This is a genomic window from Hymenobacter sp. UYAg731 (assembly GCF_054061335.1).
The window spans coordinates 1-57671 of record NZ_JBSSEC010000010.1 but is presented as its reverse complement, the minus strand read 5'-3'; the positions used below and the strand labels follow the sequence as shown (position 1 = coordinate 57671).

Annotated in this window: 36 protein-coding genes and 1 riboswitch (1 of these 37 running past the window's edge); of the genes, 18 read left to right on the top strand and 18 right to left on the bottom strand. The window is 63.6% G+C overall.

What is annotated here, in order from left to right; translation table 11 throughout:
* A protein-coding gene (locus ACVWYF_RS22105; protein ID WP_457072310.1) for a T9SS type B sorting domain-containing protein crosses the window boundary here: on the bottom strand, positions 1 to 813 show its beginning. 2379 nt of this gene lie to the left of the window's left edge; only the first 813 of its 3192 coding nucleotides appear in the window; it begins with the start codon at positions 811 to 813; its stop codon lies beyond the left edge, outside the window.
* A gap of 730 nt (positions 814 to 1543) precedes the next feature.
* On the opposite strand from ACVWYF_RS22105, the gene ACVWYF_RS22100 reads away from it, so the two are divergent.
* The gene (locus ACVWYF_RS22100; protein WP_457072308.1) at positions 1544 to 6280 is read left to right on the top strand and encodes a fibronectin type III domain-containing protein; all 4737 of its coding nucleotides are present in this window, start codon (positions 1544 to 1546) and stop codon (positions 6278 to 6280) included.
* 95 nt (positions 6281 to 6375) lie between these two features.
* Here ACVWYF_RS22100 and ACVWYF_RS22095 read toward each other — a convergent pair whose 3' ends face one another.
* A complete protein-coding gene (locus ACVWYF_RS22095) occupies positions 6376 to 7779 on the bottom strand; it encodes a PQQ-dependent sugar dehydrogenase (protein ID WP_457072306.1) in 1404 nt (467 codons plus the stop codon).
* A 136-nt stretch (positions 7780 to 7915) separates the two neighbouring features.
* On the opposite strand from ACVWYF_RS22095, the gene ACVWYF_RS22090 reads away from it, so the two are divergent.
* Positions 7916 to 8374, top strand: a complete 459-nt coding sequence (locus ACVWYF_RS22090) for a GNAT family N-acetyltransferase (protein WP_457072304.1) — start codon at positions 7916 to 7918, stop codon at positions 8372 to 8374.
* A 4-nt stretch (positions 8375 to 8378) separates the two neighbouring features.
* On the opposite strand, the gene ACVWYF_RS22085 is transcribed toward ACVWYF_RS22090, so the two are convergent.
* The 3 genes from ACVWYF_RS22085 to ACVWYF_RS22075 form a co-directional block, all read right to left on the bottom strand.
* The gene (locus ACVWYF_RS22085; protein WP_457072302.1) at positions 8379 to 8987 is read right to left on the bottom strand and encodes a DNA-3-methyladenine glycosylase; all 609 of its coding nucleotides are present in this window, start codon (positions 8985 to 8987) and stop codon (positions 8379 to 8381) included.
* Positions 8988 to 9066: 79 nt separating this feature from the next.
* Positions 9067 to 11019: a carboxypeptidase-like regulatory domain-containing protein gene (locus ACVWYF_RS22080; RefSeq protein WP_457072300.1), complete on the bottom strand. Its 1953-nt coding sequence runs from the start codon at positions 11017 to 11019 to the stop codon at positions 9067 to 9069.
* A 120-nt stretch (positions 11020 to 11139) separates the two neighbouring features.
* Positions 11140 to 12138: an aspartate-semialdehyde dehydrogenase gene (locus ACVWYF_RS22075; protein WP_457072298.1), complete on the bottom strand. Its 999-nt coding sequence runs from the start codon at positions 12136 to 12138 to the stop codon at positions 11140 to 11142.
* 120 nt (positions 12139 to 12258) lie between these two features.
* On the opposite strand from ACVWYF_RS22075, the gene ACVWYF_RS22070 reads away from it, so the two are divergent.
* The 3 genes from ACVWYF_RS22070 to ACVWYF_RS22060 all read left to right on the top strand — a co-directional run bounded on the left by ACVWYF_RS22070 (position 12259) and on the right by ACVWYF_RS22060 (position 19486).
* Entirely contained in the window at positions 12259 to 16485 is a 4227-nt protein-coding gene (locus ACVWYF_RS22070; protein ID WP_457072296.1) for a lamin tail domain-containing protein, read from the top strand.
* Between the two features lie 188 nt (positions 16486 to 16673).
* Positions 16674 to 18245 carry a DUF1800 domain-containing protein gene (locus ACVWYF_RS22065; protein ID WP_457072294.1) on the top strand — a complete coding sequence of 524 codons (1572 nt, stop codon included), beginning with the start codon at positions 16674 to 16676 and terminating at the stop codon, positions 18243 to 18245.
* A gap of 23 nt (positions 18246 to 18268) precedes the next feature.
* Positions 18269 to 19486, top strand: a complete 1218-nt coding sequence (locus ACVWYF_RS22060) for a DUF1501 domain-containing protein (protein ID WP_457072292.1) — start codon at positions 18269 to 18271, stop codon at positions 19484 to 19486.
* Between the two features lie 209 nt (positions 19487 to 19695).
* Here ACVWYF_RS22060 and ACVWYF_RS22055 read toward each other — a convergent pair whose 3' ends face one another.
* The 3 genes from ACVWYF_RS22055 to ACVWYF_RS22045 form a co-directional block, all read right to left on the bottom strand.
* The gene (locus tag ACVWYF_RS22055) at positions 19696 to 20550 is read right to left on the bottom strand and encodes a hypothetical protein (protein ID WP_457072290.1); all 855 of its coding nucleotides are present in this window, start codon (positions 20548 to 20550) and stop codon (positions 19696 to 19698) included.
* A gap of 179 nt (positions 20551 to 20729) precedes the next feature.
* On the bottom strand, positions 20730 to 21497 hold the full coding sequence (locus ACVWYF_RS22050; protein ID WP_457072288.1) for an alpha/beta fold hydrolase: 768 nt from the start codon (positions 21495 to 21497) through the stop codon (positions 20730 to 20732).
* A 38-nt stretch (positions 21498 to 21535) separates the two neighbouring features.
* Positions 21536 to 22612, bottom strand: coding sequence for a LacI family DNA-binding transcriptional regulator (locus ACVWYF_RS22045; RefSeq protein ID WP_457072285.1), 1077 nt, complete (start codon positions 22610 to 22612; stop codon positions 21536 to 21538).
* Between the two features lie 204 nt (positions 22613 to 22816).
* Between ACVWYF_RS22045 and ACVWYF_RS22040 the strand changes: the two genes are divergently transcribed.
* From ACVWYF_RS22040 to ACVWYF_RS22030, 3 genes are all read left to right on the top strand, one after another.
* On the top strand, positions 22817 to 25642 hold the full coding sequence (locus tag ACVWYF_RS22040) for a bifunctional transaldolase/phosoglucose isomerase (RefSeq protein WP_457072282.1): 2826 nt from the start codon (positions 22817 to 22819) through the stop codon (positions 25640 to 25642).
* 95 nt (positions 25643 to 25737) lie between these two features.
* On the top strand, positions 25738 to 26922 hold the full coding sequence (locus tag ACVWYF_RS22035; protein ID WP_457072279.1) for an AAA family ATPase: 1185 nt from the start codon (positions 25738 to 25740) through the stop codon (positions 26920 to 26922).
* 32 nt (positions 26923 to 26954) lie between these two features.
* The gene (locus ACVWYF_RS22030; RefSeq protein WP_457072276.1) at positions 26955 to 27503 is read left to right on the top strand and encodes a hypothetical protein; all 549 of its coding nucleotides are present in this window, start codon (positions 26955 to 26957) and stop codon (positions 27501 to 27503) included.
* Between the two features lie 78 nt (positions 27504 to 27581).
* On the opposite strand, the gene ACVWYF_RS22025 is transcribed toward ACVWYF_RS22030, so the two are convergent.
* Positions 27582 to 28019 carry a hypothetical protein gene (locus ACVWYF_RS22025; RefSeq protein ID WP_457072273.1) on the bottom strand — a complete coding sequence of 146 codons (438 nt, stop codon included), beginning with the start codon at positions 28017 to 28019 and terminating at the stop codon, positions 27582 to 27584.
* Positions 28020 to 28091: 72 nt separating this feature from the next.
* Positions 28092 to 30035, bottom strand: a complete 1944-nt coding sequence (gene dxs, locus ACVWYF_RS22020) for a 1-deoxy-D-xylulose-5-phosphate synthase (RefSeq protein WP_457072270.1) — start codon at positions 30033 to 30035, stop codon at positions 28092 to 28094.
* 312 nt (positions 30036 to 30347) lie between these two features.
* On the opposite strand from dxs, the gene ACVWYF_RS22015 reads away from it, so the two are divergent.
* Both ACVWYF_RS22015 and ACVWYF_RS22010 read left to right on the top strand, forming a co-directional pair.
* Positions 30348 to 33344: a TonB-dependent receptor domain-containing protein gene (locus tag ACVWYF_RS22015; protein ID WP_457072268.1), complete on the top strand. Its 2997-nt coding sequence runs from the start codon at positions 30348 to 30350 to the stop codon at positions 33342 to 33344.
* 138 nt (positions 33345 to 33482) lie between these two features.
* Positions 33483 to 34562: a lysylphosphatidylglycerol synthase transmembrane domain-containing protein gene (locus ACVWYF_RS22010; RefSeq protein ID WP_457072266.1), complete on the top strand. Its 1080-nt coding sequence runs from the start codon at positions 33483 to 33485 to the stop codon at positions 34560 to 34562.
* Positions 34563 to 34615: 53 nt separating this feature from the next.
* Here the strand turns inward: ACVWYF_RS22010 and ACVWYF_RS22005 are convergent, their stop codons facing one another.
* Both ACVWYF_RS22005 and ACVWYF_RS22000 read right to left on the bottom strand, forming a co-directional pair.
* On the bottom strand, positions 34616 to 37165 hold the full coding sequence (locus tag ACVWYF_RS22005; RefSeq protein WP_457072264.1) for an erythromycin esterase family protein: 2550 nt from the start codon (positions 37163 to 37165) through the stop codon (positions 34616 to 34618).
* 161 nt (positions 37166 to 37326) lie between these two features.
* Positions 37327 to 37746, bottom strand: coding sequence for a hypothetical protein (locus ACVWYF_RS22000; RefSeq protein ID WP_457072262.1), 420 nt, complete (start codon positions 37744 to 37746; stop codon positions 37327 to 37329).
* Positions 37747 to 37931: 185 nt separating this feature from the next.
* Here ACVWYF_RS22000 and ACVWYF_RS21995 point away from each other — a divergent pair, with 185 nt between their 5' ends.
* The 5 genes from ACVWYF_RS21995 to ACVWYF_RS21975 all read left to right on the top strand — a co-directional run bounded on the left by ACVWYF_RS21995 (position 37932) and on the right by ACVWYF_RS21975 (position 43728).
* Positions 37932 to 38213, top strand: coding sequence for a LysM peptidoglycan-binding domain-containing protein (locus ACVWYF_RS21995; protein ID WP_457072260.1), 282 nt, complete (start codon positions 37932 to 37934; stop codon positions 38211 to 38213).
* Positions 38214 to 38537: 324 nt separating this feature from the next.
* Positions 38538 to 38653: riboswitch (SAM riboswitch) on the top strand.
* A 365-nt stretch (positions 38654 to 39018) separates the two neighbouring features.
* Positions 39019 to 39684, top strand: coding sequence for a peroxiredoxin-like family protein (locus ACVWYF_RS21990; protein ID WP_457072257.1), 666 nt, complete (start codon positions 39019 to 39021; stop codon positions 39682 to 39684).
* Positions 39685 to 39729: 45 nt separating this feature from the next.
* Complete coding sequence (locus ACVWYF_RS21985; protein WP_457072255.1) at positions 39730 to 41109, top strand: O-acetylhomoserine aminocarboxypropyltransferase/cysteine synthase family protein; 1380 nt, start codon at positions 39730 to 39732, stop codon at positions 41107 to 41109.
* 271 nt (positions 41110 to 41380) lie between these two features.
* A complete protein-coding gene (gene metX / locus ACVWYF_RS21980) occupies positions 41381 to 42409 on the top strand; it encodes a homoserine O-acetyltransferase MetX (RefSeq protein WP_457072253.1) in 1029 nt (342 codons plus the stop codon).
* Between the two features lie 59 nt (positions 42410 to 42468).
* A complete protein-coding gene (locus tag ACVWYF_RS21975) occupies positions 42469 to 43728 on the top strand; it encodes a homoserine dehydrogenase (protein ID WP_457072251.1) in 1260 nt (419 codons plus the stop codon).
* A gap of 84 nt (positions 43729 to 43812) precedes the next feature.
* On the opposite strand, the gene ACVWYF_RS21970 is transcribed toward ACVWYF_RS21975, so the two are convergent.
* A complete protein-coding gene (locus ACVWYF_RS21970; RefSeq protein ID WP_457072249.1) occupies positions 43813 to 45051 on the bottom strand; it encodes a T9SS type A sorting domain-containing protein in 1239 nt (412 codons plus the stop codon).
* Between the two features lie 154 nt (positions 45052 to 45205).
* Between ACVWYF_RS21970 and ACVWYF_RS21965 the strand changes: the two genes are divergently transcribed.
* On the top strand, positions 45206 to 46114 hold the full coding sequence (locus tag ACVWYF_RS21965; protein ID WP_457072247.1) for a S66 peptidase family protein: 909 nt from the start codon (positions 45206 to 45208) through the stop codon (positions 46112 to 46114).
* Positions 46115 to 46452: 338 nt separating this feature from the next.
* Here ACVWYF_RS21965 and ACVWYF_RS21960 read toward each other — a convergent pair whose 3' ends face one another.
* From ACVWYF_RS21960 to ACVWYF_RS21945, 4 genes are all read right to left on the bottom strand, one after another.
* A complete protein-coding gene (locus ACVWYF_RS21960; protein WP_457072244.1) occupies positions 46453 to 47478 on the bottom strand; it encodes a M28 family peptidase in 1026 nt (341 codons plus the stop codon).
* 51 nt (positions 47479 to 47529) lie between these two features.
* Positions 47530 to 49029, bottom strand: a complete 1500-nt coding sequence (gene cysS / locus ACVWYF_RS21955) for a cysteine--tRNA ligase (RefSeq protein WP_457072241.1) — start codon at positions 49027 to 49029, stop codon at positions 47530 to 47532.
* Between the two features lie 225 nt (positions 49030 to 49254).
* Entirely contained in the window at positions 49255 to 50430 is a 1176-nt protein-coding gene (locus ACVWYF_RS21950; RefSeq protein ID WP_457072238.1) for an endonuclease/exonuclease/phosphatase family protein, read from the bottom strand.
* A gap of 150 nt (positions 50431 to 50580) precedes the next feature.
* Positions 50581 to 50991 carry a hypothetical protein gene (locus tag ACVWYF_RS21945; protein WP_457072236.1) on the bottom strand — a complete coding sequence of 137 codons (411 nt, stop codon included), beginning with the start codon at positions 50989 to 50991 and terminating at the stop codon, positions 50581 to 50583.
* Positions 50992 to 51358: 367 nt separating this feature from the next.
* Between ACVWYF_RS21945 and ACVWYF_RS21940 the strand changes: the two genes are divergently transcribed.
* Positions 51359 to 54895, top strand: a complete 3537-nt coding sequence (locus ACVWYF_RS21940) for a DUF7948 domain-containing protein (RefSeq protein ID WP_457072234.1) — start codon at positions 51359 to 51361, stop codon at positions 54893 to 54895.
* 92 nt (positions 54896 to 54987) lie between these two features.
* Here the strand turns inward: ACVWYF_RS21940 and ACVWYF_RS21935 are convergent, their stop codons facing one another.
* Positions 54988 to 55809 (bottom strand): cyanophycinase, encoded by an 822-nt coding sequence (locus tag ACVWYF_RS21935; RefSeq protein WP_457072232.1) that lies wholly within the window; start codon positions 55807 to 55809, stop codon positions 54988 to 54990.
* Positions 55810 to 56118: 309 nt separating this feature from the next.
* Between ACVWYF_RS21935 and mgtE the strand changes: the two genes are divergently transcribed.
* Positions 56119 to 57495 (top strand): magnesium transporter, encoded by a 1377-nt coding sequence (gene mgtE / locus ACVWYF_RS21930; RefSeq protein WP_457072230.1) that lies wholly within the window; start codon positions 56119 to 56121, stop codon positions 57493 to 57495.
* Positions 57496 to 57671 lie beyond the last annotated feature (176 nt).

The window sequence follows — 57671 nt, the reverse complement described above, 5'->3', positions numbered from 1 at the left end:
CTGCTTGATGGGGCAGGTGCCGGTGGTATCCACAGCTACCGGAATAGGCAATTGGGGCGTAAACAATGCGCCTCCGGCCAGGGCCGGCACTTCGAGTACGCACAAGGGATTGCGGGTGATGAAGAACAGACCACCGCCATTAGCACCGGGGTAAGGGGCGTAGGTAGTGGGCATTCCACAACCACCGAGCGGGGCCGCCAGGGCGTACACCAGCGAGTCGCCATCGGGCTCAATGGCCGAGAAGCCGAAGGTGGTGCGCTGGTTCACGCACACGTACTGAATCGGAATGTCCTGCTGGTCGAACTGAGGCGAATTATTGGCCACTGTGGTGGTGCCGCTGTTGCGGTTGTCGAGGTAAGCCTCGGCGTACAGGTTGGGCGAGCCCACGATGTTGGCAATGGTAGGGCGCGAGCCCTGGCTCGTGCTCATCGTCCACTGGCCGGGGGTCAGCGTCACGGTGGCTTCGTAATTGGTAAAATCGTAGAGTGGATAGAGCGACGACGGGCTGGCGCAGGAGCCGGGTGTGCTGGGGCACAGCGGGGTAGCGGATACCGGAACACCTTGCTGCACCAGCGGGGCCGTTACGGTCGCGCTGGCGTTGCAACCGCCGTTGCGACACTCCAGCGTGAAGGGCAACGCATCAATACCGGAACAGTCGCGGTAAAGGCGGAATTTTACCCGGTACTGGTTGTTGCCCAGCGAGGTATAGGTCATGTCGCAGCCCAGCAAGTGGGAAGCCCGCGCCGACGGCAGCCCGCCCAGCAGACCGCACGCAAAGAGCAGTAAGATAAAAGAATGTAAGATTTTTCTCATGGGTGAAAAAAGAGGGGTGAGAGAGGGTGTGAAAAAACACAAAGTGGGTGGTTGCTGATGAATCAGCGAACCAAGATACAGGTAGAAAGAACGAGTTCAAAAAAAGCCTTAAAACTATCGTGACATATAGCAAATTAAGGGCCAGAAATAAGATTTTTCGTCTAAAAAGGAACTTATTTTCATCCCCCTGCTCACCAAGCTTTACCCTAAGGAAACTCAACAGTAAGAACAGATGTAGGGAAACCCTTTGACATGCGTAATACATTGCTTGTAAGCACCATAAGGCTGTTGCCCGCATCGGTTTACAAAAATGCGCTGCCTGTTTGCGGCTCGCAGTGCCGGCCCTGCTGCACTGGGAATTGGTACGGGGCAAGCACGCGGCTATTTCGGGCGCGTAGCAGGCCCGGCTCCGCTGCTACGGAAATTGAATCCCTGGCATATTATAGCCCAGCCGCAATTCGAGGCCATATCATTGGTAATCAGCGATGATATCAGGCATATTCCAACATATAAAAATATGATTTTCCTGACACCCGCTTTATCAGCCCCCAGAAAAACCCTAGTAACGGCACGTTGCATTCGAGGTAAGTAGATGGGGGAAAGCCCGAAAGGCCGTTGAACATTCGAGCTTTGTCTCTACATTACGACACCAAACCGGCAGGAGCGGCGGTTGGCCGTTAATGCATCCCTCCACCTTTTTTCTTTTTCCCTCATTCACCCTATTCACCTTATGACAACACTCCTACGTTCCTTCACGAGGCGGCATTGGCCTCAGGCGAGCGCACTGCTGCTCACCGCAATGCTCTTGGGCAGCGGGCCGGTGCAGGCCCAAACCACCGCCTATTGCGCCACGGGCCTGGGCGGCGTTTGCGGCGGCAACGATATCACCGATGTGGGCTTGTCGGGTACCACGCTGAACGCCACGGGCCTTACCTGCGCCGCCACCGGCGGCCAGTCGTACGCCAGCTACCCCGCTACCGGCACCAACACGGGCACCGTTTCGGGCGGTGTACCCTATACGCTGAGTGTGACCCTGACCGGCAGCAGCATTGTGTCGGTGTGGGTCGACTACAACCACAATTTTGTGTACGAGGCCAGCGAATGGACGCAGGTAGCCACGGCCTCGCCCACGGGCACGCCGGTTAGCGCCACGCTGCTGGTGCCCGCTACGGCCGTGCAGGGCACAACGGGAATGCGTATTCGCAGCCGGGCTGCTGGCAACCCCAACGGTGCGGCGGATGCCTGTACGAACTTTGGCAGCGGCGAAACCAAGGATTTCACCCTTACGATTGGAGCGCCGGCGGCTTGCCCGAGCGTGAGCAACCTGGTGGTTTCCGGCATCACGGCGGTGGGGGCATCGGTGGCTTTCACGCCCTCTTCGTCGGCCACGTCTTATACGGTGACGGTGACCCCGGCCGGCGGCACGGCCACCACCCAAACGGTCACGGCTTCGCCCCTGACGCTGACGGGCCTGACGGCCAGCACGAGCTACACGGTGAGCATTGTGGGCAACTGCGGCGCGGGCTCTGCTTCGCAGCCCACGGTTGTAACGTTCACAACGAGCTGCGTGGCTGCGCCCTACGCCACGGTGAACAACACGACGGCTTACACGCAGGACTTCGAAGCCACCTGGCTGAGCCAGTGCGGCACGCGCGAAGCCCCCGGCGTGAACTGGCGCACGACGCCCCTAACCGGCAATACCTCCTGGCGCCGCGACGACGACGGCACCAGCGCCGCCTGGAGCAGCAACTTTGGCGCGTTCACGCCGGCGGGCAGCCCCCTGAGCGGCGGCACCAGCGCCCACGCGGCCCGCTTCCACTCCTACGACGCGAGCAGCGGCACCTACGGCACGCTGGACCTGTACGTGAACATGGCCGGCACGGCCGGCACCCCCACGCTCGAATTCGACTACATCAACACGTCGGGCTCGGACTCGCTCAAGGTGTTTGTGAGCACCAACGGCGGCACTACCTTCAGCGCGGCCACGCTCGGCCTGAACACGGCCAGCGCCTGGACCCACCAACTGGTGAACCTGCCCGCAACCGGCCTCACGGCCACCACCATCATCCGCCTGCGCGGCCGCGGCGACTTTGGCGTCACCGACATCGGCCTCGACAACCTGCGCGTGAGCTACATCGCCTGCCCCGCCGTGACGGCGGCTACGGCCACCGGCATCACGGCCACGGGCGCAACGGTAAGCTTTACACCCGCTACGGGGCCGACGACCTACACGGTGACGGTGACCCCGGCCGGCGGCACGGCCACCACCCAAACGGTCACGGCTTCGCCCCTGACGCTGACGGGCCTGACGGCCAGCACGAGCTACACGGTGAGCATTGTGGGCAACTGCGGCGCGGGCTCTGCTTCGCAGCCCACGGTTGTAACGTTCACAACGAGCTGCGTGGCTGCGCCCTACGCCACGGTGAACAACACGACGGCTTACACGCAGGACTTCGAAGCCACCTGGCTGAGCCAGTGCGGCACGCGCGAAGCCCCCGGCGTGAACTGGCGCACGACGCCCCTAACCGGCAATACCTCCTGGCGCCGCGACGACGACGGCACCAGCGCCGCCTGGAGCAGCAACTTTGGCGCGTTCACGCCGGCGGGCAGCCCCCTGAGCGGCGGCACCAGCGCCCACGCGGCCCGCTTCCACTCCTACGACGCGAGCAGCGGCACCTACGGCACGCTGGACCTGTACGTGAACATGGCCGGCACGGCCGGCACCCCCACGCTCGAATTCGACTACATCAACACGTCGGGCTCGGACTCGCTCAAGGTGTTTGTGAGCACCAACGGCGGCACTACCTTCAGCGCGGCCACGCTCGGCCTGAACACGGCCAGCGCCTGGACCCACCAACTGGTGAACCTGCCCGCAACCGGCCTCACGGCCACCACCATCATCCGCCTGCGCGGCCGCGGCGACTTTGGCGTCACCGACATCGGCCTCGACAACCTGCGCGTGAGCTACATCGCCTGCGCAGCCGTAGCCAACCTCACGCCTTCGGGCGTGACGGCTACCGGCGCGGTGCTGAACTTCACCCCGCCCGCCGGCCCCACCACCTACACGGTGACGGTGACCCCGGCCGGCGGCACGGCCACCACCGTTACCCCCGCTCCATCATCGGCACCGATAACGCTGACGGGCCTGACGCCCAACACGGCCTACACAGTGAGCATTGTGAGCAACTGCAGCGGCAGCACGACTTCGACGGCGACCACCACGACCTTCACCACGAGCTGCGTGGCGGCTCCGTATGTGCTCATTAACAACACGACGCCCTATAACCAGGACTTCGAGGCGGCCTGGACCAGCCAGTGCGGCACCAACGAAATACCGGCTGTGAACTGGCGCAATACGCCGCTGACGGGCAACAACTCGTGGCGCCGCGACGACGACGGCGTGAGCGCCGCCTGGACCAGCCCAACCCTGGGAATTTACTCTCCAGTGGGCAGCCCGCTGGGCACGGGCACCAGCATGCACTCGGCCCGCTTCCACTCCCGCAACGTATCGGGCCGGGCAGTAGGCAGCCTGGACCTGTTCGCCAACATGGCCGGCACGTCGGGCACGCCCGCGCTCAGCTTCGACTACATTAACACGTTGGGCACGGATTCGCTCAAGGTGTTTGTGAGCACCAACGGCGGCACTACCTTCAGCGCGGCGCTAGGGGGCTTCGGCCAGGCCGGCACCTGGACCCGCCAGACGGTGAACCTACCCGGCACGGGCCTCACGGCCACCACCATCATCCGGCTACGCGCCGTGGGTGACCTTGGCACCACCGACATTGGCCTAGACAACGTGAACATCACGTACCTGGCCTGCCCCACCGTGACGGGACTCTCGGCTACCAGCGTAATGCCCACCACGGCAACCGTGAATTTTACGCCCGGCACGGCCACCACTACCTACACGGTAACGGTGACCCCCGCCGGCGGCACCACGACGACCCAGACGGTAACCGCTTCGCCGCTGAACCTGACCGGCCTCACGCCCAGCACGAGCTACACGATTACCATTGTGAGCAACTGCGGCGCGGGCCAGACCTCGCCGGCTGCCACGCTCACCTTCACCACCACGCCGGTAGCCCCGGTGAATGATGAATGCGCCGCCGCACTCAACGTGCCCATTCAGTTTGGCGTCTGCATCACGCAGACGACTTCCGACAACACGGCTGCCACGACCTCGGCGGGTGCCCCCACCCCAACCTGCTCCACGACCCTGAACCGGGACGTGTGGTTTAAAGTGACGGTGCCCGTGAGCGGGTCGGTAACGGTGAAAACCGTGGCCCCCACCGCTGGCAGCAACATCACGGATACGGTGATTAGCCTGTACTCCGGTACCTGCGGCAACCTGACGCAGATTGGCTGCAACGATGACACCAACGGCCTGTACTCAGAAGTTGCCCTGACGGGCCGTACGCCGGGCGAGGTGCTCTACATCCGGGCTTGGTCGTACAGTGCTATCAATGCCGGCCTCATCGCGGTATGCGTAACGGCTCCGTCGAACTGCGCGGCCCCCAGCGGCCCCACGGTTACCGGCGTAACCAACACCACGGCGACGCTGAACTGGCTGGCCCCTACTGGCGGCCTGCCCGCCGGCAACACTTACGAGCTGGAATATGGCGTGCAAGGCTTCACGCAGGGCACCGGCACCAGCGTGACCGGCCTCACGGCCGCCACCTACGCGCTGACCAACCTGCAGGCGGCCACCGACTACTGCTTCTACGTGCGCCAGAACTGCGGCCCGACGAATGGCAGCAGCGCTTTCGCGGGGCCAACGTGCTTCACCACGCCGCTCACCGTTCCGACCAACGATGAGCCCTGCGGCGCTATTGCCCTTGGCACCACCAGCGTTGCCGGCTCGAACGTGGGCGCGACCACCAGTATCCAGAACGGCATCAACACGCCGGCTTGCTCGCCGGCAGCCAACCCCAAGGACGTGTGGTTCTCCTTCACGGCCTCGGCAACTACCCGCACCCTGACCATCACGGGCACGGCCGCTGGCATGGTGCGCGTGTTCACCACGCCCAGCTGCTCGGCCGGACCTTTCAACCAGGTATTCTGCAAGGCAGCTACGGGTAGCAACCTGAACGTGGGCCCGGTTAGCCTCACGGGCCTCACCGTGGGCACCGTGTATTACGTGGCCGTGAGCGGCTACGGTAGCTCCGACGCCACCGGCTCGTTCACCATCCTGAGCCTGCCCACCGCCACCCGCGCCCAGGCCAACACCGACGCGCTGCTGGTGTACCCCAACCCGAGCAACACCGGCCAGCTCACCCTGCGCCTGAGTGACTTGAATGGGGCCGGCCAGGCCACGCTGCTGAATGCGCTGGGCCAGGTAGTGGCTACCAAAGCCCTGAGCGGCACCGCCGAGCAAACCCTGAGCACCCGCGGCCTGGCCACGGGCCTCTACACGCTCCGCGTGACGGTGGCCGGCCAGATACTGACCCGCAAAGTGGTGCTGGAATAGCCTCCTGCACTCTCCGCAACGAAAAGGGCCGGCAATTTGCCGGCCCTTTTTTGTGGTCGAAACCCAGGCCTCAGGCCCGGCTTTTTTTCAGTGGCTTACTCCACCACCAGCTTGCGGGTGCTGCGGCCGGCCGCGCCGTCGGCCTGCACCAGATAGGTACCGGCGCGCAGGCCGGCGAGGTCCAGTGTGGCCGTGGTACCGGTGGCGCGCACCGCATACACGGGGCGGCCCAGCAGGTCGGTCACGGTGAGTAGGGCGCCCGGCGCGGGCAGCTGCACGGTGGCCTGCCGGTGGGCGGGGTTGGGAAAAAGCTCGAAGGCGAAAGTGGTGGCCGGGCGCGTGGCCGTGGCCACGTAGGCCCGGTTTTCGAGGGTCAGAATGCGGTCGTCGGTGGCGGCGGGAGTACCCCGGCCGTCGCGGTTGCTGGTGCCGACGTACACCTTGCCATCCGGCGACACGCAAATGGCCCGCAACCGGCCGAAGCCGGAGAGGAAATCGGTGCGGCTAGGGATGGTGAGGCCAGCGGCATCCAGCGTAAGTTGGGTCAGCTTGTTGTCTTTGAGCACGGCCAGCAGCAGGCTGCCGCGCCAGCCGGGAATGGCCGGGTGGTCGTAGTAGGTGAGGCCGGCCGGGGCAATGGTGGGCGTCCAGACGGTGAGGGGCTCGCGTACGTTGTTGGCGGCGCAGAAGGTGGCTTCGGCGGGCAGATCGCAGAGGCCTTCCACGTTGGGCCAGCCGTAGTTGCGGCCGGCTTCTATCTTGTTGATTTCGTCGTCGTTGTTCGGGCCGTGCTCCGAGCTGTAGATGCGGCCATCGGGCAGCCGCACGATGCCCTGCGGGTTGCGGTGCCCCAGCGTGTAGATGGCGCTGCCGGCCGTGGGGTTGTTGGCCGGGATGGTACCGTCGAAATTTAGCCGTAGAATCTTGCCGTTGAGCGACGTGCGGTTCTGCGCCTCGGAGGCCGTCAGCGCGTCGCCGGTGGTCATGAGCAGGGTGCGGTCGGGCAGCAGCAGCAGGCGCGAGCCGCTGTGGTTGGTGGTGGCCACGATGTTGCCGAGCAGCACCACGGGGTTGCTTAGCGTGCCGTTGGCGTATGTATAGCGCACCAGCTTTTCCTTCAGGGTGCCCTGGTCGGTGTAGTTGTACACCACAAACACGCCGTAGGTCCCGGCCGGCTGCCCCGTGGGCGCGGCATCAATGGCCATGCCCAGCAGGCCGCTCTCATTGCTTTCCGTCACGTCGGCAATGGTGAGCAGCGGCAGCACCTGCCCGGTGGCCGGATTCACGCGGCTAATGCGGCCGCTGCGCTCCGTCACCCAGATGAAATTATCCGGCCCCCACACCAACTCCCAAATGGTGCTTAGGCTGGAAGCCAGCGCCGAGGCCGTGACCGTGGTGGTGCCCACCGCAAAGGTGGTGAGGACCGGGGCCTGAGCACAGGCGGCAAGAGGCAGTCCCATAGTGCTTAGGGCCAGCAACGCGTTACGTAGAAATTTCATGGCAATAGGCAGGAGGTGGTGAAAGGATAAATCCGTTGTTTGTCAAAAGATAACGAAACTTGACCGTAAGCGGATGCCGCCGGCCCGGCCCGCAGCCGGATTTAGTAGCTTGCGGCCGCATTTACCTACTTCTGATATGGCTGAATTTTTCACCGCCACCCACCCCACCGGCTACACCCTCAGCACCGACCCTACCCGACTCGACATCCCCGCCATTCACCGCTGGCTGAGCGAGGAATCGTACTGGGCGAAGCACATTCCGCGCGCCACCGTGGCGCGCGCCGTGGCCAATTCCCTCAATTTCGGCCTCTACGCCCCCGATGGCCGCCAGGCCGGCTTCGCCCGCGTGGTCACGGACCGCGCCACCTTTGCCTGGCTCTGCGACGTGTTCGTGCTGCCCGAGTTCCGGGGCCACGGCCTCGCCAAGTGGCTGGTGAAGCAGATGCTGGCCCACCCCGACCTGCAAAACCTGCGCCGCCACCTCCTCGCCACCTTCGACGCCCACACCCTCTACCAACGCTTCGGCTACGAGCCGCTGGACCGGCCGGATAGGTGGCTCGAAATCAAACACCCCAACCCGTACCCGGCTCCGTAGCCTGCTATTTGGCCGGGCTGGTCCACTTGCTGTCTTTCAGCCGAAAACGCCACGGCAAGCCCGAGGCTTCTTCGCCGGCATATTCCAGGCCCACGCGAGAACTGGCAACTACATCGGTAGCAGCTACCGTTTCTTCGTGGTCTTCAAACCAGATACTGTCGCCGGTAACTGGCTGGCCAGTGAGGGCCGGCGTGATGCCCAATGCCTGGGTCAGCACGCCCGGCCCAGCCGTGAGGGCACGCACGGGCTTGGCCAGCCCACGCCGGCAGAGCATCTCTGCTACGCCAATAAGCGGCTCGATGGCCCGGATGAGCACCGCGTCGGGGTGCTGTGCATCGTGCGTGGCAATATTGAACAGGGCGTGCCGGTTGTACACCGTGTAGATGTAGGCATGGCCGCCGGGTACGTGCAGGCCCTGGGCCTGGTGCCGCTTGCGCTCCAGGTGCAGCGTGAGGGAATGGTCGCCCTCGTGCCGGTAGGCCTCAGTTTCGACGATGCGGCCGGCGGTGAGCACGCCGCTAATGTGGGTGTAGAGGTGCTTGCCCAGCAGGTCGCGGGCAATGGCGAGCACATCGGGACGCTGGAAGAAAGCGGCGGGGAGTTTGGCAGGCATAATGAGGAGTTGAGGCACGGGCTTGCGCTTCAATGTACGGCCACGGCGGCGCGCATGTAGTGCGAAGCGGCGCTTCGCACTACCGCAACCGGTACAGCAGCCCGAGGCTAAACAGCCACGGCCGGGGCTGCCACAGCAGCGCGGCGGTGGGCTGGTCGTTGGTCCGCAGGCTTACGTCGGGATGGGGCAAATTGATGGCGGCGGAGCTTCGGGTGAGGAAAAAACCGCTTTCCTCGGCTAGTTGCAGGCGGGTGCGGGTGCGCAGCGGCAGCAGGTAGCTGGCATCGGCCACCAGCTCCAGCTTGTGGCTGAGCTCCAGGCCCAGGCCCAGGCTGGGTTGCAGGGCCTCGGTCACGGCTTGTAGCTGGGCGCTCAGTTTGTCGGCCCCGAGGTTGGTGCCGGCCACCCGCAAGCCGGCATCGGAATTGGTGAAAGTGCCCAGGTCGCGGCCGGCCGTTTGGCGGGTGTAGGCCAGGCCGGCGCGGCCGTAAAGCGGGCGGTGCCGGGGCATAAGGTTGCGCTGGTAGCTCAGGCCGGCCGCCCAGCCGTCGGCACTGAATTGCCCGTACAAATGCTGGGTGGCCAGGCGCACGGCCAGTTCCCGGGTCAGCTCAAACTGGTATTCAAACTGCGAATAAACCGAAAACGACTGCGCGGCCACTTCCTTGTTACCCTGGAAATTAAACCCGTACCCGGCCGGCGCATACGCCACCGCCAGAGCCGCTGCCGATACCGACAGCGGCCATGCCCCCACAGCCCCCCCGTAGCGAAAGCGGCTCAGAAACTTCCCCAACAGCGTTTGCGGCGCGTCTTTAACAGGGACTGAATCGGCGGGCAGGGCGGGCCGAAACAGCGAGTCGGCCCGGTGCTGGCGCTGCTGGTCGAGGAGGGCTTGCCGCAGGGTTTCGGGCGGCAGCAGCGTGGTGTGGCCCCGCCAGAAGGCCGAGTCGTAGGCCACGGCGTTGTGCAGGAATACGTTGTGGTATTGCGCGCGCTCCAGGTAGCCGGGCCGGGCGGTTTGGGCCGTATCAATGGCCGTGGTCAGGAATTCGCCGAAGTAGTTGAGTGGCGGGCCGATGGGCAGGCGGGCTTTGGTTTGCCACCACACGGTTTTGAGGTGCCAGCGGCCGGCGTAGGGCTGGTAGGCCACGCGCAGGGCCCGCGAGTCGGCCCGGTTGGTGGAGTGGCCGAGGCCGGCGGGCGTGTAGTGCCACTCGGCCCCCAGAAAGGCGTAAGTATCCTGGTCGATGTACATCCGACCCGCGAAATCGGCGCGACGGTTGCCGGCCTTGGGCGCGAAGGCGACCACGTACACCGGCCGGTCCTGATAGCTGCTGCCGGGCGCGAGGCGGTAGTCATAATCCCGAAAGTGGGCGGGGTCAATAAACTGCGCCCGCCGATGCACAAAATCAGCCATATGCGCAATGAACGGCCCGCCGGCCCAGTCAATCCGCACCAGCTTATCCGACCGCAAATCGACCCGGCGCGACTGCCGAATCTGGACCTCGCCCGTGCTTGTGCGCTGCGGGTACGGCGCTTTGTACACCGTTAGCAAGCCCTCTACCAGATAGCGCGGCCGCCCGAGGCTGTCATTATCCGACTCGCGATAAAAGCCCGTGAGCTGCGTGGGCCGCACCGGGTAGTTGCGCGGAATGCGCGCCACGGCCTCCCGCACAATGCCCAGCACCGAACCCGTCACCTGCACCTCACCCAAGGCCGCCGGGCTGATGTTCAATTCAATCCGCAACTCCGGCCCCGGCAGCGGCGGCAGCGTTTGGCGATAGCTGCGGTAACCCAGCAGCGCCACCGTCAGTTGTTTCCCGGCATAAGTCGGCGGAATGTTCAGGGCAAAGCGGCCGTCCTCATTGGTACTGGTGCCGATGCGGTTATCGGCCACGCCCACCTGCGCGTTCGGGATGGGCTGGTGGGTTTCGGCATCGAGGACCCGGCCGCGCAGCACCGCTTGCGCCTGCGCCGCCCCGGCCAGCAGCACCAGCCACATCAATAGAAAACCAGTCTTTATAACGGGCATAGGCTGAATGCAGTAGAGACGCATAGTTGCGTCTCGTCGTTGAACGGCCAACGCCAAAAGCGCAGGCAGAATTGTTCAATGACAAGACGCAACTATGCGTCTCTACAACAGTTTTTTCAGCTATTTCGCCGGCACCTGCTGGCTCAGCAGGTACTCGGCAATCTGCACGGCGTTGGTGGCGGCGCCTTTGCGCAGGTTATCAGCCACCACCCACATATTCAGGGTTTTGGGCTGGGTTTCGTCGCGGCGCAGGCGGCCCACCAGCACGGCGTCTTTGCCGTGGCTGTCTTTGGGCATGGGGTAGGAGTTGGTAGAGGGGTCGTCTACAAGCTCCACGCCGGCGGTATGGGCGAGGATTTCGCGCACCTCGGCCATATCAAATTCCTCGGCAAACTCCACGTTGATGGACTCCGAATGCCCACCCATAACCGGAATCCGCACGCAGGTGGCCGTGACGCCGATGCTGTCGTCACCCATGATTTTTCGGGTTTCGTTCACCATCTTCAGCTCCTCCTTGGTATAGCCACTGGGCTCGAACACGTCGATGTGGGGCAGCACGTTCAGGTCGATGGGGTGCGGGTAGGCGGGGTTGCTGGCCGTTTTGCCGGCACGCTCTTCGAGGAGCTGGTCCACGGCTTTTTTGCCGGTACCGGTCACGCTCTGGTAGGTGCTCACCACAATGCGGCGCACCTTGTATTTCTTGTGCAAGTCATTCAATGCCACCACCATCTGGATGGTCGAGCAGTTGGGATTAGCAATGATTTTATCCTCCGGCGTGAGGGTACCGGCGTTCAGCTCGGGCACCACCAGCTTCTTGGTGGGGTCCATGCGCCAAGCCGAGGAATTGTCGATAACGGTGGTGCCCACGGCGGCAAAGCGCGGCGCGTGCTCCTTGCTCACGGAGCCACCAGCCGAGAAAATGGCAATATCGGGCCGGGCCGCGATGGCGTCGTCCATGCTCACCACCGGATATTTTTTGCCCTGAAAATCAATGAACTGGCCCACCGATTTGGCCGAAGCCACGGGCAGCAGCTCGGTAAGGGGAAACCGACGCTCGGCCAATACTTTCAATAGCTCGGTGCCTACCAGGCCGGTGGCACCCACAACAGCAATTTTCATGGAAAAAGCAGAAAAATAAAAAGGTGCGCCAACGGGCGCGTACCTACAAATGTCGCCAGAAATCGACTACTTTAGACGCCGCGTCCGCATTTTGCCGGCTTCACTTTCTTCTGCGCCCCCTTGCTGAAACACCTTTACTTCCTGCTCCTGTTCCTACCGGGCCTCGCCCACGCCCAGCTGGCCGACAATTTCACCGACGGCAACTTCACCGCCAATCCTACCTGGACCGGCGACGCGGCCAGTTTTCAGGTGAACACCCAAATCCTGCAAAGCAACGGCCCGGCCGTGACGGGCAGCGCCATCCAGCTCAGCACGCCCTGCCAGGCCAGCACCGGCACCGTGTGGGAATTCTGGGCCAATCTGAAGCTGGGCACCAGCTCGGGCAACCTGGCCGATGTGTGGCTGCTGGCGTCGCAAACCGACCTGCGCGCCACCAACAACTCGGGCTATTTCGTGCGCCTCGGCGGCACGCCCGATGAGGTGAGCCTGTTCCGCAAGGACTCAACTAAAACCGCTGTGCTCGTCATCGACGGCCTCGACGGCACCCTGGCCAGCGCCACCAACAACGTGGTGCGCGTGCGCGTGACCCGCAGCACGGCCAACGTCTGGACCCTGGAGCGCGACCTCACCGGCAACCGCGCCTTCGTGGCCGAGGCCGCCCAGCCCACCGATGCCACCTACCAGCGCAGCGTGGCCGTGGGCGTATCGCTGCTCTATTCCGCGGCCAACAACCGCAACTTCTACTTCGATGACTTCGTGGTGACCGATGCCACGGCCCCGCTCCTCGCCCGCGCCGTGCCGGCCGATGCCCGGCAGGTCGACGTGGTTTTCAACGAAGCCGTGGCCGCCGCCAGCGCCGGCCTGCCCGCCAACTACCGCCTGCAAAACGGCGCGGTGCCGGTTTCGGCCCAGCTCTCGGCCATCAATCCGGCCGTGGTGCGCTTGGCCTTTGCCGCCGATTTCCCGGCCCAGAGCGTGCTGGAAGTTCGCAACGTGGCTGACCTTTATGGCAACGTGGCGGCCGGGCCGCTCACGGCCGCCTTCACGTCCCTGCCCATGCCCCCGGCTTTCGGCGACCTGATTATCAGCGAGATATTTGCCGATGAAACCCCGCAGGTGGGCCTGCCGCTCTCCGAATACGTGGAGATTTACAACCGTAGCCTCACCAAAACCCTGAGTTTACGCGGCGTGCGCCTGGGCAAAACCGGTAATACCACCTTCGCCACCTTTGCCGACACGGCCAAACTGCTGCCCGGCCAGTACGCCGTGGTGTGCGGCAGCACCCGCATCAGCCAATTTGCCACGCCGGGCGTGAAGGTGTACGGCCCCACCAACTTCCCCTCGCTCACCAATGCCGGCGACCAGCTGGTGCTGCGCGGGCGCGACGGCCGCACGCTGTTTGAGGTGGCTTACTCGGACACTTGGTACCGCGACGCCATCAAAAAAGACGGCGGCTGGAGCCTGGAAATGATTGACACCAACAACTACTGCGCCGGGGCCAGCAACTGGATTGCCAGCACCGACCCCACCGGCGGCACCCCCGGCCGCGTCAACGCCGCCCGCGCCACCAACGCCGACGCCCAGGCCCCCCGCCTGCTCCGCGCTGAGCTGCCCGGCACCACCACGCTGCGCCTCACCTTCTCCGAAAAGCTGGACAGCGCCTCAGTGAGCAACGTGGCCCGCTACTCCCTCGCGCCGGCCAACCCCATCACCCGGGTCACGCCCATCGGGCCCGATTTTCGCCAGGTCGACCTCACGCTGGGCACCGCCGTTTCGACTACAGCCGTCATCAGCGTCACCGTGCAGATGGCCTCTGACTGCGTAGGCAACGTGAGCGGCAGTCTGCAAACCGCCACTGTGGCCCCGCCCGTGGCCCCGGTAGTGGGCGATTTGATTATCAGCGAGATTTTTGCCGATGAAACCCCACAGGTCGGTTTGCCTTTGTTTGAATATCTGGAGATTTACAACCGCAGCCTCACCAAAACCATCAGCCTGCGCGGGGTGCGCATGGGCAAAACCACCACCACCACTTTCGCCGCCTTTGCTGATACCGCCCGGCTGGCTCCAGGCCAATATGCCATCGTGTGCGGCAGCACCCACCTCGCCGATTTTGCCCAATACGGCAAGGTGTACGGCCCCACCAACTTCCCCTCGCTCACCAATGCCGGCGACCAGCTGGTGCTGCGCGGGGCGGACGGCCACACGCTGTTTGAGGTAGCTTACTCGGACACCTGGTACCGTGACGTCATCAAAAAAGACGGCGGCTGGAGCCTGGAAATGATTGACACCAACAACTACTGCGCCGGGGCCAGCAACTGGATTGCCAGCACCGACCCCACCGGCGGAACCCCCGGCCGCGTCAACGCCGCCCGCGCCACCAACGCCGACACCCAGGCCCCCACCCTGCTTCGCGCCGAGCTGCCCAATGCTATCACGCTGCGCCTCACATTTTCGGAAAAGCTGGACAGCGCCTCGGTGAGCAACGTGGCCCGCTACGCGCTGGCCGCGCCCGCACCCGCCATCATCAGTGCCACGCCCATTGGCCCCGATTTCCGGCAGGTCGACCTCGGCCTGGCTGCCGCCGTGGCCACCACGTCCGTCATCCGCGCCACCGTGCAGCTGGCATCCGACTGCGTGGGCAACGTGAGCGGCCCGCTGCAAACGGCCACCGTGGCCCCGCCCGTAACACCATTGATTGGGGATTTGATTATCAGCGAGATTTTTGCCGATGAGACCCCACAGGTAGGTTTGCCACTGTTTGAATACCTGGAGATTTACAATCGTAGCCTTACCAAGACCATCAGCCTGCGTGGGGTGCGCCTGGGCAAGGGCAGCACCACCACCGTGGCCGTTTTTGCTGATACCGCCCGGCTGGCCCCCGGCCAGTACGCCGTCGTTTGCGGCAGTACGCACACCGCCGATTTTGCCCAGTACGGCAAGGTGTACGGCCCCACCAGCTTTCCCTCGCTCAGCAACGGCGGCGACCAGCTCATTCTGCGCGGGGCGGACGGCCGTACGCTGTTCGAGGTGACGTATTCCGATGCCTGGTACCGCGACATCAAGAAGAAGGACGGCGGGTGGAGCCTGGAAATGATTGATACCAACAACTTCTGCGCCGGAGCCGAGAACTGGACCGCCAGCACCGATGCCAGCGGCGGTACGCCCGGCCGCGCCAACTCGGTGCGCGCCGTCAATGCCGATGCCCTGGCCCCCGCCCTGCTGCGCGCCGTGGCCTTGAATGCCACCACCGTGCGCGCCTATTTCTCCGAAAAACTGGACAGCACCACGGCGGCCACCGTGAGCCGCTACGCGCTGGCCGCGCCCGGCCCGGCCATCACGCGGGCCGCACCCGTGGGGCCGGATTTCCGGCAGGTCGACCTCACGCTGGCCGCCGCGCTGTCGCCCAGCCGGCCCGTCACCCTCACCGTGCAAACGGCCACCGACTGCGCCGGCAACGCCAGCGGCGTGCTGCAACCCGCCACTTTCGCCCTGCCCGAAACAGCCGTGAGCGGCGATGTGGTGATAAACGAGCTGCTGTTTAACCCCCGCGTGAGCGCCGTGCGGTTCGTGGAAATTATCAACCGTAGCGCCAAATTCATCGACTTGCAGGGCTGGCAAATCGGGAGTTTGAAATCGGATGCCAGCGTGGATGGCAACGTGCTCAGCACCGGGCCGCTGCTGCTGGCCCCGGGCCAGATTTTGGCGTTCAGCACCAGTACGGCCATTATCACGGCACAATACCCCACCAGCAGCGACGCGGCCAATCTGGTTCAGATTCCCGGCCTGCCCACCTTTCCGGATGTGGGCACGGCAGTGCTAATCGACGGCAACAAGGCAGAAATCGACCGCTTTGCCTACAGCAAAGCGCTGCACCTAAGCCTACTGGCTACTCAAGATGGCGTGTCGCTGGAGCGCATCCGCACCAACGGACCGACACTGGCCAGCAACTTCCACTCGGCGGCCAGCGCGGTGGGTTACGCCACGCCCGGCCGCCCCAACTCGCAGGCCCAGGACGAGGCCGGCGGCAACCAGGAGCTCACCGTAACACCCGAAGTCTTCACCCCCGATGATGACGGCCAGCAGGATTTTGTCGCCCTCAACTACCACCTCGACGCGCCCGGCTACGCCGCCAGCGTGACGGTGTACGACGCCCTGGGCCGCCTCACGCGCCGCCTCACCCGCAACGAAACGCTTCCCACCAACGGCTTCATCCAGTGGGACGGCATCGATGACCGGGGCCACAAAGCGGCCGTGGGCTACTACATTCTGCTAGTCGAGCTCTTCCGCCCCACCAGCGGCGAAAAGCGCGAATACAAGAAGACAGTGGTGCTGGGGGCGCGGTTTTAAACGCCTTCGGCTTAATGAGGAATAAAAGGCCGTCATGCTGAGCGCAGCCGAAGCATCTCTACCGCGAAGAGTAATCAGTTACTTCCTTGGTAGAAATGCTTCGGCTGCGCTCAGCATGACGGCGTTTCTAACGTTGGCCCCAATCCGTCCCCTATTAAACCCCGCCCGCTGGTTCGCGTCTTAAAGGCATGAACAGCATCCAGCAATTGCAACACCTGTACTGGCGCGCCGGCTTCGGCCCGCGCCCCCAGGATGTGGCCGCCGGCCTCAGCCCGCGCAAAGCCCTGCGCCAGCTGCTGCACGATTCAGCGCAATACGAGCCCCTCGCCGGTCCCAGTCTGAACTTCGCCGACCCGCAGGGCATGGTGATGACCGACCCGGCCTCAACCAAAAACAACCCCGTGCCCAATGGCATGGTAACCACGCCCGACCAGCCCGCAGCGCCCGGCGCACCGGCCGCGCCCGTGGCCGCCATGCGGCCCCGCGCCGCTTTCAAGGGCGGCACCATTGCGGCCGGCGTGCCCCGCCTGCGCCGCGCCGACCTCACGCCCGCGCAGCGCAAGATGCAGAACGAAGGCATCCGCGACGCCTTCAACAACATGAGCACGGCCTGGATGGAGCGCATGGCTACCTCCCCGGCCCAGCTGCGCGAGAAGATGACGCTGTTCTGGCACGGGCACTTTGCCTGCCGGGTGCGCCAGCCCGATGCTGCCTTGCGCTTGCACAACACCACCCGCCAATACGCCTTGGGCAAATTCCCGGACCTGCTGCTGGCCGTGAGCCGGGAGCCGGCCATGCTCCAGTTCCTGAACAACCAGCAGAACCGCAAGGAGCACCCCAACGAAAACTTCGCCCGTGAGGTGATGGAGCTGTTCACGCTGGGCCGCGGCAACTACTCCGAAACCGATGTGAAGGAAGCCGCCCGGGCGTTCACCGGCTGGGGCTACGATTACCAGAGCAACTTCAAATTCCGGGAGCGCGAGCACGATGCCGGGACCAAAACCTTCCTGGGCAAAACCGGCAACCTGAATGGTGAGGACGTACTGACGCACATTCTGGCGCAGCCCGCCGCCGCTACCTTCCTGACCACCAAAATCTACCGCTTCTTCGTGAACGAGGTGCCCAACCCGGCGCACATCGAGCCGCTGGCGGTGGCCTTCCGCAAAAGCGGCTACGACATTGCCGACCTCATGGAGCGCCTGTTTTCGGCCGATTGGTTCTACGAGCCGGCCAACATGGGCACCCACATCAAGAGCCCGGTGGAGCTGCTGGCCGGCATCCGCCGCACCCTGAACGTGAAGGTGGACAACGCCCAGCCGCTGCTGGGCTACCAGCGCGCCTTGGGCCAGACGCTGTTTCAGCCGCCCAACGTGGCCGGCTGGCCCGGCGGCCGCAATTGGATTGACTCCTCGTCGCTACTGCTGCGCCTGCAGCTGCCGGCCATCCTGTTTCGAAACGCTGAGTTTGCCGTGGCCCTGAAGCAGGACGAAAACGACATTGCCCCCAACCAGACCAAGGCCGAGCGCACCGTGCGGCCCGGCGCGGGGGCCCACCTGCCCCTGGCCCCGCTGCAACAGCTGTTGGGGGCAACGCCCGTCGCCCAGCAACCCGAAAAGCTCAGCGGCTTCCTGCTGCAAGCCAGCATCCGGCCCGAAAACTTACAGTTGGTGCAGCAGGCCGCCCAGCAAAAAGAACCGGCAGAAGCGCTGCGGGCCACGCTGGTGAGCCTGCTCAGCCTGCCCGAATATCAACTGGCATAACCTCCCTCCTTCCCGATATAGCTATGGCTTCCACCCGCCGCGAATTTCTCCGTACCTCCGCTTTAGCCAGCACCTTACTGCTGGTGCCCAAGTTTCTGCACGCCCTGGACCGAGGACCGGGGCTGGCCGGCCTGCGCGATGCCACCGGGGCACGCCGCCTCATTGTGGTGCAGCTCAGCGGGGGCAATGATGGGCTGAATACCGTCATCCCCTATCGCAACGACCTGTATTACAAGGCCAGGCCCACGCTCAGCATCAAAGAATCCGAGGGTATTCTGGCGTTGGATAAAGACATGGGCCTGCACCCGGCGTTGAAGGGTCTGAAAGGCCTGTACGACCAGGGCCAACTAGCCGTGCTGAACTCGGTGGGCTACCCCAACCCCGACCGCTCGCACTTCCGCTCGATGGACATCTGGCAGTCCGGCTCGGGCTCCGACCAAGTGGTGAGCACCGGCTGGCTGGGCCGCTACCTCGACTCCAGCTGCCCCGATTGCCAGCGCCCCTACAACGCGCTCGAAATCGACGACACGCTGAGCCTGGCCCTGAAAGGCGGCCAGCGCAAGGGCCTAGCCCTAAAAAACCCCGATAAATTCCACCAAATCAGTCAGAACCGCCTGCTGGCCAAGGTGAGCAAAGAAACCGCGCCCGCTCATCAGGAGCAAGTCGATTACCTGTATAAGACGCTGGCCGAAACCGCGTCTTCGGCCGATTATCTGTACGACAAATCTAAAATCTACAAGTCGGCCGTGACGTACCCGAATTCTGACTTCGGCAAAAACCTGAAAACCACCGCCGAGCTTATCAATTCCGGTGTGGAATCCCGGGTGTATTACCTGGCCCTGAGCGGCTTCGACACCCACGTCCGCCAGCACGAGCAGCAGCAGCGCCTCTTCAACGACCTCGGCGACGGCCTCGCCGCCTTGGCCGACGACCTGCGCCAGCACGACCAGTGGAACAACACGCTAGTACTGGTATTCAGTGAGTTCGGTCGGCGCGTGGGCCAGAACGCCAGCAACGGCACCGACCACGGCACGGCCAACAACGTGTTCCTGGCCGGCGGTGCGCTCCAGAAAAAAGGCGTAATTAACAACGCTCCCGACCTCGTGAACCTCGACCAGGGCGACCTGCGCCACCAGGTCGACTTCCGCAGCATCTACGCCAGCATACTCAAAGACTGGCTCGGGGCCGACGACACGGCCATTCTGGGCACGGGCTTCGAGCGAATGAGCGGGCTGGTGTAGCCGCGCCGTCTGTCATTACGAGGCCGTAGGCCGTGGCAATCCGTCCTCTCGATGCGACCAACCCCAAGATGTGACGAAGCCTTTTTTAACAACGAAAAGCCCCGATACTGTTACGTATTGGGGCTTTCTGGTAAAAGAGAATAGCTTGGTTCTGCCAAGACGGATTGCCGCGTTGCGCTGCGCTCCACTCGCAATGACAGACGGCGTAGCTACAGCGGCACATTGAACCCGAAGGCCCAGATGGCTTGCAGCGACCCGAAAACGTGGGTGGCGCGTCCCTGCCGGTCGTCGCCGAGGAAGGTGTTGGTGTAGTCGGCGAAGGCCCCTTGGATGTCGGTTTGCAGGAAGAAATAGCGGAGAATATCCGCCTTCAGGCCCACGCTGGTGCCCACCACCAGGCCGTGGTAATGGAACGGCCCCTCCTGGTGGTTGCCCAGCACGGTGGAAATGGTATAGGAAATCATGGGGCCGGCTCCCACCTTACCCACGGCGCTCACTTTCAGAAGGCGACGGTCCCATAGCACCTTGTGTTTCACCAGGTTTATCATGAGGTAGTTGTTGCCGTTGGTGTGCTGGAGGTGTACGAAATCGGGCGTCACCAGCGTATCTTTATCGAGGTAGCGCCCCCGAATCTGGCCCCGGACGTGGATAATCTGGTTGTCATCGACCACGTACTTGAGGTGGTTCCAGCTCGCTTCGATGCCCAGGTTGTGCTTGTCGTGAAACAGGTAGCCCAGCGTCATATCATACTGCGGGATGGTCCAGGAATTGAACCGCCAGAAATCCTTGAAATCGGGCTTGTCGCTGGCGTGCGCGTTCACGAAAGTGAAGTCGTAGTTGTCGGTTTTGGTGTTTTTGAAGCGGATGTCGCTGCGCGTGTACCAATCGCGGTTGTAGCCCCAGCTGAAATACAGGCTGCCGTGCGGCTTGAGTTCGGGCGGCAGTGGGGCGGCAGTGGGGGTTGCGGCAATAGCAATCGGGTCGGTAGCCGGAGCCAGGGGTTGGGCCATGAGTGGCCCGGCAAGGCCCATCAGCAGGCCCGACAGTAAAAAGAAAAATCTCATTAAAATGAATAAATAAATTTTGCGATAAAGCTTAACTAAAAAAGCGCGCGAAGTTAAGCCGCAAGTCTGCCAATTGTTTAGCTTAGTCAGACTGCCATCCCGAATTATCCCAAATCATAAAGCTGGCGCAGGAAATAAATACGCTTCACTGGTGCCAAAGCGCTGCTGCCGGCTACTTCCTACCGCCCAAACACCGCCGCCGCCAGCGCCAGCACGGCCCGACGCGTGACTTCAGGCTGCTCCAGGTACGAGAGGTGCCCGCTGCCTTCCAGAAACAGCGCCGAGCCCACCGGCGGCAGGGCGGCCTGGCGCACGGCATCGTCGAAATGCACGGCCACGTCGTGCTTGCCGGCCACCAGCAGCACCGGGAAGGGGGCTTTGGCCAGCACCTGGGTGCGCTCCGGGCGGGCGGCCATGCCGCGCAGCGCCCCGGTGATGGTACTGGCCGGCGTGGCCTTGCCAATTTCCTCCAGCAGGCCGCGGGCGTCGGTCAGCTTGTCGCGGTTGGTGGGGGCGAAGAGCGGGCGCACGAACGACTCCATGAACTTGCCCACGCCGTGGCGCTCCACGAAGCTGATGTTCTTTTCGCGGTTCTGGCGCTTCTCATCGGTATCGGGCAGGGCCGTGGAGTTGATGAGCGCCAGGCCGGCCACGCGCTGGGGCCAGCGCTCGGCCAGGGCCAGGGCCACGTAGCCGCCCATGCTGTGGCAGACCAGCAGCACCGGGTCGGGGCAGCCTTTCTGGTTGAGGTAGTCGATGACGTGGCGGGCCTGCGCTTCCATCGAAAAATCGGGCACTGGGGCCAGGTTGGTGCCGTGGCCGGGCAGGTTGGGGGCCAGCAGCCGGTAGCCGTCGGGGAAGGCGCGGGTGAAGTCGGTCCACACCTCGCGGCTTTCGGCAAAACCGTGGAGGAAAACGATGGTGGATGGGTTGGAGGCGGGCGTCATAGAGGCAAAAGTAACGCCCCTCCTTTTTGCCTCCTTATTTATTTCCCGCCCTGTTCTGCCCGCCGCAGCGACGATTCCCGCACGAACAACTGCGGCTGCAACACCACCTGCCGCTGCGAAAATGCCGTGCCCTCGGCCGCCACCAAATCGGTGAAGAGGCGGAAGGCGGCCTGGCCCATTTCCTCGCAACGCTGGTCCACGGAGGTGAGGTTGGGCTCGGCCACCATGGTCAGGGCCTCGTTGCTGAAGCCGGCCAGGGCCACCTCCTGCGGCACGCGCAGCCCCCGGCTTTTCAGCACCTGCAATGCACCGAGAATGGCTGAGTCGCCGGCCGCGAACACGGCATCGGGCGGTTTGGGCAGGGCCAGCAGCTGCTTCATGCATTCCTGGCCGCCTTCCAGGGTCATGTCGCAGTCGATAATTAAGCTTTCGTCCGGGGCGATGCCTTGGCTTTGCAGCGCATCGAGGTAACCCTGGCGGCGGTTGCGGTAGATGTTGAGGTGCTGCGGGCCGGCCAGGTGCGCCACGCGGCGGCAGCCCTGCTCCAGCAAATGGCGGGTGGCCTGGAAGGCCCCGTCCTGGTCGTTGAACACCACGGCATTCACGCTTTCGCCCTCCAGCAGGCGGTCGAAAAACACCAGCGGCACGCCCCGCTTGCGCACTTTGTCGAAGTGCCGGAAATCGAGCGTGGTGCGTGACACCGACACCAAAATACCCGCCACCTGCGCGCTGAGCAGCGTTTCGAGGTTCTTGCGTTCCTGGGCCACATCTTCGTTCGACTGGCAGATGATGACGCTGTAGCCGGCCTTGCTGGCGGCGGTTTCGATGCCGTGGACTACCGAGGCAAAAAAGCGCCCTTCGATGTAGGGCACAATCACGCCCAGCAGCGTGCTGGTGCCCTTGCGCAGGGATGAAGCCATGCGGTTGGGCTGGTAGTTCAGCTTTTTGGCCAGCTTGAGCACAGCCTGCTTGGTGGCCGGCCCGATGCTGTGGTGGTCGCTCAGCGCCCGCGAAATCGTGGTCATCGACACGCCCAGCTCCCGGGCCAAATCGGCCATGGAAACGGGGCTGTGGGCCGCGTCGGCGGGGTTGGAAGAAGGGCGGCGTCCGGCCATTTTAATACGGAGATAGGTAGCGCTACAGGGCGTAAAGCTAGTAGAAGTGCCGCAACGATTGCGCGGCGGCCCGGTTCTAACCCGGCAGTTTGCCGTAGAAGGAAGTAATTTTTTAACGCAGATTCCATAATTACGCCACCCGGAACGGTACAACAACGCCCGTCTTTCCGGACCTTTGGCCCCATCTGAACCAATTGCGACTCCATGAACCCTCTCGTTGACATCCGCCAGTTCGACCAAAGCCTGTGGCTGGACTTTATCAGCCGCCCCATCATCATCGACGGCAAGCTCCAGCGCCGCATCAGCGACGAAGCTCTGCGCGGCGTAACCTCGAACCCGGCCATTTTCGCTAAGTCCATCGGCGACACCGCCGACTATGATTCGGCCATCAAGGCACTGGCTTTGCAGGGCAAAACCACCGACGAAATCTACACCAACCTGGCCGTATCCGACGTGCAGGCAGCTACCGACCTGTTCCGCCCGCTCTACGACGGCCCCGACCACGGCTCCGACGGCTACGTGAGCCTCGAAGTATCGCCCGAGTTGGTGAACGACACCGAAGGCACCATCGCCGAGGCCCTGGCCCTGTGGAAAGCCGTGAACCGCCCCAACGTGATGATAAAAGTGCCGGCCACGCTCGAAGGCCTGCCCGCCATCCGCCGCCTCATTTCGGAAGGCGTGAACGTAAACGTAACCCTGATTTTTGGCCTGGAGCGCTACCGCCTGGTGGCCGAAGCCTTCATCGCCGGCCTCGAAGACCGCGCCGCGAAAGGCGAGCCGCTGGCCCGCATCGACTCGGTGGCCAGCTTCTTCCTCAGCCGCATCGACGTGCTGATTGACCCGCAGTTGGAGAAAATCGCGACCGAAGGCGGCGAGAAAGGCAAGCTCGCCGAAAGCCTCGTGGGCGAAGTGGCCATTGCCAGCGCCAAGCAGGCCTACCAGATTTACAAGGAGATTTTCTCGGGTCCGCGCTGGGAAGCTCTGGCTGAAAAAGGTGCCCCCACCCAGCGCCTGCTGTGGGCCAGCACCGGCAACAAAAACCCCAAATACGACAACCTGCGCTACGTCGACGGCCTCATCGGCCCGCACACGGTGAATACCGTGCCGGTGGAAACGCTGGACCTGTTCGGCAAAAGCGGCAAGGTGGCCGTAACCATCGAAGACAATCTGGAGCACTCCAAAGAAGTGCTGGCCCACCTGCCCGAGCTCGGCCTTAACCTCGAAGCGCTGACCCAGCACCTCGAAGAAGACGGCGCGACCAAGTTCAAGGAGCCCTTCGCCAAGCTGATGCAGTCCATTGAGAAGAAGCGCGCCCTGGCCGTGGAAGCCCAGGTGGACGACTCCAAAATGGAGCTGGGCCAGTACCAGCCCGCCGTGGATGCGCAGATTGCCAAGTTCAAGGCCGATAATTTTGTGCACGGTTTCTGGGACAAGAAAGCTGATTTGTGGACGGCCGACGAGGCCGGCCGGCACAGCATCCGCAGCTACATGGGCTGGCTGCGCGTGGCCGAAACGATGGTCGGCGCGGTAACTGAAATCGAGCAGTTCGTGCATGAGGTACAGGCCGCTGGCTTCAAGCACGTCGTGGTGATGGGCATGGGCGGCAGCACGATGGCCCCCATCGTGTTCAAATCTGCATTTGCAAAAGGCGAAAACGGCCTGCCGATGTCGGTGCTCGACACCACCGACCCCGGCGCGGTGCGGGCCATCGAAGCGGAGCTGCCGCTGGCGGAGACGCTGTTCATCGTGGCCAGCAAATCCGGCACCACGGCCGAGCCGCTGGCTTTCGGCGACTATTTCTACGCCAAGATGAAGGAAATCAAGGGCGACCAGGCCGGCGAAAACTTCGTGGCCATCACCGACCCCGGCTCCAAGTTCGTGACCGATGCCACGGCCGCCAAGTACCGCCGCATCTTCCTCAACTTCCCCGAGGTGGGCGGCCGGTTCTCGGCCCTCACCTACTTCGGCCTGGTGCCGGCAGCCCTCTACGGCCTGCCAATCGGCGAGATTCTGGAACGCGCCATTCTGATGATGCGCGCCTGCGGAGCCTACGGCCCGACGGATAAAAACCCCGGCCTCGAATTCGGCACTGCCCTGGGCGTGCTGGCCGCGCAGGGCCGCGACAAGCTCACCATCGTGGTGCCCGAGGCCCTGCACGACCTCGGCCTGTGGCTGGAGCAGCTCATCGCCGAAAGCACCGGCAAAGAAGGCAAGGGCATCCTGCCCGTGGCCGGCGAGCCGCTGGGTGAGCCCGGCATCTATGGCACCGACCGCGTGTTTGTGTACGTAGGCTACAAGGGCCAGGCCGACGAGGCCAACACCAGCAAGCTGGCCGCCCTGGCCGCCGCCGGCCACCCCATTATCACCCTGCTGATGGCGGATGCCTTCGACCTCGGCCAGGAGTTCTACCGCTGGGAAGTGGCCACGGCCGTGGCCAGCGCCGTGTTCCAGATTAACCCCTTCGACCAGCCCAACGTGCAGGCCGCCAAAACGGCCACCGATAAGCTGATGAAGGCCGTGGAAACCGAAGGCAAGCTGCCCGAAACCGAAGCCCCTGCCGCCAGCGAAAACGGCGTGGATTACTACACTGCCGCCCACGGCGATGGCGCGACCGGCGTGCTCAAAGCCTTCTTCGCGCAAGCGAAGCCCGGCGATTTCGTGTGCCTGCAAGCCTACCTCACCGAAACGCCCGCCGTGAGCGCCAGCCTGCTGGCCCTGCGCCAGCGCGTGATGCAGGAGCTGCACCTGGCCACTACCTCGGGCTACGGCCCGCGCTTCCTGCACAGCACCGGCCAGTACCACAAAGGCGGCCCTAACACGGGCCTGTTCATCCAGTTCACCGACGACAACCCGCAGGACCTGGCCCTGCCCGGCCGCCCCTACACCTTCGGCACGTTCAAGAATGCCCAAGCCCTCGGCGACCTGCAGGCCCTGCTCGACAACGGCCGCCGCACCCTGCGCGTGAACCTCGGCAACGATGCCGAAGCAGGTCTGAAAACGATGCTGGCCGCCCTGCCGCCGCTGAAGTAACTCCCGTAGCTTCGTTTACCCCTGCCACGCGGCGGTTCCCGGCAACGGGGGCCGCCGCGTGTTACTTTTGGGCCAGTCCCATTGTTGAGAATCCCATGAACGAGCAGCTAGTTGTCAAGAATTTCGGCCCCATCAAAGATGCCACCGTGGACTTCAAGCGCGTCACCGTTTTCATCGGCCCGACGGGCGGCGGGAAGAGCACGCTGGCGAAGCTGGCGGCGATTTTACAAGGAGGTCAAGTAAAAGTCATTAATAGCATCGTCACTATTGATGCAGATTTAACCCAGTTCAATATTGGTAATTATAAGAATCACGACTCGTTTATTAATTGGAAGAAATCTTCTGAAAACAACTTCACAGTAGACAGACCACTATCCCTTGAAATTGAAATAAATGATGTCCTAATTAACGCGCAGGGATTGGATGAATTCATTGATAGAATGGCAAGTGGGCTTTCGGAAAATCCGCATATCGAAGCTATTATGAAGAAGGCATTTAAAGAGGCCGCAATCAATCAAATCGCAGGTGAACATTTCAACGCTAACCCTAGTCTGATAAATTATATCCCGACAGAAAGGGTTTTTGTACCTGCTATTGAGTACTCTTGGGCTGGCTTGATGCGCGATGATATTGGCTTGCCAAAGGCAGTCCTAGAATTCGCTAATGACTTCTCATTATCTCGGAAAGAAGTCTTAGAACTTGAGATACCTTTTCTTAATATCAGGTATCTGCATATCAATGGCCGCGACTTTATCAAAATCCCCGAGCGCGAAGAGCCATTAATGCTGCTTGAAACCGCTAGCGGCATCCAATCCGTCACGCCGCTGCTGGTGCTGCTGGAGCATCTGAGCCGCAACACTGAGCAGGTGCAGAGCTTCATCATTGAAGAGCCGGAGTTGAACCTCTACCCCACGGCCCAGCAAGGGCTGCTGAACTGGCTGGTGGAGAAATGCACTAAGGGCGAAAACGACCTGACGATTACCACGCACAGTCCCTACCTGCTGGCGCATTTCAACCTGTTGCTCTACGCCTACCAGGTGGCCGAAAACCACCCGGACCGGGCCGAGGACGTGGCGAAGATTGTGCCCCGCGAAAGCTGGATTAACCCCAAGGAATTTGCGGCCTACCACGTCGAAGGGCAAAAGGAAAACGGGGTGCGCTCCATTGTCAATCCCGAAACCGGCCTCATCAGCTACAACGGTCTGGACTCGACGGCGAGCGCGGAAACGGCCGAGTTCGAGAAGCTGCTCGACATTAACGCGGGGCTGGAAGTCGAATGATTGACCGCGTGCGAACCTCGTTTGTCGCGCAGTTGAGCGCTACCGCCCACTGCCTGCAAGAACTTACCCACTCCGAGTTTCACGTCCACGACCCGCACGCCGAGCGCGAAGGGTCCGGGCCTTGCTACGTGGTGACTACCGGGATACTGGCGAAGGCCGACTTGCACGTCCGCAACGCTGAGCGGCGGGCCGTACATTTCATTGCCATCGACCAATGCCTCTACGACAATTCCAACCCCAGCAAATGCGACTGCGCCTTGGTGAGCGGCGACAAAATATACTTCGTCGAGTTCAAAAACTCCGAAAACCACGTCGATGCGGCCATCCCGAAAGCCAACACCAACCCGGGCGATTGCCTCAATCAATTAGCGGCCAGCATCCGTGATTTCTACGACCGCCGCATCATCAACCCCGGCCAAACCGTGTATGCTTACGCCAGTGTCGGCTATCCCCGGCACCGTCCGCAAAGTGGCGCGCACCATCTGGACCAGCTCAATTCTTTACAGCAAAAGATTCAGCAGGGCAGCACCCGCTCTATTCGGTTACGCTATTGCAGTGAAAGCGAATTAGACATCAAGTAGCACAAAGAAGCCCCCGCAGCGCTTGCTACGGGGGCTTCTTTGCGCAATTCCCGGCCGCAAAGGCAGGGTAGAGACTGCTTAAAACTGGATGTCAGCGAAAGTCCCTACCACTTCTCCAACGACAGGGAAGGTGGCGCGAAAACTCCCGTTCACGAGCTTGGTTTGCGGGTCGTAGGTCGTTGTGCCGGTAAAGTTGGTGCCCGTCACCCCGTCCAAGGTGCCGGTCAGGGCATTGGTGGTGTAGCTGGCCGGGGCCGTGCCTTTGGTAAAATACAGCACCATCGTTTTACCGGTACTCACCTTGCCCGAGAAGCTCAGGCGCGGCGAGCCGGTCTGGTAGCCGCCATCAATTACGTGCGCCTCGTTGAGGTCGTAGACCGGCGCACCAGCTTCAGAGACGGTCACCTTGATTGTGGAAGCCGTTGGAGTTGGGGCCGGCGTGGGGTCGTCTTTCGAGCAACCCATTAGCAGGGTGCCAGCCAATAGAAGCGGGGCCAGGAAATTAGCATTTTTCATAATCGTGTTGGTTAGGTAGAAACATTGCCGCGCTCGTCGCGCAATCCGGCAAATATACCGGCGTAGCAATCCTTAAACCAACGATTGCAGCACTTGATTCCCCACCTTGGCGCTCAGCTCGCGCACGGCCTGGGCGATACCGGCCGCATCGAAGCCGCACTCTTTGTAGAGCTCGTCCTGGGTGCCGTGCTCCACCACACGGTCAGGGATGCCGAGGCGGACGACGGGTAGGTTGAAGCCATGGTCGGCGAGGAATTCGAGCACGACCGAGCCGAAGCCGCCGGGCAGGCAGCCGTCTTCCACCGTCACGATGGCGCGGTAGCGGTGGGCCACGTCGCGCAGCATTTCCTCGTCCAGGGGCTTGCAGAAGCGCATGTCGTAGTGGCCCGCGTCGAGGCCTTCGGCGGCCAGGGTTTCGGTGGCCTTCACGGCGTAGTTGCCGATGTGGCCGATGCTGAGGATGGCCACACCGCCCTCTTGGCCCTCGCGCACCACGCGGCCCGTGCCGATGGCCACGCGCTGGAGCGGCGTGCGCCACTCGGGCATCACGCCCTCACCGCGCGGGTAGCGGATGCTGAAGGGGCCGGCGTTTTCGGGCAGGGTGGCGGTGTACATCAGGTTGCGCAGCTCCTGCTCGTTCATCGGGGCCGATACTACGATGTTGGGAATGCAGCGCATGAAGGCCAGGTCGTAGCAGCCGTGGTGGGTGGGGCCGTCGGCCCCGGCAAAGCCGGCGCGGTCGAGGCAGAACACCACATGCAGGTTTTGCAGCGCCACGTCGTGAATAACCTGGTCGTAGCCCCGCTGCATGAACGAGGAGTAGATGTTGCAGAATGAAATGAGCCCCTGCGTAGCCAGGCCGGCTGAGAACGTGACGGCGTGCTGCTCGGCAATGCCCACGTCGAAGGCGCGGGTGGGCATGGCGGCCATCATGATGTTCAGCGACGAGCCCGAGGGCATGGCCGGCGTCACGCCCATGATTTTGTCGTTGGCCTCGGCCAACTCCACCAGCGTATGGCCGAACACGTCCTGATACTTGGGAGCCTGGGGTTTCTCGTGGGTCTTTTTGTAGATCTCGCCCGTGATTTTGTCGAACAAACCCGGCGCGTGCCACAGCGTCTGGTCCTTCTCCGCCAGCGCGTAGCCCTTGCCCTTCACGGTCACGCAGTGCAGCAACTTGGGGCCGGGAATGGATTTCAGGTCGTTGAGGATAGTGACGAGGTGCTGCACGTCGTGGCCATCGACGGGGCCGAAATAGCGGAATTTCAGGGCCTCGAACAGGTTGCTCTGCTTCATCAGGGTCGCCTTCATGGCGGCCTCTACTTTGCGGGCAATCTGCTGGGGGTTGGGGCCGAATTTGCTCAGCTTGCCGAGGACATTCCAGAGCTCGTCGCGCACCTTGTTGTAGGTGCGGGAGGTAGTGATATCGGTAAGGTATTCCTTGAGCGCGCCCACGTTGGGGTCGATGCTCATGCAGTTGTCGTTCAGCACGACAATCATGTTGTTGTTGAGCACGCCGGCCTGGTTCATCGCCTCAAAGCTCATGCCGGCCGTCATGGCCCCGTCGCCGATTACGGCGATGTGCTGGCGGTCGAATTCGCCCTTGTAGTCCGAGGCCACGGCCATGCCCAGCGCCGCCCCGATGCTGGTGCTGCTGTGGCCCACGCCGAAGGCATCGTAGGGGCTTTCGCTGCGCTTGGGGAAGCCCGACATGCCGCCGTAGCGCCGATTAGTGGGGAAACGCTCGCGGCGGCCGGTGAGGATTTTGTGGCCGTAAGCCTGGTGGCCCACGTCCCAGATAAGCTGGTCGTGGGGCGTATCGAACACGTAATGCAGCGCTACGGTCAACTCAACCACGCCCAGCGAGGCCCCGAAGTGGCCACCGTAGATGCTGACGGAATCGATGATAAAGTCGCGCAGCTCGGTGCTGAGCTGGACTAACTGCTCGGGGGCGAGCTTTTTGAGGTCGTCGGGCGAGTCAATTGCCGCGAGCAGCGGGCCGGGTTCAACTATCATCAGGGCAGGCGTGGTGGGTTGGGTGACGGAAGGTAACCGCCTGACCCGCTAAAAGATTATCGGGCTGGCACAAAGGTACGACGGCGGGCGAAGTGCGGTTGTTAGAAGCGACGGAATTCGGGGCTTGGTCGGGGTTAGGGGTATGATAATCTAGTTTTCTGCCCGAAAGGCCTTCGGGGCGAGGAACTTTGCGTAATGCGCAGGCCCGGAATAGCGATATAGCCACCAACCGGCGCGCCCCACAAACAACAAAAGTACCGGGAGGATGCAACCCTCGGCCCCAATTACGGCACTTTGGCCGTTATGAATTGTATGAGACGAACCTTACCGGCTTCCGCCGTATTATTTTCCGCCCTGCTGGGCATCAACCAGTTAGCCGTTGCGCAGCAAGGGCCGCCCACGGGCACCCGCCCCGCTACGGCGGCTCCGGCCGCGCCGCGCGCGGCGGCGGGCCGCGTGAGCGGTACCGTGACCGATGCCACCACCGGCAAGCCGGTATCCTACGCCACGGTGGCGGTGCTAGACGCGGCGGGCGCGCCCGTGAACGGCGGCGTGGCCGGCGATGATGGCAAATTCGTACTGGCCGGCATTCCGGCCGGGACGTACACGGTGCAAATCAGCCTTCTGGGCTATAAAAATGAGGACCGTCCCGGCGTGATAGTGCCCGCCGGCGGCGTGATTAATCTGGGCACCGTGGCGCTGGGCACTTCGTCCCAGAAGTTGGGCGAAGTAGTAGTGACGGGCCAAAAGGCCATCATCGAGGAGCGGGTGGACCGCACGGTGTACAACGCCGAAAACGACCAGACCGCCCGGGGCGGCGATGCCACCGACGTGCTCAAGCGCGTGCCCCTGCTGAGCGTGGATTTGGATGGCAACGTGAGCCTGCGCGGTTCCAGCAACATCAAGGTGCTCATCAACAACAAGCCCTCGACCATCGCGGCCAACAGCATTGCCGACGCTTTGAAGCAGATTCCGGCCGACCAGATTAAGACGGTGGAGGTCATCACCTCGCCCTCGGCCAAGTACGACGCGGAGGGTTCGGGCGGTATTATCAACATCATCACCAAGAGCAACAACCTGCGCGGGGCCACGCTGGGCATCGACGTCAGCGCCGGCACCCGCAGCAGCAACCTGAGCCTGAATGGCAGCCTGCGCACCGGCAAAATGGGCTTCTCGCTGGGCGGTTTCGGCCGGGCACAGTACAACGTGCCGGGCGAGTTCAGCAACACGCAGGTGACGCGCAGCATTGCCGACGACTCGGCCACCACCACGCTGCAATCGGCCAACACGCGCCTGCAACAGATTTTTGGGCGCTACACGCTGGGCTGGGATTATGATATTGACAAGTTCAACTCGCTGCAAGCTTCGGTGGCCTACGGCACCCGCAGCGGCCAGAACTACCAGGATGGCCTGCTGCGCACCAGCTACGCCGGCGCTTTCGCCACGGGCGCGCCCCTGAGCACCGACCAGCGCGACACCTACTCCAAGGACCTGTCGGGTACCGTGGATGCCAGCCTGAACTACTCGCACAGCTTCGAGAAGCCGCAGCACGAAATCAGCCTGCTGACCTTGTTTAGCCGCAACGACCGCACCAACAGCTTTACCAACAACATTCTGAGCACTTCCGATGCGGCCAGCCTAACGCGCCGGATTGTGAACGACAACCCGAGCTACAACGAGGAATACACGGTGCAGCTGGATTATCAGAACCCCATCAGCAAAACCCAGATTCTGGAGATGGGCGCGAAGAATATTCTGCGCCGCGTGAATTCGGACTACGCCACCACCAACTATGGGGCCAATGGCGAAGTACTGCCCAATGTGGGGCTACTGAACTCCAGCAACGTATTTACCTACCGCCAGAACGTAACGGCCGGCTACGTGGCCTACACCCTGGGCCTGCCCAAGGGCTTCACACTCAAGCCGGGTCTGCGCTACGAATACACGACTATTCAGGCCGATTTTGCCAAGACTGACACGGCGAAAACCAACATTCCTAACTATGGCGTGCTGGTGCCCAGCGTGAACTTCTCGCGCAAGCTCGCCAACGGCAACGTGCTGAAACTGGCTTATAACAAGCGGATTCAGCGCCCTTCGCTGCAGTTTCTGAACCCCAACGTAAGCGCGCAGAACCCGAAGAACATCAGCAAAGGTAATCCGTCGCTGGCCCCCGAATATACCGATAACTACGAATTAGGCTACAGCACCGCATACAAGCGCTTGAACCTGAATTTCAGCTCATTTGTGCGCAATACTACAGGTTCTATCGAGGCGTTGCGCACGGTACGCGGCCTTGATACAGTGCAAACCAGCTACGCCAACATCGGCCGGCAGACGGCCTACGGCGGCAGCCTGTTCGCCAACATCAACAACGGCAAGCTCAGCCTGAACGCCGGCACTGATTTCTACTACGTCACCCTCACCAACAACGTGCCCGATGCCAATTTCAACGCCGCTAATGAAGGCTTTGTGATGAGTGGCCGCGTGTTTGGCTCCTATAATTTCACGCCGGTGTGGGGCCTGCAGGCCTTCGCCTTCTACCGAGGCAACCAGGTGCAGCTGCAAGGCACCCAAAGCAGCTTCGGCGTGTACAGCCTCAGCGTGAAGCGCGACTTCGCCGAGAAGCGCGGCAGCATCGGCTTCGGGGCCGAGAACTTCTTCACGCCCAGCATCACCATTCGCAACACCGTGGTGTCGCCGCTCATCGACCAAGCCAGCCGCAACGTGCTGCACAACATGAGCTTTAAGGTGAACATCAGCTACCGCATCGGCAAGCTCACAGTGGCCCCGCCCACGCGTCGCGGCAAGAGCATCAACAACGACGACCTCAAAAGCGGCGGCGAAGGCGGCGGCGGTGACATTGGCAGCGGTGGTGGTGGCGGTGGCGCTCCTGGCGGTGGCGGCGCTCCTGGCGGTGGCGGCGCTCCTGGCGGCGGCGGCGCTCGCCCGGCCGGCGCGCCAACTGGTGCGCCCGCTGGCATGGCCCGCCCCGGTGGCTACCCCGGCGCAGCGCCGGCCGGCGCTGGTGGCCGCCCCGGCGGCTACCCCGGCCAGCAGCGCGGCACTGCGCCCGCCGACAGCATTTCCGGCAAGCCGGCTACCGACAGCACCGGCCGCTCCCAGCCCGGGCAGCGCCCCGGCGGCTATCCCGGGCTGCGCCCCGCCACGGCCCAGCCCGCCGACTCGACCAATCGCCAGACCCCGGCTCCGGCCACCAGCCCCCTCAACGCACCGGCCAACGCGCCCTCGCCCGGCACCAGCACGCCCAACGGCACGGTACCGGCAGGCAGCCCCGGCGGCCGGCCCTAGCCCAACACTGCGGGTTATCAATGAAAACGTCATGCTGAGTTTATTCCGGCATGACGTTTTTCATAACCCCTTAATCCATTTTTAATCAGCCGCCGGCCGGCTACCCCCTACTTTTGCCCGGCTGCTTTATTTCCTTCGATGACCGATAAAACCCTCGCTCCCCTGCCCGAAGACGACGCGCATTTTTTGCAGCGCTTGCAGCCCTCGCGGCTCATTCTGCCCGTCGTGATTGGCCTGAGCGTGGTAGGGTTTATGTTCTGGCGCAGCTACAAGCCGGGCGATTTGGCCCCGCTGGGCCACGCCCGGTGGGAGTGGCTGCTGGTCACGCTGCTGGTGCTGCTGGCCCGCGATTTTGGCTACATCTACCGCATCCGGCACATTGCCGAGCGTGAGCTGAGCTACCGCCAAAGCCTCGACGTGATTATGATTTGGGAGTTCGCCTCCTGTGTCCTGCCGTCGGCGGTGGGCGGCACGGCGGTGGCCTCCTTTATTCTGAACAAGGAAGGGATTCCGCTGGGCAAGTCGCTGGCCTACATTATGGTTACCGCCCTGATGGACAACCTGTACTACGTCATCATGGTGCCGCTGGTGGTGAGTATTGCCGGGGCCGGGCTCTACCCGCACGAGGCCATGCAGGGCGCGTTCATCGCCACGTTGCGCGTGGCGTTCATCATCAGCTACGTGGCCGTCACGGCCTACGCGGGGCTGATGCTGTACGCCATTTTCATCAATCCGAAATCGGTGCGGCGGCTGTTGGTGCGGCTGTTCTCGTTCCGGCTGCTGCGGCGCTGGCAGCGCTCGGCCTACAAGCACGGCCAGGGCATGATGGAGGCATCTATCCAGCTGCGCGGCAACCCAGCCATCTACTGGGTGCGGGCGGCGGGCAGCACGTTCTTCGTCTGGACGGCCCGCTACCTGGTTATCGGCTGCCTCATTGCCGCCTTCGTGCCCATGGATGCTGATACGTTCCTGTTCATCTTCGCCCGCAATCTCACCTACAAAGTGCTGCTGCTGCTGGCCGTCACGCCGGGCGGCGCGGGCATCGTGGAAGGGGCATTTCCCACGTTTTTCGGCAAGTTCATCGGCACGGCCACCCTCACCAGCTTCATGGTGCTGCTGTACCGGGTGGTCACGTACTACCTGTATTTGGTGCTGGGCACCATTTTTCTGCCGCGCTGGGTGGCGCGGGTGTTTGCGAAAAAGGGAGTTAAAAGCTAAAAGTGAGGAGTGAGGAGCAGTCTATTTCTAACTCCTCACTTTTAACTTTTAACTCATTTCCCCGCCGTGGGGCGCGAGTAGGTTTGCCAAAATCCGGGGTGATATTCGGCGAGTTTTAACTCTTCCAACTCGTGCCCTACCAGCCGCAGCTCGGTTTTGGGGTTGGGCGGCGGCAAGGCGGTACCCACCGGTAAATCGGTGAAATATTCGTCGCAGAATTTCTGGGTGTAAAAGGGTTTGCCGCCAATGACGCGGCCTGCCCCGATGCCCTGCCCCGTGCTGTGGCGCACGTGGTAGCGGCCACTTGCTCCTTTGGCATACTCCACCACATGGTCGGTGCGCGAATCGGTCAGAATGGTGTTGTAGAGACGGGAAACGAAGTCGTGTTTTGGCGCGTGCTTATGCGCCACGGCGTTCCATTTCACCGTGTCTTTTTCCCACAGGGCCTCGTAGCGGGTCACGGCATAGTCGCGCTGCTGAATTTCGAGCCGGCCCGAATACCCGGCTTCGAGGTAAGTGCCGGTGCTGCGATGGCTGGCTCTTTTCACGGCGAAGCTCATCAGGTACACGGTTTCGCCCCCGCGCACCAGCACGCTGTCTAGGTGAAAGCGAAACTTATTCACAGTGCTGGTTTTGAAAAGGGGCGAGATGCGAACCGGGTCGGCGGCGGCGGCATAAAACCCCTGGCCGTTCTCAATCAGGTCCGACGCTCGCATGAGCGCGGCGGGGCGTTTCAGCACATGCGCTTCCTGCACCCTAATCTGATGCTGGGCCCCCCACATCAGGAAGCCGCCATTCCAGTTACGGTAGCCAGCCGGCTCAAACGTTTGGCTCACGTATTCTGCCTCGTAGCGCAGCGTATCGAAGTTGATAACCCGCCGCCGGGTGTACAGTTGCGCCGAGTAATCGGCCTGTTCGTAGTTCTGCGGAGCTGCCGCCAGTACCTTCTTCATAATCTTGCGCGGGTTGAGGCTTTCGCCGCGCACCTGCACGTCCTTGAGTTCGTAGGCGGCCGGGGCCAGCCGCACGGTCAGTAGTTCGTCGGTGGTGGCAGCTACCGTGGCGGAGGCGTAGCCCACGCTGCTCACCTGCACCGGCCCGCTGGCCCGCAGCACGAAGCGGCCCTGCCCGTCGGCCACCGTGCCCACGCCCTGGGCGGACACCGAGACCGAAGCGTAGGGCACCGGCTGGCCGGTTTTGCGGTCGAGCACCACGCCGCGCACCAAGGCGGTGGCTCCGGCAGCGGCGGCCCGCACGCGGCGGGGCAGGGCCGCCGGATTCAGTGCGCCTGGACTGGTACGGGCCACCGTGCTATCGACCGAAGCTGCTTCGGCAACAACAGCACCGGCCGCTGCGCCGTGCGGCGGGCTCACACCGCGCAAAAACAGGAAGCCATCTACCGCTTCGCTCCACGGGCCGGCAACAGGCTGATAGTCCAACGCATACGTGGTCAGGCGCTGGCCCGGCGCGTCGTGCTTCAGGCTCACGAAGGCGTAGTCGGCGGGCTGGGCCAGCAGGCCGGCTTCGAGCGAGCCGGCCACCGGTGCGGGCACCGGCTTGTAGCCCATGGCCGGGAAGCCGTGGGTGCCACTGCCCGCCAGCGTGCCCAGAATGTATACCTGGTCGGGGCCGAGGCCATCCTTCACGGCCCGGCCCATGGGCCGGTAGGCCTGCATTTCGGCATTATCGAAGTGGTCGGTGCGGTTGGCCAGGTGGGGCAGGGCGGCCCAACAAACCACCTTTTCCTGCGGGTGCTGCTTCACATACCACAGCAGGTTGTCGGCCATCTGGGCATCGCGCGGGTTGCTGTCAGTTGCCTTGAACTCCTGCTCCGTTTTCGCGCCGGGGTCGTTCAGGGCATAGTCGCGGGCCTGAGCCAGCAGGCTGCGCAGGTTTTGCTGCCAGAACGTGGCTTCGGTGCGCCGCTTCGCGTCGGAACCGGTGGCGGCTTTGTTCACCAGCTTGGCCACTTTGGCCATTTCCTTCTCAAACTCGGCGAGCGTGGTGGTGGGCACAAATGAGAAATGCTCACCCATGAAACCGATGACCTGCTCAAGGTAGTCATAATTGAGCAGGGCCGCGCTCTTATCCGGAGCCAGGAATTCCTCCAGGTCGTCCACCATATCGCCGCTGTACTCGCCGGTCAGCTGCGGGTCGAAGCCGGCCACGCGCAGCCCTTGCCGGCCCAGCAGTGGCAAAATGCCCTGAAACTCCTGCGTCGATGTCCAGACCGGAAACACGCTGTTGCCAATGGCCTCCTGCGCCGGGCGGCCAGCCTCCAGCGCCTGCTGGGCCTTGTGCAAGTCATAAAACCCGCTCTCAAACGCCACCGTGGTGAAGCCCATTTGCTGGCGCAAAAAGCGCAGGAGCCGGATTTTGGCTTCGAACACGTTGCCTTCGCCGTGGCTGGGCTCGCCCAGCATCACCACCCGAGCCGGGCCGATTTCCGCTTTCAGGAATTCCAAATCCCGGAAATCGGTATCCGTCGGGTTGATGCTACGCACTGCGTGGGTGGGCAGCGGATTAGGGGCCTGGGCATAGGCCGCCGGCGCGAACAGGGCCACCGCGAGTAGCGCGGTGGCCGCTTTCAGATGAGTAAACATCAACAGAAAAAAGGAGGAGGAAAGCCGCACAGCGCGGTCGGAATTGGCAGAAAGGTAGCGCACTGAGGCAAAAACGAATGGCGCTGGCGGGAATTCTGCCACAAAAAAAGCCCCGAACCGGCGTGGTTCGAGGCTTTTCGTTTGGTTGATTCCGGAATGGTTTACTCGGCTTCGAGCATCAGGGCGGCCCCGTCGGCCGATTTCAGCGTGAGCTTTTTGTCAGTGAGGGTTTCCACGGCGAAGGTGTTGCTGGTAGTGGTACCGTCGGGGGTCATGGTGACAGTTTTGCCGGCTTGGTCAAACGTGTATTTGCCCGAAACGGCCCCGCTGGCCCCGGTCATGTTGTAAGTACCGTTGGCGAAAATGCGCAGTTCTTCCTGCTTTTGGGCGTCAGTTTGCTTTACTTTGTCGCCGGCGGTATCGGTTTCCTTGGCGGTTTTCCACACCTTGCTATCGGTGCCGTACAGCATGTTCACGCCCTCCACTTTGCCTTTATCGTTGCTGCACGAAGCGGCAAAAAGCGACACAAGCAGCAGCAGACTGGCGAAGTAACGGAGCGAAAAAAGGGACTGGAGTTTCATGGGCAAAAAGGGTGATGGTGAAAGAATGAAAGTGACACGCGAGGTGCGGACTCGTCGGCTTACGACGCAGACGCAAAAGAGTTTAGAGCGCAACCCCGCTTGGGCTTGCCCGTATAGCAACCCGGTCGGCCCGCTCACAAGCGCTTTCGGCAGCACTCATCTCTCCATTTAACCTCACTGATACCATGGGACTCTTCGATTTCATCAGCGACAAAGGCGACCAGAAGCCCGCAGAGCCCGCGGCTAAGCCGGCGGCTGGCGGCACCGATTTTTTTGGCAATGCCAAACCGGAAGCCACCGGCAACACGTATACCGTTGTCAGCGGTGATTCCCTCTCCAAAATAGCAAGACACCACTACGGCGACGCCGCCAAGTGGCACCAGATATACGACGCCAATAAGGCGCTCATCGGCGACAACCCTGACCACATTGAAGTGGGACAGGTGTTGACCATACCTAGTCTCTAGGTACTTTTTTGCAGAAAAAAGGTGAGAAAAGCCACTCTGTTTCAGGGTGGCTTTTTTGCGTTTGGTGGGGTCATAAGGGCGATGCTCCCAGAACGTCATGCCGAGCGTAACCGGGGCATCTCGCTCGGGAGAGTAAACCAATCGTGGAAAAAAACTCAGCAGTAGCACGCGAGATGCCTCGGCTACGCGCGGCATGACGTTCCAGACGTTCACCAACACCCCACCAAAAATATTTTCACTCCCCCGCTTGCCCATCCCAAAAATTCTCCCGTACATTTGCCAATACCAAACAGGTACTCCCCGCTAACGGTGGGCAGTTTTCAAGTTTTATACAGAAGTGGCGAGAGACTAGGCTCCGTGACCCACTGGCAACCTTCGCAAAACGAAAGGTGCCAATTCCTACCCACCCGCAGCTTCGGCCGCGCTGGGACAGATGATTCGAGTGCCATGGAAAATCCCTCACATCCTGCTTTTTTTCTCCCGAATGCTCCGGCTGCTTTTCGCGCCCTGGCATCGGGTTTCTTCGTTTCGGCCGATGGCGGCCGGATTGTGGCATTGCCCAACGGGCGAATGCGAATGTGCTGTTGTTGCGCGTGTTGTTGCTAGTCTGATTTCGGCCTAACAACCTCCTCTTTCTTCTTCGTGGGAATGCCATTGTACCTGGCCCGTTGGGGCCACGCGGGTGCATCGAATGCGCTGAACGCGGCCACTGGCCGGCCCGCGCTGCACCGGACTACCGCCCCAGGCGGACCATGCTCCCCGAAGAAGTCTCTCTCCCTCACCCAGATATTCTTCTCGACTTCGCATGTCCACGCTCACCACTCCCGCTTCCATTCAACCCGAACTGGCCGCTACGGCCCAACACTTGGCCACCCTGCTGCCCGCCACCGCCAGCCAAACCATCGATGCCGGCATTGCGGCCGTGCATGCGGCCGGTTTGGCGCAACGCAGCCTCCGGGCCGGCCAAACGGCTCCCGCTTTCACCCTGCCAGACGCGGCGGGCCAGCCAGTTTCGCTGACGACGCTGCTGGCCAGCGGCCCGGTGGTGCTGGTGTTTTATCGCGGCAACTGGTGCCCCTACTGCAATGTGCAACTGCGGGCCTACAACCAGGCCCTGGCCGATTTCAAGGGCTTTAATGCCACGCTGGTGGCTGTTTCGCCCCAAACGCCGGACCTCACCAGCCTCACGGCCGAGGAAAAGGAGTTGCGCTTCCCAGTGCTGAGCGACCTCGGCAACGCGGTGGCCCGGCAGTACGGGCTGGCCTACCAGGTGGGCGATGCCGTGTACCACACGCTGCACGGCGTGGGCATCGACTTGGCCATTTTCAACGGCGACGATAGCGGCGAGCTGCCGCTGACGGGCACGTTCGTCATCGCCCGGGATGGCATCATTGCCTGGGCCGCCACCGAAGCCAACTTTAAGCAGCGGCCCGACCCGGCCGTGCTGCTGGAGGCGCTGGCTCAACTCTAATTCAACATTCATAATCAACGCTTCACCGCTTAAAATATCAACATCATGTCCGTTCAGCCCCAACACTTCGAAACCCTTCAGCTCCACGCCGGCCAGCAGCCCGACCCCACCACCGGGGCCCGCGCCGTGCCGCTGTTCCAGACCACCAGCTACGTATTCAAAAGCGCCGAGCACGGGGCCAATCTGTTTGCCCTGAAGGAGTTCGGCAACATCTACACCCGCCTGATGAACCCCACCACCGACGTGTTCGAGCAGCGCGTGGCGGCGCTGGAGGGCGGCGTGGCGGCACTGGCCACCGGCTCGGGTCAGGCGGCCCAGTTCATTGCTTTGAACAACATTCTGCAGGCCGGCGACAACTTCGTGAGCACGGCCTACCTGTACGGCGGCACCTACAACCAGTTCAAGGTGGCGTTCAATCGCTTGGGCATCGAGGCGCGCTTTGCGGACGGTGATAACCCGGCTTCGTTTGAGCCGCTGATTGACGAGAAGACCAAGGCTATTTACCTGGAAACCATTGGCAACCCCAGCTTCAGCATTCCGGATTTTGAGGCCATCGCGGCCGTTGCGAAGAAGCACGACTTGCCGCTGATTGTGGACAATACCTTTGGCGCGGGCGGCTACTTGTTCCGGCCGCTGGAGCACGGCGCGCACATCGTGGTGGAATCGGCCACGAAGTGGATTGGCGGGCACGGCACCAGCGTGGGCGGCGTGATTGTGGATGGCGGCACCTACGATTTCGGCAACGGCAAATTCCCGCAGTTCACCGAGCCGAGCGATGGCTACCACGGCTTGATTTTCAATGACGTATTTGGCAAGGGCGGGCCATTTGGCAACATTGCCTTCATCATCCGGGCGCGGGTGGAGGGGCTACGCGACTTTGGGCCTTCCATCAGCCCGTTCAACTCCTGGCAGCTGCTCATTGGCCTCGAAACCCTGAGCCTGCGCGTGGACCGCACCGTGGAAAATGCCCTGAAAGTAGCCAACTGGCTGGAGCAGCACCCGCAGGTGGAAAGCGTGAACTACCCCGGCTTGGCCAGCAGCCCCTACCACGCCATCGCCAGCAAGTACCTCAAGCGCGGCTACGGCGGCGTGCTTTCGTTCCGCATCAAGGGCACCAAGGAAAATGCCTCGCAATTCATCGACAGCCTGAAGCTCATCAGCCACCTGGCCAACGTGGGCGATGCCAAAACGCTCATCATCCAGCCCTCGGCCACCACGCATCAGCAGCTGAGCGAGGAGGAGCAGCTGGCCGCCGGCGTCACGCCCACCTCGCTGCGCCTGTCGGTGGGCATCGAGCATTTCGACGACATCAAGGCCGACTTGCAGGCGGCGTTTGATGCCATCGGCAACACGGCCAGCCTGCCGACGGAGGGCGAGGAAGTGGGCGAGCCCGCACTGAAGCACGCCCAGCCGCTGGAAGTATAGTTTTTAGTGGTTAACGATTAGTGGTCAGTGACATGGTAAAAACCACTGAGGATTAATCGTTAACCACTAACCGTTAACCACTAACAATATTGCCGCCAGCGGGCCACCCTTGGCGGGTCGGTGCCAGTCTCGCTGGCGGCCGAGTTTTATCGCAGCTTTAGAATCGGTGCGCCGGCCCGGGCCTCTTCCGTGATGGGAGGAGAAATGGGAGTGAGAAACTATTGCGTCGGGCCGGTTCGCTGGTTCTGAAGCTGTGCTACTTAATTGAATTATGCCAACCCAAGTATTTGAACTGCCGGACCTGACCCTGGAAAGCGGCGAAACCCTGACCGGGGCGCACGTAGCCTACCAGACCTGGGGCCAGCTCAACGAAGACCGCGACAATGTGGTGTGGGTGTGCCACGCCCTCACGGCCAACGCCGACGTACTGGCCTGGTGGCCGGGCCTGGTAGGGCCGGGCTGCTACTACGACCCCACCGAGTGGTTTATCGTGTGCGCCAACGTGCTGGGCTCGTGCTACGGCAGCACCGGGCCGCTCGATGCCGACCCGGCCACTGGCCAGGCGCGCTTCCAGCACTTCCCGCTGCTGACAATCCGCGACCTGGTGGCGGCGCACGAGGCGCTGCGGGAAGAGTTGGATTTGGCGGATATCAACACGCTGATTGGCGGCTCAATGGGTGGGCAGCAGGCGCTGGAGTGGGCCGTGCAGCGGCCCGATTTGTTCGACCATTTGGTCGTCATTGCCACCAACGCCCGGCATTCAGCCTGGGGCATTGCCTTTAATGAGGCCCAGCGGCTGGCCATTGAGGCCGACCCGACCTACGCCGCCGGCCAGCCCGGCGGGGGCGACGACGGCCTGCGCGCCGCCCGCGCCATGGCCCTGCTCAGCTACCGCAGCTACTCGGCCTACGCCGAAACCCAGACCGACCCTACCGACGACGAGCTGTTGCGCGAGCACCGTGCCAGCGCCTACCAGCGCTACCAGGGCGATAAACTGGTGTCGCGCTTTGATGCCTACAGCTATGTTTCCCTGAGCCGGAGCATGGACACCCACCACCTGGGCCGCAACCGGGGCGGGGTGCCGGCGGCGCTGGCCCGCATTGGGGCGCGCACGCTGGTGCTGGGCATCACCTCCGATGTCCTGTTTCCGCTCACGGAGCAGCGGGAGCTGGCGGCCCACATTCCCGGCGCGATGTATGCCGAGCTGGACTCGCGCTACGGGCACGACGGGTTCCTGCTGGAAACGGCGGCCATCACGCATTTCCTGGAGCTGTTCTACGCGCCCACGTTTGTGCATTAACGGGTAGGGTGCGGGGTCGTACCCTACTTCTTTTCTGACCTTTGAAAACCATCCATCCTATGGATTCTGATAAACAACTCCTGCGCCTCGGCCTGATTGGTTTTGGCTGCGTGGGGCAGGGCTTTTACGACATCCTGCAACAGCAGCCCGGCCTGGGGCTGGCCATCACGCGCATTGCCGTGAAAAGCCCCACCAAGCCCCGTTCGCTGCCCGCCGACCGCTTCACCTACCACGCCGATGAGCTGCTGAACGACCCCACGCTGGACGTGCTGGTGGAAGTCATCGACGATGCCGATGAGGCGTTCCGATTAGTGAGCGCGGCGTTGCGCCAGGGCCGGCGGGTGGTGACGGCCAACAAGGCCATGCTGGCCCGCCATCTCGCCGAGTTGGTGCAGCTGGAGCAGCAGCACGGCGGCGCGCTGCTGTATGAGGCGGCCGTGTGCGGCAGCATCCCGGTGGTGCGGACGCTGGACGGCTATTTCAGCCATGAGCCGCTGCGGGCGGTGCAGGGCATCTTCAATGGCTCGTCCAACTACGTGCTCACGCGCATGAGCGAGGAAGGCTCCGACTACGGCCCGGCCCTGGCCGAGGCGCAGGCCAAAGGCTTTGCTGAAACCGACCCAGCGCTGGACATGGGCGCGTTTGACCCGCGCTCAAAGGCGGTGATTCTGGCGGCCCACGCCTACGGGGTTTTTCTGGAAGCGGATGAGGTGCTGAACCTGGGCATTGAGGGCATTGGCGCGGCGGATATTGCCTACGCGGCGGCGCAGGGCCAGAAAATCAAGGTAGTGGCCAGCGTGGAGCGCCTGGCCGATGGCCGCGTGACGGCCCTTGTGACGCCGCAGCTGGTGGGGCCAGAGTCGCCGCTGTTCACCGTGGAGCACGAGTTCAACGGCGTGGTGATTGCGGCCGAATACGCCGGGCCGCAGTTCCTGCGCGGGCGCGGGGCGGGCGGGCACCCCACCGGCTCGGCAGTGCTGGCCGACGTGCTGGCCCTGCGGCGCGGCTACCGCTACGGCTACGCCCGGCGCGCCGGTGCGCCCGCACCCCAGCTCACCCAGGGCCTGGAGCTGGATGCCTACGTGAGCCACGCCGACGCAAGCGTGCTGCGCGAGGTGCTCACCTGGCTGGAGCTGCCCGCCGAAGCCCTGGCAACCGATGCCCTTCACCCCTACGCTACCGGCCCGGTGGCGCTCCGGCAGCTATGGGCCTGGCGTAAGGAGCTGCGGACCGCCGGCATCTTCGTGGCCCGGCGGGGCGCGGTGCGGACGGTGGCCGAAGCGGTACCGGCCCGCACCGAAGCAGCGGCTTTGGCCTGATTACAGCCCAACACAACCAAAGAGGCCCCGAAACGCCAGCGCTGTTTCGGGGCCTCTTTGGGTTCTTCGGTTAGCTGCGGGCGGTTAGCGGAACTCGATGCGGACCGGGGGCTGGCCGGGGACTTTCAGCAAATAGATGCCGGCATTGAGCGTCCCGCGCAGTACGCTCAGGTCGCGGGTGCTGGTGGGGCGAATGGTGCGGACCACCCGGCCGGCGGCATCAATCAGCTGGGCTTCGGCGGCGGCGGCCCAGGCTTCGGGCAGTTGGATGCGGATGGCGTCGGCGGCGGGGTTAGGGTAGGCCTGGGCGGCGGGCGCGAGGGTGGCCGGGACTTTAGCGGCCGTCACAACCAGGCCGGGCAGCGCCAGCACGGGCCGCAGAAAATCGCGGATGGTGCGGAAGGTGGTATCGGCGTAGGCCGCGTTGCTCTCGAAGGGAATGTGGCCCGCTCCGCGCAGGGTGCGCAGCGTGTTGCGGATGCCCAGCGCGGTAGCGCGGGGGTTGAGGCGACCGCTGCCGTACACGTACTTGGGCGGCAGGAATGAGCCCACCCGGCCTTGCAGGTAGGGCACGGTGGCATCGGCGGTGCCGTGTACGCTGCACAGGGGCGCGTTGCCGGCCTCGATGTAATTGGGGGTTTCGGTGGCCCCGCTCAGGTTGAGCACGGCCTGGGGCAGGCTGCTATAGCCGAGGTTGCCGCTCACGCCCTCCACGCCGCCCAGCGCGGCCAGGCCCACGTAGGCCGGCACCTCGGCGGCTTTGTCGAGGTAGCCGACTTCGAGCGCGGCAAATGCCCCGGCCGAGGAGCCGCCCACGATGACGTAGCCGGGATTGACGCGGTAGGTGTTGGTGGTGGCCGCGTCTTTGCGGAAGAAGCGCACGGCGGCGCGCAAATCCTGCATCCCCCGAATGGCCGACTTGGCAATGTTCACTGTGTCGAAGGCGGTGGCAATGGTGCCGAAATCCAGCAGCCGGTAGTCGATACTGGCCGTGACGTAGCCCAGACGGGCAAACTGGGTGCAGACGGCCACCATGTAGGCATCGGTTTTGGAGCCCCCGATGAAGCCGCCCTGGTGGGCAAAGACGATGACCGGCCGCCCGGCCAGCACATCGCCGGTGGGCTGGTAGATGTCCAGGAGCAGCGTCTGGTTGGCTCCGGCCGAGTTCACGGCCGCACCGTAGGCCACGCCCGAGGTCACGGTCACGTTGGCAAACACGGGCCGGTAGTAGCGCCCGCCGGTGGTGTCGATGACGGCCTGGGCGCTGGCCCCCCGGGCCGCCGTGAGCAGCAGGGCCGCCAAGAAGAGGAAAAGTGTTTTCATCACGAAAAAAGGAAAAGGTGAGCCGGGCAATTAACCAGAGCCCAGTCCCGGTATCAATGCCGGAAAGGGAGCCGGGGTTGAGGCCGCCGGGCGGGCGGCGCTGGTTCCGAAGATACAGCCTGCGTTATTTGCAGCCGCATAGTCCCGCTACTTTATGTCGATTTCCTTCCCCCCTGCCCTGCGCGCCGGCCAGCGCGTCGCCATCGTCAGTCCCGCCCGCAAAATCAGCGCGGCCGAGCTGGCCCCCGCCATCGCCACCCTCCAGAGCTGGGGCCTGGACGTGGTGCTGGGCGAAAGCATCGCCGGCGACCACCACCAGTTTGCCGGCGACGACGACCTGCGCCGCCGCGACTTCCAGCAGCAGCTCGACGACCCGGCCATCCGCGCCATCCTCTGCGCCCGGGGCGGCTACGGCACGGCCCGCATTGTGGACGGGCTGGACTTTGCCGGCTTCCGGGCCGCGCCCAAGTGGGTGGCCGGCTTTTCCGATGTGACGGTGCTCAACGCGCACCTGCTGGCCCTGGGCCACGCCAGCATTCACGGCGTGATGCCGGTGCTGTTTCATCAGGCCGGCGGCGAGCTGGCGCTGGAAACCCTGCGCCGGGCCTTGTTCGGCGAAGCCTTCCAGCCCATCGCCGTGCCCGCCCACGCCCTCAACCGGCCCGGCACCGCTACCGGCGCGCTGGTGGGCGGCAACCTGAGCCTGCTCCAGACCGTCACGGGCACGGCCTCGCAGGCCGGCTTCGCGGGCCGCATCCTGTTTCTGGAGGACCTCGACGAATACCTCTACCACATTGACCGCATGATGCTGCACCTGCACCGCAGCGGGCAGCTGGCTAGTCTGGCGGGACTGGTGGTGGGCCACTTCTCCTCCATGCGCGACAACGCCATCCCCTTCGGCAGCACCGCCCTGGAAATCATCGACCGCTACGCGCAGATGTACGATTTCCCGGTGGGCTACGGCTTCCCCGTGGGCCACGAAGCCGACAACCTGGCCTTGGTGGTGGGCCAGCCCATGACGCTGACCGTGGACGGCGCGGGGGCGCGGCTCACCACCGCCTAGCCGGGCTCGCCCCCAATGTTTCGGATTAACCCAATGGCCGTTTCGGTAAACCCGATGGCGGTGACGGCAAACCCGATGGTATTTGCTACTGAAGAAACCCCGGCTTAGCGGGTCGGTCATTAATGCCTGGTTCCCGCCCCGGCGGTTATTCATTGGGCAGAAGCCGGCCTGCCCCTACGGCGGCCCCGGAAAATCCCGCACCGCCGCGTTGCACATGGCGGGGTTTTCGTGCGGGGCGTACCGGAACGGGAAAGGACGGTTGAGGGCACCCCACTGGTACCCAAAACGGCCGGCAGGTTGCCCCGCCGGCCGTTCTAAATACCTGGTTATTCCAAAGCTTAGTCCACGTACAGCGTTTGCAACATGGTCTGTCCCACGGCCTTCATCGTATTGCGGTCAATGATGGCCATGTTGTCGGTGGTGGCGTGGTGGTAGGCGGGAAAATAGTCGGTGGGCGAGTTGTAGTGGTAGATGTCGATGGTGGGGATGCCGGCCCGGTTGGTGTACACATGGTCGTCGGTGATGCCGCCGGTGTCCTCGTAGCGGAAGTAGTCGGAGTAGCCCAGCTGCGAGGCCACGCCCCAGATTTTATCGAGGGCCGTGCGGGCGCTGGTGCGCGAGGTTTCTTCGCGGGTGAACTTGCCGTTCTTCGCTCCTACCATGTCCAGAAGCACGCCGTACTCGGCCTTATAGTTGGCGGGCAGCAGATGCGCGGCCCAGTACTGCGAGCCCAGGCACCAGGAATCGGTGCCACTGCCGGCCAGCTGGTCCTTCAGGTCGGCCTGGGTAGTGTCGTCGTGGCCCCAGTCCTCGGCATCGAAGAAAATGAAGTCAACGCCCACGTTGGGAGCTAGCTTCTCGGGCTGCTGCGAGAGCACGCGGGCCATTTCCAGGGCCACGGCCACGGCGCTGGCCCCGTCAGAAGCGCCGTCCATGGGGGCATTTTTCTTCACCTTGTCGGCATCGGCGAAGGGGCGGGTGTCCCAGTGGCCGAAAATGGCCACGCGCCGCGCCGCCTGCGGCTGGTACTGGGCAATGATGTTGCGGGCGTGGATGTTGGTACCGTCAAACGTCATCGCCTCGAAGGGTTGCTCCATCACCTTCAGGCCGTAGCTTTTGAGCTTCGCCACCAGCCAGTTGCCGGTGGCAACGTGGGCCTTGGAGTTGGGCACACGCGGGCCAAAGGCCACCTGCTTGGCCGTGAAGGCGTAGGCCGAGTCGGCGTTGAACACCGGGGCCTTGGGCAGCTTGGGCTCGGCGGCCGCAGTGGTTTCGGCGGTTTCGGTGGCCTTTTTATCGGGACAGGCCGTGAGCAGGACGGTGGCGGCCAGCAGGATGCTCAGCCGGGGAAGAAGATTTTTCACGCAGGGTCTCGCAGTGTTTAAAAACGCAGTGTCTCGCAGTGTTCTGTTCGGCTACTCCTCGCTGTAGGCCCACTCTACACCGGCCTTGGTGTCCTTTATTACGATGCCCTGGTTTTTGAGGGCGGCCCGGATAACGTCCACTTTGGCGTAGGCTTTGTCGGCTTTGGCTTCGGAGTAGAAGCCCAGGGTGAGGGCAATAAGCTGCTCGGGGTCGACGGCGGTTTCTTCGCGCAGGCCCAGCACATCCTGCACCAAGGTGCGGTAGGTGGCGGCGGCTTGCGCGAAGGCTTCGGGGCCGACTTCGGCCAAAGAAACCGGGTTAGTGGCGAATTTATTGAACTGCTTAAGCAAATCGAACAGCGCGGCCAAAGCGCGGGGCGTGTTTAAGTCGTCGTCGAGGAACTCGGCAGGTTTGGCGGCCAGAGCCAGCAGGGAAGTAGCGGCGATGTCCATAGAATCATCCCCTACTTCGGGCTGGTTAATCGTCAGCTTGTCCAGCAGGCGCAGGCCGTTCATCAGCTTGCGGTAGCCTTTGCGGGCGGCTTGCAGCGCGTCGTCGCTCACGTCCACGGGCGAGCGGTAGTGGGCTTGCAGCAGGAAGAAGCGCACCACCATCGGCGAGTAGCCGAAGGCCAGCGGCCCGGTCGGCCCCTGGAACATATCCCCCAGCAGCACGAAGTTGCCCAGGCTCTTGCTCATCTTGGTGCCGTTCACGGTTATCATGTTGTTATGCACCCAGAAGCGCGCCTCGTCGGTGTGCGAATGACTGCCCTGGCTCTGCGCAATTTCGCACTCGTGGTGCGGAAACATGAGGTCGAGGCCACCGCCGTGGATGTCGCTCAGCTCGCCGAGGTACTTGCGGCTCATGGCCGAGCACTCCAAGTGCCAGCCGGGAAATCCTTCGCCCCAGGGCGAGGGCCAGCGCATGATGTGCTCGGGCGAGGCCTTCTTCCAGAGGGCAAAATCCAGGGGGCTGCGCTTCTCGCTCTGGCCTTCGAGGTTGGCGCGGGTGCCGGCCAGCTGGTCCTCAATGCTGCGGTTGGAGAGCTTGCCGTAGCGCTTGCCTTCTTCATTGTACCTAGGCACGTCGAAATAGACGGAGCCGTTCACCTCATAAGCCAGGCCGTTGCCAATGATTTCTTCAATTACCTGAATCTGCTCGATGATGTGGCCGCTGGCCTGGGGTTCGATGTCGGGCGGCAGGCAGCCGAGGCCCAGCATGTGCTGGCGATAGCGGTTAGTGAAGTGCTGGGCCACCTGCATGGGCTCGATGCGGGCGGCGCGGGCGGCCTTTTCCATCTTGTCCTCGCCGGTATCGGCGTCGCTTTCGAGGTGGCCCACGTCGGTGATGTTGCGCACGTAGCGCACCTGGTAGTTCAGGTGGCGCAGGTAGCGCGTGAGCACGTCGAACACCACCGGGCCGCGTGCGTTGCCGAGGTGGGCTTCGCTATACACGGTGGGGCCGCACAGGTACACGCCCACCTGGGGCGGATGCACGGGCTGGAATTCTTCTTTCTTGCGGGTAAGCGTGTTATAAAGCTGAAGCGACATGGTGCAAAGGTAGCGGGCCGCGCGACGTGCGGCGGCGGGGAGGCCGAAACAAAAGATTAGGGCCTTTTGCTCAACTCATCAAGACGTTTTGTGCAAAACGTCCTAATGAGTTGAGCAAGTCGATAGGTCAAGTTGGGCAACATGTAGGGGCGGGGCTTGCCCCCGCCCGCCGTTCGCACTATTCCGACGACTCCGCGCAACGACGGGCGGGGGCAAGCCCCGCCCCTACTTCAGGCGGTACAAGGCCTCCACCGGAAAATGGTCGCTCCATTTGATTTCCCGATGCACGCGGCACCCCAGCACCTGCCACTGCTTGCTGGCAAACTGCTGGTCGATGCGCAGGCCGGGCAGCTTGCCATTGTAGGTGGCCCCGAGGCCGAGGCCCACGGTGGCCCAGGCGTTCTGGAGGTGGTCGGCCAGCTGGTCGTAGACGTAGGAATAGGGCAGGTCGTTGGTGTCGCCGGCCAGCAGCACGGGGTAGGGCGAGCGGACTACACGGGCCACAATGGTATCGACCTGCACGCCCCGGGCCACGGCCCCGTTGCGGAAGCGGCGCAGCAGGTTGGGGGCTTTGAGGCGGAGGCCGGCGCGGCTTTCGGTGGCGGTGGCGATGTCGCTTTCGGCCATGGCCATGCTTTGCAGGTGCAGGTTGAAAACGCGGATGGTATCGGGCCGGGCGCGGCCGGGGCCGGCGGGGCGGGCCAGGTCGGCCCACATGGCATGGTTCTGCGAGAGCTTGCCGAAGGGGATGACGCCCTGCCGCACGATGCGGAAGCGCGAAAAAATGGCCAGTCCGAACTCGGCCCCCGCGCTGTTGGTGAGGCTGGTGGACACGAAGGCGTGCCGCCCGCTGCCCTTGCCCAGCTGGTCTTCCGACTGAAAGATGCCGCCGCTTTCCTTCGAGCGGCGCGGCTCGTTGTAGAACTCCTGGAGGCAGAGCACGTCGGCCGGGCTGGCGGCCAGCCACCGGATGAACCCCCTGGAGGAGGCGTAGTCCGGGTCGCGTAGCTGGGCGTACACGTTGAAGATGCGGACGTTGGCCGAAATCAGGCTCACTTCGTTCGAATGGGGGATGAAGAAGGAGGAATGAAGCGTTTTTCCATTTGGCAATACCTCATTCTTCACCCCTGATTCCTCATTAAGCGAAGCGTGCAGCGCCAGGCCGCGCTGCACGTGCGGCCACGTCAGGCCCAGGGCCACGATGGGCAGCACCGCCACCCGCCAATTGCGCCGCAGCCAGTACAGGGCCAGCAAGGCCGTGAGCAGCAAGGCCACCGGCGTGGTGAGCGCCCCAAACACCACCGGCCAGAACGCGCCGGCCGGCACCTGCTCGCAGGCAATGGCCAGCAGCAGCCAAGCCAGGGTGAGCAACGTAAATTTGAAAGCAAAAGAGCGGCGCACGGCACAAGCAAATGGGCCGGCAAAGGTAACGGCTGGCCCCGGCTACGGCCCGCCGGGTTGTTGGACCAACAGGCCCCCAGCGCCCACGCCCACAACCGGCCCCATGAGCACAGCCCCGATAATCATGACCGGAAATTCACCGTCAGGCAATTAGCCGGCTTGCAGCCAGCTAGTCGCGGTGGTCGAATCATCGAATAGGGCCACGGTGGCGTAGCGGCGCAGCGCGGCTACCACGGCATCGGTGTGCAGGCGGCGCTGCGGGTCGGGGCTGGGCAGGGCGGCGTAGCGTACGTGCGGTATTTCCTCAACCGTGTGCGGAAACCAGTCGGTGAGCAGCCAGTCGCGGTCGGCCTCATCGAAGGCCGCCGGCATGGCGCGGTGGTCGGCCAGGATGCGGCGCAGGTCATAGCGCAGCAGCAGGTTGCGGGCATGCACGTAGAGGGCGCGCAGCTCGGAGCTATGCAGCGGCTCGCCGGTCCAGTGCAGGTACACGAACGAGCCGGGCACGTACAGGACCGACCCAACGGCGTTGGAAAAATAGTGGTGGGTGTCTTCTATCATTAAGCGAGTAACCAGCGGTGGCCCCGCAATTATGGGGGCATTCGGGGAGGTATAGCAGCCCCGTTTCACCGAGGCTATAACGCAGGTTCCGCCGCAACGGCCGGAATCAGCCTTCCCGGGGCCGTCATGCTGCCTCAGCCGCCGGTAGCTGGTCTCGCCTCCCCGCCTGAGCAGGGCGAAGAAGCGGGCCAGTACATTGGCCGCCGACCAGCATATCGCCCGTGCCTGCCCGGGTTTAATCACCGCCGTGCCCGCGCACGATTTTTGCACGATTGCCGTTCCGGCAAAACGCCGGGGCGGCCGCCAGGCAAGCCCCGCTTTTTTGCCAATCTTTGCCTTTCCACTCCTTCCTGCCTCTGGCGTTTCTATGCCCCTATCTTTTCCCTTGGTGAGCCGCTGTTTGCTGGCTTTAGTATGCTGCGCGGCCTTGCTGCCGCGCCCCGCACAGGCGGCGCGGGGCGCAGCCGTAGCGCCTTCCACCCCCAGCCTCGAATTTGTGCAGAACAAGGGCCAGTGGGACGGCCGCGTGCGCTACGAGGCCAACCTGCCGGCCGGCACGCTGTTTGTGCTGCCCGATGCGCTGACCTACGCCTTCCTGGACCCCGCCGCCCTGCGCCACCACAACGGCCAGCCCCGCCCGGCCACCGGCACTGCCAAAGCCGATGACATCGCGGCCCATACCTACACGGTGCATTTTGAGAAAGCCAGCGCCCGCGCCCGCCTCACGGCCGAAACGCCCACGGCCGGCGAGCGCAACTACTTCCTCGGCAACGACAGCCGGCGCTGGGCCAGCCACGTCGGCGCGTTCCGGCAGCTGCGCTACACCAGCCTGTGGCCCGGCATCGACCTGACCCTCTACGAAAACGCCGGCCAGCACCTGGAGTACGACGTGCTGCTGGCCCCCCGCGCCAACCCCGCCCGCGTGGCCCTGCGCTACGACGGGGCCAGCGCCCTGGCCCTAGACGCGGCCGGCAACCTCGTCATCAAAACCACGGTGGGCACCACCACCGAGCTGGCCCCACGGGCCTGGCAGCTCGATGCCGCCGGGCAGCGCCGGGCAGTGGCCTGTCGCTACATGCTCACGGGCAACACCCTCACCTTTGCCCTGGGCGACTACGACCACGCCCGCGCCCTGACCATCGACCCCACGGTGCAGTTCTCGACCCTCACTGGCTCGACGGCCGACAACTGGGGCTTCACGGCCACTTATGACAACGCGGGCAATATGTATTCGGGCGGCATTGTAGCCAGCAACCTGGGCGGCACCTACCCGGCCACACCCGGCGCGTTCCACACCACTTTCAGCAGCATCGAGGACATCGGCCTCATCAAGTACAACACCAGCGTGAGCGGCGCGGCGGCGCGGGTGTGGGCCACCTACTTGGGCGGCAACAGCACCGAATTTCCGCACAGCCTGGTGGTGAACGCGCAGAACGAGCTGGTGGTGCTGGGCAGCACGTCGTCGACCACCTACCCCACCACCACCGGCGCGGTGCAACGCACCTTCGGGGGCGGTACCTACCTCGACCCTTTTGGCGATGGCGACCCCTACAACATGCCCAACGGCTCCGACCTGTTCGTGACACGCTTCAGCGCCGATGGCAGCCAACTGCTGGCCAGCACTTACCTGGGCGGCTCGGGCAACGATGGGGTGGTGGCCAGCCCGCTGGCCGCCAACTACGGCGACACGTTTCGCGGCGATATCCTGCTTGATGCGGCAGGCGATGTATATGTGGCATCGACTACCAACTCGCGCAATTTTCCATTGTTTAACCAAGGAAACGGGTTCAACGACACCCTAGCCCCGGGCTTTGGCTATGATGCGGTGGTGTGCAAGCTGTCGGCAAATCTGCGTGTGACGTTTTGGGGCGGCTTTCTGGGCGGTACCGGCACCGATGCCGCCTACTCGATACGGCTAGATACTCAAGGCCGAACGTACGTATGCGGCGGCACCAATTCCAGCAATTTCCCTGCTACCAGCGGGGCTTACCGCACCACCGCGCCGGGCGGCACCGACGGCTTCGTGGCCCGCATCAGCACCGATGGCCGTACCCTGGAGCGCAGCAGCTACGTGGGCACGAGTGCCTACGACCAGGCTTTTTTATTACAGCTCGATGCAGACGGCGATGTCTACCTGCTGGGCCAGACGCTGGGGCAGTACCCCGCCACGACGGGCCTCTACGCCACGACCAACGGCACGCAATTTATTCAGAAGCTGAACCCGGACCTCACCTCCAGCCTCTACAGCACGGCGTTTGGCAGCGGGAGCAACACCAACGGCCCGAACCTGGTGCCCACCGCCTTCCTCGTCGATGACTGCGAGCGGGTGTACGTGTGCGGCTGGGGCGGGCAGGTGAATAGCCCAAGCCGAACCGGCATCAGCTACCTGGGCGGCAGTACCACCGGCCTGCCCACCACCGCCAACGCCGTGCAGCGCACCACCGACGGCTCCGATTTTTACCTGGCCGAGTTCTCGGCCGGCATGACGAAGCTGGAGTACGCCACCTTCTTCGGCCAGAACGGCGCCCTTGAGCACGTCGACGGCGGCACCTCGCGCTTCGATAAGCGCGGCGTGGTATATCAGGCCGTGTGCGCCAGCTGCAGCAGCAATCTGGGCTTTCCGCTGCCGCCGGGCGCGGGCACCTACACCGTGCGCAACGGCAGCTCGAACTGCAACAACGGGGCTTTCAAAATGAATTTTGAAGTGTTGCAGGCTGACCCCGGCCCGCGGCGCTACGTGTGCCTCGACAATGGCGCCGTAGCGCTGGCCGGCAGCCCCGTCGGCGGCGTGTGGGCCGGGCCGGGCGTGCAGCCGGCCCCGGGCGGCGGCTATCGCTTCGTGCCCACAGCCGTGGGGCCGGGGCAGTACGTCATCAACTACACGGTGGCTACCACCGGCATTTGCCTGAGCACCCGCAGCGTGCGCTACGTGGTGGCTCCGCCGGTGGTGCCCACGTTCGCGCCGGTGCCCACGCAGTGCATAGTAGCGGCGGCGGTGGCCCTGGCGGCCACACCGGCGGGCGGCACCTTCAGCGGGCCGGGCGTGAGCAATGGCCGCTTCGACCCGGCCACAGCCGGTGCGGGCACCCACACGCTCACCTACACCATTTCCGATTCGCTGGGCTGCGGCACCCTGAGCCAGCAGGTCACGGTGAGCCGCCTGCCCGTCATCACGCCCGGCCGCGACACCACCCTGTGCGCCGACCTGCGCCAGCCCTTCCAGTTGCGCGGCTACGCGCCCGCCGGGGGCGTGTGGAGCGGCACCGGCGTCACGGCCGGCGGCTTTTTCACGCCCCCAAACACCGGCAACCGGGGCGGCGTGTTTCCCCTTATTTATACCGTGGCGCAGGGTCCCTGCCAGGCTACGGCCACCCGCACGGTGGTGCTGGCACCGGTGTCGGCCCAGGATGTGGGCCTGAGCCTGCCGGAGTGCGCCGCCGCGCCGCGCTACACCGGCCTCGCGCCGTTCGACTGCCCGCTCTCGCCGGTGCTGTTGGCCCCGCACGCCACGTATAGCTGGGATTTTGGCGATGGCAGCGCGCCCAGCACCGAGGCCGAGCCCAAGCACCGCTATACCCAGCCGGGCACGTATCACGTCACGCTCACGGCCCGCTACGGCAATTGTGAGGTGCTCACCGGCTTCTCGCCCGTGGAGGTAGGCGACGTGTTCATGCCCAACATAATCACCCCCAACGGCGATGCCGCCAACCAGACCTTCCAGCCCCGCTTCAGCTGCCGGCCGGCTTCGCTGGAAGTGTACACCCGCTGGGGCCAGCGCGTGTACCAGACCGCTGACTACCACAACAACTGGGACGCCACCGGCCTGCCCGACGGCATCTATTACTACCAACTGCGCGACGCCGACGACCGCCGCGCCAAAGGCTGGGTAGAAGTGCGCCGCTAAAGATGTAGCGCGAACTTTTAGTTCGCGTCCCCAGCGGAAACCCGAACGATATCCAAACGGCGCGGGGATGCGAACTAAAAGTCCGCGCTACGCTACTCCGGCCGCACCGCCCGCCCCGCGATATCCACCACCTGCCCGGCCACCAGCACATGCAGCTGCAAGCCGTGCCCGCTGATGACCGCGCCCTCGGGCAGGCCGGGCAGGTTATTGTGGGTGGCCCGGGCCGCGTCGATAACCACCACGGCTTCCTCGCCAAATACCTGGGCGGGCTGGCCGGGCCGAATGAGCAGGCCGGTTTCCTCGCTCAGGCCGATGCCCAGTAATTCGGGCCGGGCCAGCACGGCATGCATCAGGCGCGGGTAGCGCCCGCGCTCGGCAAAGTGCTGGTCGAGCAGCACGCCGGGCAGCAGGTTCAGGCCGGGCTTTACTTCGATGCGGCCGCTCAGCAGGCTGCGCCAGCCGTGGCCATTCACCAGCATGAACTCCGCCACGGCCGACGCCCCGGCGCTGGTGCCCGCGATGATGAAGCCGGCTTCGGTCTGGTATTTCTGTTTGAGCAGGGCCAGAAACTCGGTGCCGAGCAGGAAATCGGTGAGGCGCTCCTGGTCGCCGCCGCTCATGAACACCAGCGCGGCCCGGCGTAGGCGCGTGAGCGTGGCGGGGTCGTCGGCGGGGTGGTCTTCGTTTACTTGCAGGTGCCGGACGTGGGGGCAGCCCAGCTGGTGCCAGGCGTGGGCGTAGGCGGCGGCGGTACGGGCGGGCTGGCGGCGGGTGGCCGTGGTGAGCACCTCGATGGGCAGGTTGCGGTCGGGCAGCAGGCCGGCCAGCAGGGTCAGCAGGGGGTCGTCGTCGCCCCCGCCGAGCACCACGAGGGTGCCCAGCGGCGCGGCAAGGGGAAAGGCATTTTCAGGCATGAGCACGGGGATTGGGCGGCAAGATGGGTCGGCGGCGGGGATTTGGGGACGGGTGGGCCATCGGCGCGGTTACGTACCTAATCGCAATAAAGACGGTCATGCAGAGCGTAGCGAAGCATCTTTACTGCTCAACGCAATCCAATCGACAGGATTAGTGACTGCTGGCAAGATGCTTCGCTACGCCCTGCATGGCGTTCTTTTATCGTTTGCCGGCACCCGTTTCCCGCCCGATTCGGCCTACTTTTGTGGAGCTTATCCCCTTCATCAACCCCGCTTGCCTAGCGAAGCACCTCCCCTCCCCTCTTTTTCATGCAGCCGCAGACCGTGGAAACCATCACGTCCCTGATTCAGGAGGGCGAATTTTTTAAGCTCAAGCAGCTGCTCCGCGATTTCCAACCCTCGGAGCTGGTGGCACTCATCGAGGCCGAAGAGGAACGGGAACAGCTCATCATCTTCCGGCTGCTGCCGCTGAAGCTGGCCACGGAGGTGTTCGAATACCTCGATTTGGAGGAGCAGCGGCACTTTCTCGACAACCTGGCCCAGGACAAGATGGCCGACATTCTCAACGAGATGTCGCCGGATGACCGTACGGCCCTGCTGGAGTTCCTGCCCGCCAACTTCGTAGCCGAGCTCGTGCAAAGCCTCTCGGAGGAAGAGCGCAAAGTGACCTTGCAGCTGCTGGGCTATCCCGAAGACTCGGTGGGCCGCCTGATGACGCCCGACTACATCGCCATCCGCGAGAACTGGACGGTGCAGCAGGTGCTCGACTTCATCCGGCAGCACGGCGGGCAGTCCGAAACGCTGAGCATGCTCTACGTGACCGACGCGCACGGCGTGCTGATTGACGACATCCGCATCCGGGAATTTCTGCTGGCAGCCCCGGCGGCGCGGGTGCGCGACCTGATGGACCGCCGCTTCGTGCAACTCACCGTGGCGCAGGACCAGGAGGAAGCCATCGATATTTTCCGGCGCAACGACCGCAACGCCCTGCCCGTGGTGTCGGACCAGGGAATCCTGCTCGGCATCGTAACCATCGACGACATCCTCAGCATCCGGGAGCAGGAAGACACCGAGGACATGCAGAAGCTCGGCGGCTCCGAAGCCCTCGATGAGCCCTACCTCACCATGCCGCTGCTGACGCTGGTGCAGAAACGCGCCGGCTGGCTGGTGGTGCTCTTTCTGGGCGAATTGCTCACGGCCTCGGCCATGCAGTTCTTCGAGGGCGAGCTGCAAAAGGCCATCGTGCTCATGCAGTTTGTACCCCTGATTATCAGTAGCGGCGGCAACTCGGGCTCGCAGGCCACGTCGCTCATCATCCGGGCCATGGCGCTGGGCGAGTTCACGCTGGGCGAGTGGTGGCGGGTGTTGCGGCGCGAGCTCATCACGGGCTCGGCCCTGGGCCTGATTCTGGGTTTGGTGGGCTTCGGGCGCATTGCCATCTGGCAGAGCATCACGCCCATTTATGGCGAGCATTGGGTGCTGGTGGCCCTCACGGTGGGCATTGCGCTGGTGGGCATCGTGCTGTGGGGCTCGCTGGCGGGCTCCATGCTGCCGCTGCTGCTCAAGAAGCTGGGCCTGGACCCGGCCACGTCCTCCGCGCCCTTCGTGGCCACGCTGGTCGACGTCACAGGCCTGATTATTTACTTCTCGGTGGCGCTGCTGCTGCTGCGCGGCACGCTGCTGTAAGGCACTTCCGCATTGCCCTATCTCAGCGGCACTAGTGCCAAGCCACCATGAGAGGTGGGGGGCCCCCCCCCCCCCCCCCCCGGGGGGGGGGGGGGGGGCCGCCCCCCCCCCCCCCCCCCCCCCGCCCGGGTTTCGAAAACAGCTACCATCCCGGCGGCCGCCAACATTCCGGCCGG

Excerpts from the sequence above, each read along its gene's own strand:
- ACVWYF_RS22100 (WP_457072308.1), top strand. The coding sequence starts at position 1,544 with ATGACAACACTCCTACGTTCCTTCACGAGGCGGCATTGGCCTCAGGCG.
- ACVWYF_RS22095 (WP_457072306.1), bottom strand. The coding sequence starts at position 7,779 with ATGAAATTTCTACGTAACGCGTTGCTGGCCCTAAGCACTATGGGACTG.
- ACVWYF_RS22090 (WP_457072304.1), top strand. The coding sequence starts at position 7,916 with ATGGCTGAATTTTTCACCGCCACCCACCCCACCGGCTACACCCTCAGC.
- ACVWYF_RS22085 (WP_457072302.1), bottom strand. The coding sequence starts at position 8,987 with ATGCCTGCCAAACTCCCCGCCGCTTTCTTCCAGCGTCCCGATGTGCTC.
- ACVWYF_RS22080 (WP_457072300.1), bottom strand. The coding sequence starts at position 11,019 with ATGCCCGTTATAAAGACTGGTTTTCTATTGATGTGGCTGGTGCTGCTG.
- ACVWYF_RS22075 (WP_457072298.1), bottom strand. The coding sequence starts at position 12,138 with ATGAAAATTGCTGTTGTGGGTGCCACCGGCCTGGTAGGCACCGAGCTA.
- ACVWYF_RS22065 (WP_457072294.1), top strand. The coding sequence starts at position 16,674 with ATGAACAGCATCCAGCAATTGCAACACCTGTACTGGCGCGCCGGCTTC.
- ACVWYF_RS22060 (WP_457072292.1), top strand. The coding sequence starts at position 18,269 with ATGGCTTCCACCCGCCGCGAATTTCTCCGTACCTCCGCTTTAGCCAGC.
- ACVWYF_RS22055 (WP_457072290.1), bottom strand. The coding sequence starts at position 20,550 with ATGAGATTTTTCTTTTTACTGTCGGGCCTGCTGATGGGCCTTGCCGGG.
- ACVWYF_RS22050 (WP_457072288.1), bottom strand. The coding sequence starts at position 21,497 with ATGACGCCCGCCTCCAACCCATCCACCATCGTTTTCCTCCACGGTTTT.
- ACVWYF_RS22045 (WP_457072285.1), bottom strand. The coding sequence starts at position 22,612 with ATGGCCGGACGCCGCCCTTCTTCCAACCCCGCCGACGCGGCCCACAGC.
- ACVWYF_RS22040 (WP_457072282.1), top strand. The coding sequence starts at position 22,817 with ATGAACCCTCTCGTTGACATCCGCCAGTTCGACCAAAGCCTGTGGCTG.
- ACVWYF_RS22035 (WP_457072279.1), top strand. The coding sequence starts at position 25,738 with ATGAACGAGCAGCTAGTTGTCAAGAATTTCGGCCCCATCAAAGATGCC.
- ACVWYF_RS22025 (WP_457072273.1), bottom strand. The coding sequence starts at position 28,019 with ATGAAAAATGCTAATTTCCTGGCCCCGCTTCTATTGGCTGGCACCCTG.
- dxs (WP_457072270.1), bottom strand. The coding sequence starts at position 30,035 with ATGATAGTTGAACCCGGCCCGCTGCTCGCGGCAATTGACTCGCCCGAC.
- ACVWYF_RS22015 (WP_457072268.1), top strand. The coding sequence starts at position 30,348 with ATGAGACGAACCTTACCGGCTTCCGCCGTATTATTTTCCGCCCTGCTG.
- ACVWYF_RS22010 (WP_457072266.1), top strand. The coding sequence starts at position 33,483 with ATGACCGATAAAACCCTCGCTCCCCTGCCCGAAGACGACGCGCATTTT.
- ACVWYF_RS22005 (WP_457072264.1), bottom strand. The coding sequence starts at position 37,165 with ATGTTTACTCATCTGAAAGCGGCCACCGCGCTACTCGCGGTGGCCCTG.
- ACVWYF_RS22000 (WP_457072262.1), bottom strand. The coding sequence starts at position 37,746 with ATGAAACTCCAGTCCCTTTTTTCGCTCCGTTACTTCGCCAGTCTGCTG.
- ACVWYF_RS21995 (WP_457072260.1), top strand. The coding sequence starts at position 37,932 with ATGGGACTCTTCGATTTCATCAGCGACAAAGGCGACCAGAAGCCCGCA.
- ACVWYF_RS21990 (WP_457072257.1), top strand. The coding sequence starts at position 39,019 with ATGTCCACGCTCACCACTCCCGCTTCCATTCAACCCGAACTGGCCGCT.
- ACVWYF_RS21985 (WP_457072255.1), top strand. The coding sequence starts at position 39,730 with ATGTCCGTTCAGCCCCAACACTTCGAAACCCTTCAGCTCCACGCCGGC.
- metX (WP_457072253.1), top strand. The coding sequence starts at position 41,381 with ATGCCAACCCAAGTATTTGAACTGCCGGACCTGACCCTGGAAAGCGGC.
- ACVWYF_RS21975 (WP_457072251.1), top strand. The coding sequence starts at position 42,469 with ATGGATTCTGATAAACAACTCCTGCGCCTCGGCCTGATTGGTTTTGGC.
- ACVWYF_RS21970 (WP_457072249.1), bottom strand. The coding sequence starts at position 45,051 with ATGAAAACACTTTTCCTCTTCTTGGCGGCCCTGCTGCTCACGGCGGCC.
- ACVWYF_RS21965 (WP_457072247.1), top strand. The coding sequence starts at position 45,206 with ATGTCGATTTCCTTCCCCCCTGCCCTGCGCGCCGGCCAGCGCGTCGCC.
- cysS (WP_457072241.1), bottom strand. The coding sequence starts at position 49,029 with ATGTCGCTTCAGCTTTATAACACGCTTACCCGCAAGAAAGAAGAATTC.
- ACVWYF_RS21945 (WP_457072236.1), bottom strand. The coding sequence starts at position 50,991 with ATGATAGAAGACACCCACCACTATTTTTCCAACGCCGTTGGGTCGGTC.
- ACVWYF_RS21940 (WP_457072234.1), top strand. The coding sequence starts at position 51,359 with ATGCCCCTATCTTTTCCCTTGGTGAGCCGCTGTTTGCTGGCTTTAGTA.
- ACVWYF_RS21935 (WP_457072232.1), bottom strand. The coding sequence starts at position 55,809 with ATGCCTGAAAATGCCTTTCCCCTTGCCGCGCCGCTGGGCACCCTCGTG.
- mgtE (WP_457072230.1), top strand. The coding sequence starts at position 56,119 with ATGCAGCCGCAGACCGTGGAAACCATCACGTCCCTGATTCAGGAGGGC.